38 protein-coding genes, 1 tRNA gene and 1 other RNA gene (1 of these 40 running past the window's edge) are annotated in these 57,671 nt (G+C 41.3%); 20 read left to right on the top strand and 20 right to left on the bottom strand.

Translation table 11 applies throughout. The features are described from left to right. Window positions 1–299: 299 nt before the first annotated feature. From C0V77_RS08615 to C0V77_RS08625, 3 genes are all read left to right on the top strand, one after another. Window positions 300–866 (top strand): thioredoxin family protein, encoded by a 567-nt coding sequence (locus C0V77_RS08615; protein WP_101725959.1) that lies wholly within the window; start codon window positions 300–302, stop codon window positions 864–866. A gap of 226 nt (window positions 867–1,092) precedes the next feature. Then, window positions 1,093–1,974, top strand: coding sequence for an AraC family transcriptional regulator (locus C0V77_RS08620; RefSeq protein WP_101725960.1), 882 nt, complete (start codon window positions 1,093–1,095; stop codon window positions 1,972–1,974). Between the two features lie 67 nt (window positions 1,975–2,041). Continuing rightward, window positions 2,042–2,779, top strand: coding sequence for an SDR family oxidoreductase (locus C0V77_RS08625; RefSeq protein ID WP_101725961.1), 738 nt, complete (start codon window positions 2,042–2,044; stop codon window positions 2,777–2,779). Window positions 2,780–2,996: 217 nt separating this feature from the next. On the opposite strand, the gene C0V77_RS08630 is transcribed toward C0V77_RS08625, so the two are convergent. The 8 genes from C0V77_RS08630 to C0V77_RS08665 form a co-directional block, all read right to left on the bottom strand. Beyond that, window positions 2,997–4,292: a phosphatidylserine decarboxylase gene (locus tag C0V77_RS08630; protein WP_101725962.1), complete on the bottom strand. Its 1,296-nt coding sequence runs from the start codon at window positions 4,290–4,292 to the stop codon at window positions 2,997–2,999. Between the two features lie 79 nt (window positions 4,293–4,371). After that, window positions 4,372–5,427 (bottom strand): hypothetical protein, encoded by a 1,056-nt coding sequence (locus tag C0V77_RS08635; protein ID WP_101725963.1) that lies wholly within the window; start codon window positions 5,425–5,427, stop codon window positions 4,372–4,374. Between the two features lie 174 nt (window positions 5,428–5,601). Then, on the bottom strand, window positions 5,602–6,660 hold the full coding sequence (locus tag C0V77_RS08640) for a hypothetical protein (RefSeq protein WP_101725964.1): 1,059 nt from the start codon (window positions 6,658–6,660) through the stop codon (window positions 5,602–5,604). A 34-nt stretch (window positions 6,661–6,694) separates the two neighbouring features. Next, a complete protein-coding gene (locus C0V77_RS08645; RefSeq protein ID WP_101725965.1) occupies window positions 6,695–10,168 on the bottom strand; it encodes a beta-propeller fold lactonase family protein in 3,474 nt (1,157 codons plus the stop codon). Between the two features lie 65 nt (window positions 10,169–10,233). Beyond that, on the bottom strand, window positions 10,234–14,283 hold the full coding sequence (locus tag C0V77_RS08650) for a hypothetical protein (RefSeq protein WP_143706038.1): 4,050 nt from the start codon (window positions 14,281–14,283) through the stop codon (window positions 10,234–10,236). A 10-nt stretch (window positions 14,284–14,293) separates the two neighbouring features. Further along, window positions 14,294–16,519, bottom strand: coding sequence for a hypothetical protein (locus C0V77_RS08655; protein ID WP_101725967.1), 2,226 nt, complete (start codon window positions 16,517–16,519; stop codon window positions 14,294–14,296). A gap of 2 nt (window positions 16,520–16,521) precedes the next feature. After that, on the bottom strand, window positions 16,522–20,925 hold the full coding sequence (locus tag C0V77_RS08660) for a DUF6603 domain-containing protein (RefSeq protein ID WP_101725968.1): 4,404 nt from the start codon (window positions 20,923–20,925) through the stop codon (window positions 16,522–16,524). Between the two features lie 15 nt (window positions 20,926–20,940). Next, window positions 20,941–22,515 carry a hypothetical protein gene (locus C0V77_RS08665; protein ID WP_101725969.1) on the bottom strand — a complete coding sequence of 525 codons (1,575 nt, stop codon included), beginning with the start codon at window positions 22,513–22,515 and terminating at the stop codon, window positions 20,941–20,943. A 567-nt stretch (window positions 22,516–23,082) separates the two neighbouring features. Between C0V77_RS08665 and C0V77_RS08670 the strand changes: the two genes are divergently transcribed. From C0V77_RS08670 to menD, 5 genes are all read left to right on the top strand, one after another. Further along, window positions 23,083–23,166: transfer RNA gene (locus C0V77_RS08670), tRNA-Leu, on the top strand. Between the two features lie 173 nt (window positions 23,167–23,339). Next, window positions 23,340–23,615, top strand: coding sequence for a 30S ribosomal protein S15 (gene rpsO, locus C0V77_RS08675; protein WP_101725970.1), 276 nt, complete (start codon window positions 23,340–23,342; stop codon window positions 23,613–23,615). A gap of 186 nt (window positions 23,616–23,801) precedes the next feature. After that, on the top strand, window positions 23,802–25,934 hold the full coding sequence (pnp, locus tag C0V77_RS08680; protein WP_101725971.1) for a polyribonucleotide nucleotidyltransferase: 2,133 nt from the start codon (window positions 23,802–23,804) through the stop codon (window positions 25,932–25,934). 214 nt (window positions 25,935–26,148) lie between these two features. Continuing rightward, window positions 26,149–27,012, top strand: coding sequence for an RNA polymerase sigma factor RpoD/SigA (locus tag C0V77_RS08685; RefSeq protein WP_101725972.1), 864 nt, complete (start codon window positions 26,149–26,151; stop codon window positions 27,010–27,012). A 14-nt stretch (window positions 27,013–27,026) separates the two neighbouring features. Beyond that, window positions 27,027–28,799, top strand: coding sequence for a 2-succinyl-5-enolpyruvyl-6-hydroxy-3-cyclohexene-1-carboxylic-acid synthase (gene menD, locus C0V77_RS08690; protein ID WP_229236243.1), 1,773 nt, complete (start codon window positions 27,027–27,029; stop codon window positions 28,797–28,799). Here menD and C0V77_RS08695 read toward each other — a convergent pair. Next, window positions 28,779–29,807, bottom strand: coding sequence for a tetratricopeptide repeat protein (locus C0V77_RS08695; protein ID WP_101725973.1), 1,029 nt, complete (start codon window positions 29,805–29,807; stop codon window positions 28,779–28,781). The two genes, menD and C0V77_RS08695, sit on opposite strands and share 21 nt — an antisense overlap. Window positions 29,808–29,909: 102 nt before the next feature. On the opposite strand from C0V77_RS08695, the gene C0V77_RS08700 reads away from it, so the two are divergent. Further along, window positions 29,910–30,152, top strand: a complete 243-nt coding sequence (locus C0V77_RS08700) for a hypothetical protein (protein ID WP_101725974.1) — start codon at window positions 29,910–29,912, stop codon at window positions 30,150–30,152. Window positions 30,153–30,203: 51 nt separating this feature from the next. Here the strand turns inward: C0V77_RS08700 and C0V77_RS08705 are convergent, their stop codons facing one another. Next, the gene (locus C0V77_RS08705) at window positions 30,204–32,015 is read right to left on the bottom strand and encodes a M61 family metallopeptidase (RefSeq protein WP_101725975.1); all 1,812 of its coding nucleotides are present in this window, start codon (window positions 32,013–32,015) and stop codon (window positions 30,204–30,206) included. Window positions 32,016–32,284: 269 nt separating this feature from the next. On the opposite strand from C0V77_RS08705, the gene C0V77_RS08710 reads away from it, so the two are divergent. The 6 genes from C0V77_RS08710 to trmB all read left to right on the top strand — a co-directional run bounded on the left by C0V77_RS08710 (window position 32,285) and on the right by trmB (window position 41,495). Beyond that, window positions 32,285–35,296, top strand: a complete 3,012-nt coding sequence (locus C0V77_RS08710; protein ID WP_101725976.1) for a tetratricopeptide repeat protein — start codon at window positions 32,285–32,287, stop codon at window positions 35,294–35,296. Between the two features lie 50 nt (window positions 35,297–35,346). Beyond that, entirely contained in the window at window positions 35,347–37,038 is a 1,692-nt protein-coding gene (locus C0V77_RS08715) for a hypothetical protein (RefSeq protein ID WP_101725977.1), read from the top strand. A 40-nt stretch (window positions 37,039–37,078) separates the two neighbouring features. Then, complete coding sequence (locus C0V77_RS08720; protein WP_101725978.1) at window positions 37,079–38,161, top strand: SPOR domain-containing protein; 1,083 nt, start codon at window positions 37,079–37,081, stop codon at window positions 38,159–38,161. Window positions 38,162–38,244: 83 nt separating this feature from the next. After that, window positions 38,245–39,243, top strand: coding sequence for a hypothetical protein (locus C0V77_RS08725; protein ID WP_101725979.1), 999 nt, complete (start codon window positions 38,245–38,247; stop codon window positions 39,241–39,243). A gap of 80 nt (window positions 39,244–39,323) precedes the next feature. Further along, complete coding sequence (locus C0V77_RS08730) at window positions 39,324–40,640, top strand: folylpolyglutamate synthase/dihydrofolate synthase family protein (RefSeq protein ID WP_101725980.1); 1,317 nt, start codon at window positions 39,324–39,326, stop codon at window positions 40,638–40,640. Window positions 40,641–40,841: 201 nt separating this feature from the next. Further along, window positions 40,842–41,495, top strand: a complete 654-nt coding sequence (gene trmB / locus C0V77_RS08735; protein WP_101725981.1) for a tRNA (guanosine(46)-N7)-methyltransferase TrmB — start codon at window positions 40,842–40,844, stop codon at window positions 41,493–41,495. A 60-nt stretch (window positions 41,496–41,555) separates the two neighbouring features. Here the strand turns inward: trmB and gap are convergent, their stop codons facing one another. Continuing rightward, complete coding sequence (gap, locus tag C0V77_RS08740; protein ID WP_101725982.1) at window positions 41,556–42,563, bottom strand: type I glyceraldehyde-3-phosphate dehydrogenase; 1,008 nt, start codon at window positions 42,561–42,563, stop codon at window positions 41,556–41,558. Window positions 42,564–43,003: 440 nt separating this feature from the next. On the opposite strand from gap, the gene C0V77_RS08745 reads away from it, so the two are divergent. From C0V77_RS08745 to C0V77_RS08765, 5 genes are all read left to right on the top strand, one after another. Then, window positions 43,004–43,546 carry a metallophosphoesterase gene (locus C0V77_RS08745; protein WP_101725983.1) on the top strand — a complete coding sequence of 181 codons (543 nt, stop codon included), beginning with the start codon at window positions 43,004–43,006 and terminating at the stop codon, window positions 43,544–43,546. 553 nt (window positions 43,547–44,099) lie between these two features. Then, window positions 44,100–44,909, top strand: a complete 810-nt coding sequence (locus tag C0V77_RS08750; protein WP_101725984.1) for a 2,3,4,5-tetrahydropyridine-2,6-dicarboxylate N-succinyltransferase — start codon at window positions 44,100–44,102, stop codon at window positions 44,907–44,909. Between the two features lie 882 nt (window positions 44,910–45,791). Further along, entirely contained in the window at window positions 45,792–46,223 is a 432-nt protein-coding gene (locus tag C0V77_RS08755) for a helix-turn-helix transcriptional regulator (protein WP_101725985.1), read from the top strand. Between the two features lie 2,075 nt (window positions 46,224–48,298). Further along, complete coding sequence (locus C0V77_RS08760; RefSeq protein WP_101725986.1) at window positions 48,299–49,069, top strand: ParA family protein; 771 nt, start codon at window positions 48,299–48,301, stop codon at window positions 49,067–49,069. 42 nt (window positions 49,070–49,111) lie between these two features. Beyond that, window positions 49,112–49,453: a hypothetical protein gene (locus tag C0V77_RS08765; protein ID WP_101725987.1), complete on the top strand. Its 342-nt coding sequence runs from the start codon at window positions 49,112–49,114 to the stop codon at window positions 49,451–49,453. A gap of 403 nt (window positions 49,454–49,856) precedes the next feature. Here the strand turns inward: C0V77_RS08765 and C0V77_RS08770 are convergent, their stop codons facing one another. The 9 genes from C0V77_RS08770 to rnpB all read right to left on the bottom strand — a co-directional run. Continuing rightward, window positions 49,857–50,966, bottom strand: coding sequence for a lipopolysaccharide assembly protein LapB (locus tag C0V77_RS08770; protein ID WP_101725988.1), 1,110 nt, complete (start codon window positions 50,964–50,966; stop codon window positions 49,857–49,859). 134 nt (window positions 50,967–51,100) lie between these two features. Next, on the bottom strand, window positions 51,101–53,722 hold the full coding sequence (gene gyrA, locus C0V77_RS08775) for a DNA gyrase subunit A (protein ID WP_101725989.1): 2,622 nt from the start codon (window positions 53,720–53,722) through the stop codon (window positions 51,101–51,103). Between the two features lie 298 nt (window positions 53,723–54,020). Further along, window positions 54,021–54,353: a YXWGXW repeat-containing protein gene (locus tag C0V77_RS08780; protein ID WP_158237915.1), complete on the bottom strand. Its 333-nt coding sequence runs from the start codon at window positions 54,351–54,353 to the stop codon at window positions 54,021–54,023. Then, window positions 54,346–54,696: a hypothetical protein gene (locus tag C0V77_RS08785; RefSeq protein ID WP_101725991.1), complete on the bottom strand. Its 351-nt coding sequence runs from the start codon at window positions 54,694–54,696 to the stop codon at window positions 54,346–54,348. Before C0V77_RS08785 ends, C0V77_RS08780 begins: the two co-directional genes overlap by 8 nt. A 25-nt stretch (window positions 54,697–54,721) precedes the next feature. Then, window positions 54,722–55,057 carry a hypothetical protein gene (locus C0V77_RS08790; protein ID WP_101725992.1) on the bottom strand — a complete coding sequence of 112 codons (336 nt, stop codon included), beginning with the start codon at window positions 55,055–55,057 and terminating at the stop codon, window positions 54,722–54,724. A gap of 172 nt (window positions 55,058–55,229) precedes the next feature. Continuing rightward, window positions 55,230–55,904 carry a tRNA (guanosine(37)-N1)-methyltransferase TrmD gene (gene trmD / locus C0V77_RS08795; protein WP_101726271.1) on the bottom strand — a complete coding sequence of 225 codons (675 nt, stop codon included), beginning with the start codon at window positions 55,902–55,904 and terminating at the stop codon, window positions 55,230–55,232. Window positions 55,905–55,960: 56 nt separating this feature from the next. Further along, window positions 55,961–56,539, bottom strand: coding sequence for a ribosome maturation factor RimM (gene rimM, locus C0V77_RS08800; RefSeq protein ID WP_101725993.1), 579 nt, complete (start codon window positions 56,537–56,539; stop codon window positions 55,961–55,963). 77 nt (window positions 56,540–56,616) lie between these two features. Then, complete coding sequence (locus C0V77_RS08805; protein WP_101725994.1) at window positions 56,617–57,162, bottom strand: 30S ribosomal protein S16; 546 nt, start codon at window positions 57,160–57,162, stop codon at window positions 56,617–56,619. 141 nt (window positions 57,163–57,303) lie between these two features. Then, window positions 57,304–57,671, bottom strand: an RNA gene (gene rnpB, locus C0V77_RS08810) — RNase P RNA component class A (it continues 26 nt past the right edge of the window).

The following is a 57,671-nucleotide window of genomic DNA, read 5'->3' on the forward strand; positions in this document are numbered from 1 at the left end:
TATGCAGAAATTATGAATTGCTTATGGAAACGGCAGAAGAAATAGTTAAAGTTTCTGCTATAAAACATTTATTGAATAAAATTTAAACAGGCTCTTAATGGTAGAAATTCTTTTTCTGCAAAGTTGAGAGGTATTTACTGTTGCTCTTTTTTTCATTTTTGTTAACACTGAAATATATTATTAAAAATGCAAATCTAATCACTTTCCTAAAGGAAACTAGTTCCCTGGGTGGAAATGATAGTCGTCAACACTTAAATTAAACTTAATTTTGCCTTGATAACCGAACGTAAATTATAAACATGGATTTCAGTGCATATAGTTCTTATTTTGAGAGCATCGTAAACAAAGAGGAACAAGACCAGGCAGCGCCTTACAACAAACCAGATTACTACGAATATACCAAATTGAATTGGGCGCGGATGTCGAGATGGTTTAAAACCCAGACCTTGTCGCCCCAATTTTTAGAAACCATTAAAAAAATTGATAAACCACAGCAATGGCTTTTGATTACTGAGCCCTGGTGTGGCGATGCAGCCCATAATGTACCGTTTATAATTATGGCTGCCCAAGCCAACCCATTGATATCGGTTAGCATTGAATTGCTGGATTCTGCTCCGCATAGTATAGATAATTATTTAACCAATGGTACGAAATCAATTCCGAAGCTGGTAATCAGAGACCAAAACGGTAATGACCTGGCAACCTGGGGGCCACGCCCAAAAGAATGCCAGGTAATTTACGCAAAGGCATCAGAAGAAAAATTACCTTTTCAGGAGCTGACAGTCAGGATTCATACCTGGTATAATGCCAATAAGGGAGTGGATGTACAGGAAGAATTAAGCGAGGTTATTTTGCAAACTATTTAGTGGCTGGTTTTAGAAATGAAAAGGGACTTCTGAAAAGGAAGTCTCTTTTTTTTGCCCGCCGGTGTTGATTAATAAAATAAGAATCCCAAATTTCTAAATTACTTTCTTATGAATACATCAACCAGATGGCATAGGCGAACAGCCTTTTTTTGGTTAAGCAACAGGTGTAAAAATCTTTTGCTGATGTTTTTTGTTGCTACAATTGAACGCCTCAAAAACAAACAAAATGAAAGAAACTACCGGATTATTGGATAAAATCAGGCATCATGATAAATTGACCATTGCCTTGAACGAGAACTGCGCTATTCCTTTGCCAGATGACGTAATGCATATTTTACGCCAACCTCACCGGCTTTCTTTTTACTATTTTCAGTATATGGAGAAGGGCTCAGCGACTTTCAAGACTGATTTAAACGAATTTACGATTAATGACGGTGAAATGGCTTTCGGGCTGCCTAATCAGATTTTCACCAAAGTGCCTTATGATATTAATATGCGGCAGTATGCGCTTTCTTTTGATGAGCAAACGCTCTCGCTACTGCCTGGTACTTACCCGTTTATGGTTAATCCACACAATGTTCATACTATTTCGTTTGATACTGCTACCCAATTGCGTGTAAAAAACCTACTGGCAGGTTTGTTTCAGCTATTACATTCACCAGGCCGACAAAGAAAAGCAGAGGTTATTCTGGCGCATTTGCATACGCTGCTAACAGAATTTAACACTGCTTACTTTGAGCAATACCAAAGTGAAGAACTCATTGCCGGCACAAAACTTGCCAAATACATAGCCTTTAAACTGGCAGTAGAAACCCGACTGACTGAACAACATGATGTACAAGGCATTGCCGACAAACTTGCTTTAACTTCAGGTACACTATACAGTATAGTAAAAGAATACGGAGGCGTTTCTCCTAAAGAGTGGATAACCAACCGCCTGATGCTTGAGGCACAGCGCAAGCTGCAATACACCCAAACCTCAGTAAAAGAACTGGCCTATGAGCTGGGGTTTAGCGACCCTCGTTACTTCTCACGCCTCTTCAAAAAGAGTACGGGCAAGAGTGTGAGCCGTTATCTTGCTGAGCGGCAGGATTTGTCCCACAATTAAGAAGATTTGTCCCCATTATCCGTTTTTTTGCCGACTACCTTTGTGCATCAACAAAAAAGAAAACAAAATGAAGTATGCATTAGTAACTGGAGCCAACAAAGGCATTGGCTTTGAAGTAGCCAGAATACTGGCCCAAAAAGGATTTTTCGTTTATTTAGGAAGCCGGAAAATAGAAAACGGATTGGCAGCGGCAGAAAAGCTAATAGCCGAAGGGCTCAAAAATGTTTCAGCCGTTCAACTTGATGTCACCAATCAATCATCTGTTGATACCGCCCGGAAAACAATTGGAGAAAGAACAGTCGCTTTGGATGTATTGGTGAACAACGCGGGTATTTCAGGCGAGTGGGAGCAGTCGGCTATTGGTTCTAAAGCGGAAGAATTTCAAAGAGTTTATGATACCAACGTATTTGGCGTGGTAAGAGTGACAGGTGCATTTATCGATCTTTTGAAAAAATCTCCCGAACCCCGGATTGTAAACGTAAGTACGGCTATGGCTTCGCTTTCAATAGCGGAAGATATTGGAAATGCGAATAACGCGAAAAGATATGCTGTATATCAGTCATCAAAAACGGCACTCAATATGTACACCTTGCAGTTGGCTTATGAACTTCGTGATACACCTTTTAAAGTAAACGCTGTTTGCCCGGGTTGGACACAAACAGATTTCACAGGGCATCAAGGAACCAGCACACCACAGGAAGCAGGGCAGCGCATTGCCAAATATGCACTGATTGGTGCGGATGGCCCAACGGCAAAATTCATCAGCGAAGAGTATTTTCCTGAACCTGCCAGTTGCCCCTGGTAAGTTGGCACAACTGTGTAATAAAAAACCTTCAAAACCATAATTTTGAAGGTTTTTTTATCAATAACCAAACTTGACACTATCTATACATAAATATGTATTACAATTTATGAAGACTATTTTCTATTAGCCTGATATAAATAGAAATACAACCAATGCAGATATGAGGATGTAAACAGTTATAAGATGACCGTAACATCCTCAATTTCATTTGTTTGAATTATATCAATATCACTGAGGGCTCACCGTACTTGAAGTGGAAACCTGCAGGATTGGTGTAACTGTCTGGTACTTGCGCATTGGCAACAGTTTCAACAAATTTAAGCTGATCTACCGGCTTTTCGAAAAGCATGATGATATCAGACCCGCCAAAGGCAAAATAGCCGAACTCTGTTCCTTTGTTAACGGTTTGTCCTAACAGATTACTATACATGTGCACTGAAGAAACCTGTGCCATACCAACGGGAATAGTGGCTACAGAGCCGATGCTGGCATCGCCGGTATCAATAATCACAACGCCACGGGCTTGTGTAAATTCATAACCGTCTGTTGAACTATCAGGTGCATCAAATTGGTCGCCGGTAATCTGTACGTCCAGATATACATTTCCTGCCAGTGCTGCAATGTAGGTTACTTTACCACTTACGGGCGTATGGAAACGGTGGTAATCAAACGGGCTCAGGAAGTAATGCACAAATGTGCCACCGTAAAACTGTTTGGACATTTGTACTACCTCTGGTCCGAGCAGGTCGCTTACATTGCCAATGGTGTGGGTTTGTTTCAATCTGAAAGTAGTAGGGTTACCATTAGTATCCAGCACATTGCCGTTTGCATCAATCTGATAGATAGCCTTGAAGGTACAATCAGCTGGTGATGTAACAATGGTATTGTCATTCGGATTGGCAACAGGCCTCATTGGTGAACCGTTCAGGGTATTGATGTTTAGCTGCCGATAAAAAAACGTGTTGAAAGATACCCAGTTAGGTTTGTCATTGATGTAGTCTTGTGCATTGTACATAGGGTCTGCTAAGAACGAAGCCAGCGTAGCATTAGTTAAGGATGCAGAAGTGTTGAGGAAGCTACCCCATTCATTGGCATATTTGTCTAGCCAGTCTGCAAAAGAAAAACTGTCATTGGTGTAACTCTGCAATGTCTTCTTGTTATAATCTGGTAGCGGTTGGTCAATTAGCCAGTAAAACTGACAAAGTCTGTCGAAAATCTGCTGACTGTAACCTAAAGGATTTGACCAGGGGCCGTGTAGTTCAGTAGATTCGCTTGGAAGCACCTGTTCAAAGTAAGTTAGGTAAGACAGATAATCATCGGAATTGGTTGGCCAGCCATTGTTTTTGTATAATGTATTTAAGGCATTAAATAAAGACGTATTTAAACTAGCCTGTGCAGATTGCTTTGCCAAATTGAGCGATTCATTCAGCAAATTTGTAAGTGTGGGGTCGTTACTCAATTGGTTTTGAAGCAGAGTAACAACAGGGGAGTAGTTTTGTGTTGTAATTGCCATTGTAGTCAACAGTTTTAGTTAATGTTAATTGTATTGAAAATTCTTACGGTTAAGATTTCTCTTAAGTGCTTTGATTGTGTCAGCGAGTAAATCTGAATGGAATGGAGCCTACAATCATCATCGTTCTGATTGGTACTTTGAGCTGACCTATATTTCTTGCGAATTCTACCGGAGTGCCATAATGATGTACATCTGCCAGAAACTGTGGCGCTGTTTTTCTTACGATGTCAATAAAATCTGTGGTTAGTCCCCATGTACCGGCAAAAGGAATAATATTGGCTCCATCCGACGCCGGGGTAGTTCCTTCATAGTAGTTCCAGGTCAATTGCGTTTTATATCCACCAGATACTGCCGGATATTCCACCTGAACAGTGGGTGCATAATTGTTAACCTCAATTTTAGTTTTCGGAAAAATGATGGTATTGTCCTCGTTAGGCCCCGGAACAAAAAACTCAATATATCCACCTTTCGGAATTTTGTCGCACTGAAGGCCAATGTTTAAAATACCACCTTCAGGTGGGCCATCAATTGGTGCAGTGCCTGTAAGAGTGGGTTTGGTTGCATCTACGGCTATGGTGTTTTTCCATCCGATATTAGGGTTTGAAATTATAAATTTACCCAAATCAGATACCTTTCCTATGCTATGCAAATCGGGTGGTATGTTTTGTTGCGGGCCATTTTTTGCCCAGGCAACCAGACAATAATTGTATTTTGTGGGGGGTGTCCAGCCAAAGGGAGGAATTGTACCCTGTAAGCCCAGATTATCCGTGCGTGCCGGAGCCACAAAAGATGCCCAGTTCTGGTATTCTCCTGCATACATAAATTCACGGTATTTCCAGTTCTGAGGCCACAGCATAACAGAACTATCTGCATAATACATATAAATAGTTGTTTTTTGTGGTACTGTTTGGGGATTGACGCCACGTACATACACCCAATTGTTCATCTCAGGTGACTGTCTATAGCCAATGGGGAGTCCTTTGTTGTAATTATCTGCATTTAAGATAGTTTTGGGGTCTGCCAATGGAGTAGGACCTGAACAAATAATATCAGGCGAATTGGTCCAACTGGTGCCTTTAGAGCCGTCAATGGTTTCGCCTACGTAATCTCTGATAAAAAATCCGTCGTAACTCATAATAAAATTGTTTTATGTAGTATCAGTTAATAAATAAATTCACGGCAAAAGAGTAAATCACATCAAAAGAGATGGAATAAAATTTGAAACTACTGTTTACTCTTTCAATCTTTAAAAACCGGTCTCTTTCATTCTGAAAATCAAAAATCCTGAGACCGATTTATTTTTGTTTTCCTACCTTGTCAATTTGAAAGGCACTGAGCCAATTACCATAATAGTTTTTATCTTTGTTTCTACATTTCTACCCTTGGCTTGAAATTCTACTGGTGAGCCATAATGATGAACATCTATCAGGTGCTGGGGGGCAATTTGGCGCACCTCATCTATAAAGCTGGATGTTAAACCCCAGGTGGCAACTAAAGGTATAACGTTAGACCCTGCCGGGGCAGGTGTGGCACCCTGGTAGTATGTCCAGTTCATTTGTGTAACAAAACCACCTGGCATAGACGGATAGGTAACCTGAAATGTTGGAGCGTAGTTTGAAGCGAGAATCTTTGTTTTTGGAAGAATAATTGTATTGTCAGCATCCGGGCCAGGTACCGAGAACTCAATGTAGCCATCTGTTGGCAGTTTATCGCATTGTAAACCAATACTTAATACGCCACCTGAAGAAGGCCCGATGATAGAAGCCACACCCTGAATGGTAGGTACGGTTGCATCTACTTCTGTGGTGTTTTTCCAACCTACATTCGGGTGTGTCAGTATAAAATTAGCCATATCTGGCACACTGCCAATACTGCCCAGGTCTGGGGGTGTAAGTTGGTCATCACCATTATTAGCCCATGCAACCAGACAATAATGCGTATTATTGCGCGGGGGTGTCCAGCCAAAGGGAGAAATTGTTCCTTGTATTCCCTGATTATCGGTGGAAGCAGGCGCATTAAGTGTTACCCAGTTTTGCTGTTTGCCGCCGTAAACTATTCCGGTTGACATCCAGTTCTGAGGCCAAAGCACAATGGATGTATCAACGTAATACAAAAATACTGTTGAGGTTTGCGGAACTGATTGCGGGTTAACACCCCTTACATATACCCAATTGTTGGTTAAAGGTGTCTGATTGTTAAGCTGTGGCAAGCCTTTGTTATAATAATCTGCATTGGTAATAACGCTGGGGTCTTGCAGAGGCGTGGTACCCGGGCAAATAATATCGGGCGAGTTTGTCCAGCTTGTGCCTTTAGGGCCATCTATTGTTTCGCCAACATAGTCTCTGATAAAAAATCCGTCGTAGCTCATGTTTATGTAATTTTAAGGTGATTGATTAACTTTTTTAGCTAATTTGATTTATTACTGCCAGGTTATTGCTATTGAATCCTGTCAGGTAAATAGATGACCCATTTGGAAGAATGGCAATTCCGGTAGGATACTGTAGATTTTGCTGCCAGGTAAGTGTCTGGATAATACGTAAAGTGGTAGTACTGATAATTCGGACACCTGCCGTATTTGCATCTGTAACAAACAACCGGGTACTATCAGGAGAAACTACCGCCTGCTGAAAATTGGTTAGTATTGCATAAGAAGATGGCATTTGGGTTTCTATTGACGTAAGGTCGCTAATATTTACACTTGCAATAGAGGTTTTCATGTTCTGCTGCATAACCACGTATAGCTTACTGTTATCTGGCGACACAGCCATTGTCTTTGTAAGAATAGATAGGCTTATCTGGGTAGTTGTCAATTGATAAACCTGGTTTGAATCTTGTATCAATGTCCAGATTTTCTTGTCTAAAGAACTGAGAACAAAAGCGTGTGTGCCATCAGGTGTGTTCTGCAATAGAACACTATTTGATGTTGAAACATTTTTAAATACAAATACATCTGTATTTACATTGTACGTCGCATTTTTTTCGTTGCAGGTAAAAGCAATAAAACTGTAATTGCCAGCTGAATCTTTAGCAACTGTATAAAGATTTTTACCATCGGCAGACATACTCAACTCAACAGGATATCTGCTTACATCACCTTCACCAGCAGGAATAGTTATTGAACCTTTTACATTGAAGGTTCCGGTTTCCATGATTTTTATTTCTGTACTTGACTTCTCAATTACATACATCAGGCCAACTGAAGCAACCGGAGAAACCACACAATCAACGATTGAGTCGTCTTCAAGGCGTGTAGATATTGCGCCTGAGGCGGTTTCATAAATATACAAACCCTTTGTAAAATCAGGTTTATTGCTATTAAAAAGCACATTATGCCATGCTACCAGTTTTTTGCCATCGGCGGTAGCAATTACATTGGTTGGTTGTTTACCTATACCTACCGGGGTGTTACGTAATTGATAGTTTATCAGATTAAATGTAGTAACACTTTTATCTGAGTTGGCAATGTAAGCCGCTGTGTTATCATAAGCCATTGAAATAGCAAGCGGATTTGAACCTGTCTTGATAGACGCATCAATTACGCTGCAACTTCCGGTTCCTTTGCTGCAACTGATAAGCGAGGCATTGCCTGATGAATAATTAATAACAAAGGCATAGGCTCTGTCTGTTGTAGTTACAATTCTTATTGGAGAGTTGTTTACAGATAGAGACTGTCTGGGCGAGGTGCCGTCGTCATCATAATCAACAACCATTACCTGATTGGTAGCATAACAGGCAACAAGCAGAGTTTTGCCGTTTTCGTCGGCCACTGCCACATCAACCGGGTTCTGCGGCAGGTTGTTAATGCTCCGGCTATTCATAAAGGCGTCATTTACCGTGCTGTAAGCTATTACGCAAATACTGTTGTCGCCTTTGATAGCCACATACACGTTTGTGCCTGAGGGGTCTACTGCAATACCCATTGGCGACTGATAAGTTTCAATGGTCTGTTTTATTGAAAACTGGTCGGTGCCTTTGTTTTCAATTACTATAAAATTGCCTTTACCTTCAAGATCTGTTGTTACAAAGATGTATTTGTCGTCGCCAGAAATGGCAATTCGTGCCGGGGTTCCGGCTATTTTGATAGATGACAACTTTGAAAACGAGTAATTTCCGGTTGATGGGTCTCTCAATATTTTAATAATGTTTACAGCACCAGCCTTGTTATTCAATACAAAGAGATAAGAACCACTGTGAGCGAAAACCTGATCGATAGGGGTTCCATCAGTGCTTAATGCGGTTGCATTCTCAGTATAATCGAGTGAATTAAGAAAATGAACTTTTTTATTGTCAATATCTAATGCAGCAAGAAACTCAGCAGAAGGTGAAGCGACCACAGAGCTGGATTTGAATGAAAGCGAATCAGACTGCGGGTTTACTTTGAATGACTGAATAAGCACATTTCTTAACAAAGTATAGGGGTTTTCTTCATTCTGAGGAATCAACGACCACATACCCGGCGTGGTTATACTTTTGATTTGCGTACTGGTTTTTGGCACACTCTCTTTGCTTCCTGTTACATCATTTACCAGCAGTACCGAATCATTGGTATCTACGTCCCAAAAAAACTTGGTGTCATGCGGGTAATTGTTGTAATAGATATTTTTAGGAGTAACTTTAAACGAGTTGATGACAGGCAGCACATCGGCAGTGGTGGTTTTTGTTGCCTGATTGGCCGTAGTGGCCGCACCATTAGCTACCAAGGTAATGACGGTAGACTTTTTGAGGGTTGCCTTAAAACTGTTTTTATTGGTTACATCCTGATAAAACGGCATCAGCATTAAAGACTGGTAATCTTTTGCATTCCACGAAATAGTAACACTGGCTTCTCCATTTTTGATAACCGACGGATTGGGTGTTATTGTCAGATTATTAATGACTACATGAGGTATTTTGGTGAGTGTCATGTAGTAAGAGCCATCGTTAAAACCAGGTACATTCTGATATTGTACATACATGAGCGTTGAACCCGGTTGAAAACTGGTCATAATTTCAGTTATATAAAAAGAAACTATGGCTCCGGCTCCTGTACCTACAATTTCAGCATTAACTGGTGGCTGCAAAATCCAGCATGGGTTCTGGGCATCTGTATTGGGGGTAATGCTCCAGTCAGAGGCATTTTCGCCCTGCGCAACTACAATGTTATCGCGTGCCGATTGGGGCGTAGTAAGGGCGCCATAGCCTGGTGCCGATGGTGCATATACGAAACTAACTGTAAAAGTAGTTTGTGGCCCTGCTTTTACAACTACCGGATTAGACCCCGGCTTAAACGCAAATGTAATGTTGTTATCTACCTGTGGATAATCGCGAACGGTGTTAACAATTATGGCTGGCGTAGTAATTACGCAATCAATGGCATCGTGCAGGTCTTTTTTGTCGTCGGGGGCGGCCTGTAAAAGCACTTTAAAGAACGATAGCTGCGCCATATTGCCAATAGTAATAGGGCTTACTCTGTAATAAGACACTGATAAGTTAACGTTGGGCGATGAAGGCGGTGTTGGCAAAACCAGATTATCTATTTTGATTTCTACCGTTTCTGAACCCTGATCCAGCCTAATATCTTTGGTTGATACCAGACCAATAATGCTGTTCGGATAAAGGGCGTAGTCCCAATCGGAAGCAGAACAAACAATTTTGCAAAAATCAGCTTCGGGAATCTGCAAAGTACTCAGGTCCAGATAAAGTATTGAACCAGTGGCCGTTGGGGCGTCTGTAGGCGGTACCAACTGACCCGAACTGAAAACCGTGTTATCTTTATTGGTTTTAATACTGAAAACCAACTTGTTTACTGTGGGGTCTGTAGTTACATAAATGGTGTTATCCTGCCCCGGATTACTTAGGGAGAAAGACAACTGCGGAAATGTCTGAGTGTCTTGCATTGTTGTTTTGTTTAAAATTGTTAATTGAAAGAATAGTGATAAATAATAGATTTATTTTGCTAAGCTCAGCTCAGTGTAATAAGTACGGCATCAAGGCCATCGTTTACACCGGCAACGTTCAGGTACTCAAAGTACATTTGTACCTGCCCGGTCTGATTGGTGGTTTTAACATTGCTGAGTGTTATTTTAAATGTTTCTTTAGGGTTTAAAACCAGCTCTTCTGTTGGGTTGGCCACCCAGAAATTTCCGTAACGGGTGTCGTTCAGAAGCCTGAATGCCCAGCCTTCAGCTGAAAACTGTATATCAGGAACCTCTTTCTGGCTAACTAACTGACCCAAATGTATGTAAATGGCAGATGCCACATTTTTTGGTAAAGACGCAGGTTTAAAAATAATTTCAAGCGGTTTCCGGTTACTGACAGCCAGGTAAAAAGTATTAACGGCATTGGCTATGCCCAAAGGCTGGCCTTTGTCATTCAGTAATTCAAAGTGCAGCAACTCCGGGGTAAGTTTCAGCCATCCTTCCCTGATGGTCTGCGGGGTGTAGGCGGCAATGGCTTCACCACCCACATAACTAATTTCGGGCGTTACTTCCCATACAGGCTTTTGTTCAAATACGGCTTCTTCCACCCACGACCACTGGTAACCTTCTTCTTCCGGTACCGGCATATTGAAACCTGTTACGCCTTTAAGAACCGGAGTGGTTAAAAAGGTCATTTCCAGAACATTGAGGGTATCTGAATACAGGTTTGACGGTATATCTATTACCTTCGTTGGTAAAATTCCCATAGTTGCATGAACCGCGGCACGGGGGTCAAACAACATCAGCACGTATCGGGCATCGGCAGATACATCATACGGAACAGGGGAGTCTGGCCCTGGTGAAGCCTTTAGCGTAATAGTATCTTCAACCGGTTTTACTACACCGCTGGTTCCGGCAGATGCTGCGCCTTCTGTATAAAAAGTTGAAAAGTTAAAAGAGTCTGCCGTATCAAGAAAATATCCAATCAATCCGTCATTTACCTGGTTCAGATCGCCAAGAATAACAGGAAACCTGACATCAGTAAACTGGTTATCGGTACGGTACTCACCACTGGTAAGGGTGGCCCAGCTTTGATTCAGAACCGGGCTGCTGTTTAGTTCCAGGCGGAGCATGGCCTCGCCGAGTGCAATGGGTCTGCCAATCAGTACGGCCAGGTCTGCACTTTGTGCATAATTGCTGGGGTCTATAAAATTATGCATGTTATCAACGGCCTTCCAGAAATTTGAGAAAAACTCCGGCCCGTTGTTATATAGCGCCACTGCGAAATCGCGGAGATTAGGATTCTGTAAGGCAAAAACCTGCTCGATTGACTGGTTAATAGTGGCATTATTACCGGGAGCCGACTGCCAGACCATGGCCGTCTGGTTTCCGTTCATACCCAGTGTACCCATTGAACGGCCCTGCTGGTCATAAATAAACAAGCTGCCATTGAGATGGTTGGGGAGTATCCAACCGCAAATAGGAGTAGTGGCCGGATGCGCATTCATTTCCTGAATCTGGTTTCCGATAGCCGACATCCATCTGAAAAGCAATCTGGATGGTTGCGCCAGAGCCGGTGGCATATACACTATATTGGGCACCACCTGTGTTTTATAAATAGTTGTGAGTTGTTCTGATGTAATGCTTCTGGTAATGTTTACTGTTCTTTTCTGCCCGAAAACATCTATCAGGCTGAGGCTGAATTCAAAGAAACCCGCCCTGACAGGATTATAACTGCCATTAGGCACAGGCGATACAGCATTGGCTTTGCCAGCTATTTGTGCAACCGCCTGCGTAATAGAGTAATATGGATTTTGAGGCGTAACATTAATATTGAGCTGCATACTTTGCTGCATCATGCCCAGCAGGCTATTAAAACCACTGAAAGCATTAGAGGCGTAGATGCCTGTTTGCAAGGCATCGGCAATTTGCTGCAAGGTCTGGTTTGGGTAAACTTCCAGATACTGTTCGAGCTGTTCATAAAAAGTCTCTGCGGCGCTGGTACTTATAATAGCCGAGCTACGATATTGCTGAGCTGTTGAAAAATCAATAGTTGCAGGGTTTACAGCACCTTTATACACCACGCTTCCGCCATTGTTTTGTGCAATAGTATAATTGGCTGTAAAAAGGTCGGTTGTGTAATTGTAGAGTTGCCCGTTGCGTTCGGTAACTTCTAAAGGGGCAAACCTGACACTCCATTCAGTAAAAACAGGAAACCACGGGTTGCTATGCCACCAGTAAACCTCAAGGGCAGCAGGTACCACCCCGCTAAAAGTGTAAACCTGCTGAGGCTGCCCATTTAAAGCCAGATTGAGTGCTGCCTCCAGATTACTTGCCGGAACACCCGTAATACCCGAAACCAGATTGGTATTCAACAAAAGCGATTCGAGCAATAAACTATTGGTGGCAGCAGGATACGGCAGGTTATTAGGCGAGGGCAAACCTGCACTACTGAACTGGCCGGCTGTAACTGTAATGTTGTTTACCACAATGGCACTTATGATTTGCGCAACTGTGCGGCATTTCAGATAACCAGAATCATCATAATTAGCTACAATTGACTTACCCCGCACGGCGTTTGTCATATTGGCAGGAATAACAAGCATTACGGGTTCATTAGGCTGCCAGTAGCGTGCAGGCGAGGTTTCCTTCAGCTGCAAGGTGTTATCAATAGTAGATATTAACTCATTAACGTAAGCCGTTTGCTCGTTTAATTGAGTAGCCAGTAGATTACTGGTTGCCTGGATAGATGGCCAGGTATTGCCAATGCTGTTATAAATTAGCTGAAAAAGGGTATTTTGCAGGTTGGCATCTTTGGTGTTAACCATGCGGTACCAGTCAGCAAATAACTGCCATTGAAAACCCAGCGTGTAACGCTCATAGAAATCAACCTGCTGCTGATAAACATTCAGGGTATCTAATGCTTCGGCCAATGGCAAAGGAAATGCTACATCAGGCTCATCGGGTGAATCTTTGGCCGGGCGCGTTATCTGATAAACGGTGCCTGTGCTGATACTGGCAAAAGTTTTCTGGTGCAGTACTTCGTTCAGCTGGGCAAGCTGGTCGGTCTTTAATTGCATAAATTCGCTCAGCAAGCCATTCTGAAAAGCATTCAGCAGGGTTTCAAAAAATGGTGTATCGGGGTGGAGCAGGTCTTTGAAATAAGCGGCAAAACACTCTGGCGGCGTATTTCCGATTGCTAAAACCGCATCTACAGGCTTCTGATTGGGCTGGTCTACCACGTACTTCTGGTATGGTGTGTAAGAAATATTCTGGATGATGCCACTATATAACGAGTAAGTGGAAGTTTCATCAGGGCCATCGTACGTCCAGTTATAATCATTATTTATTTGTTCACGGGTTTTACCGTCATGCAGCGGGTCGTTGATAGTGTTGCTAAACCAGCCGGTTACTTCATACATGAGGTCAACGGGTGGGTCATTAGGGCCTATTTTTAAATCAGACAGGGTATCCTGAAAACCAAACAAACTACGGCTGTTGGGGTAAAAAGCTGCAAATGAGGAGTCGCCGCTTGAAACAGCCGACAAATCCTGCCCGGTGAGTTCTCTGAAATAACTATTATTGGCGGGGTCTGTCCACTCGCTGTCAAAAACTTTATACATTCCTACATATTTATAGTCCTGGTCGGTAGGGTTGATTTTTTTTACAGGCAGGGTTACGGCCAGCTGCCCGGTAGGAAGTGTATTGCTCAGTGAGTCGCTCTGAATTATCCATGAGCTGCGAACGGGCCCGTTTTTGGTAATAAGTAAGCGGCTGATAAGCCATCTGTTTGGCACCGCTCCGAACAAAAGGCTGCCCGATGGACTATTGGCGCCCTGAGTAAGCGCTTCGGGCAGGTTCCAGTGCAGGTGTACACCAGTTGTTAACTGCTGCCACGGAGCAGCAGACAGCGCTCTTACCACATTGGTGCCAACATAGGCGTTATTATTGCCCGACTGGTTGGTAAAAACCGTGGTGGCGCCTGCAAATGTGCTGGTACCTGATTTATCGTTCTGATCAATTATACCCACACAAAGCGCGGCTATATCTACCGGAACAACCAATCCTGAATCAATTGTATCTTTTGTTTGCATTTCCTCTTCATTATTTTTTGAGAAATTCAACTTTCACTACACCTTTTATCAGTTCAAGTGCATATTCGGCCGAGGTAAAATTCTTTATATTCTGGCTGTAAGGCGGGCTGTTAAGCATTTGCTGAATTGCATCTGCTGCTTTTTTCACCTGAAGGGTCTGGTTGTCAGACCGAAGCGTTACCGGGCAATAAGCGCCAGGTATCTGGCTGCCGGGGTCGGTTCCGTTTACTGTCCTCAAGGTTGTAGCCCATGTACCGTCATGCCTCACCAGGCCTTCATGGAGGGCTTCAGGTGGTTCATGAATGGCAACCATCTGTACAACGCCATCAAAAATGCAGATAAGGGTATCTGAAGAAAGGGCCTCCATTCTGAGTTTCTGAACCTCACTGGTGCCTTCTTTGTCGCTGTAACCGTTTATTTCCAGTCCCGGCCAGCCACCCACCACTGCTGACCGCAGCAGGAAACCCGTAATTACACCACTTGCATTGCGGTACGACAATAGTTTTTGTTTACGGGGTCTGGCCATAGTGGCTCTGTGTTTTACAGGCCCCATTAACTTTTTCAATCTGGCTAAATCGTTTTTATGGTCGGCGGTTGACGATCTGCCAATGCTAAATGCTCCATCCAGCAGGCATTCAATCCAGTTGTTATCCATATAAAAAAACCGCATCGACTCAGGAGGTAACATCCGTTCATCAGGAACCAGATAATTAAACGGTACGCCTTTAAGCAAAGCAAGCTGGCTAAGCCATATTACCACGTTTTCGGGCAGGGGGGCTGCATTAGCCTTTAAAAGGCTTGTATTTCTTGCGGCCATTAAGCCATCAAAAGCTGTAATGGTATGGTATTTTTCCTGTATAATGCGTTGCTCTTCAATAATTGATTGTTGAGCTGTCTCGCTTTTTTTCCAGTTATAAAGCGATGTTGAAAAAGCCTTGTTCTGCAATGCCATTAGTTGGCCAATCTGCCAGGCACCACCATAAGACACATCAAACATACCCGTTTCCGGATTATACCTGTTAATGGCGTCAGATGTAGTGTAGGGTAATTGAACGGTTTCCGGTATATAATAAGGTACAAGGGGGCATCTGTACCATGAAACCGTATTGCCGGGGTGCCGGAGTACCTGTGTCATGGCGGTGTAACCCATATTAAAGGCATTATGCACCAGTATCTGGGCATCATTGGTAGTCATGTTTCCATTCGCCTGGTGATTCAGTGCGCTTTGCACTTCGGTGTCTGAGGGTACCGGCCCATCAAAGGGGTATTGCAAGGTGGTAAGCCCAATTTCTCCTGCCGGGTTTTTATTCAGGTTTTCAAGCAACTGTTCAAAGTTTTCGTCGCTATTATTGGCTGTAAAATGCCATGAACTATACGTAAGAAGCCTTATGAATTTGTTTCCGGCAGGAATATGCCCATTTCCGTTTTCATCAGGCAAAAAACTGCCCATGTTCTCGAGCGAAACCAGAAATACGTAACTTGTGAGTCCATCAACCGGAATCCGGTTACCGACAACTATGGCATAAAGCGCCTCATCCAACAATTTGTTATCCGTTTTATCAATGGTTTCGGTATCACGGATATGTGCCAGATAGGGGAGGTCGGCCGCAGAAGGAGCCACAGTATTAAAAGTTTCAGCGGGTATATCAATATAATTAATCTGGTCTTCGGGGGTTTCGCCGTAGTCTAAGGTGCTCATACCCGGGTACGACAATATTCCCGCAGGCATTGCACCTGTGCCGGTAATACCCGGCGACCCTTCAACGGTTATGGTTGTACCCAGCGGCACCAGGTCTTTTGCCGTGCCTTTTTTTATTTCCGGCACCTGGTCGCGGTTAAAAAGTAATAAAGCCAGCCAGGGTGCGCTTTGTTCGGCCATTAGAGAGGTTCGCTCCCAGGGTAAAGTACGCCTGTTAAAAATCATCAGCGGGAACACACCTGAAAATTCACCATTAGCCAGATTAGGCGGAAAGACCGAATTAATATCGTTAGGGTTAAGGGTAAAACGTTGGCCGGTTACAGCAAATTTTCTGGAAGTGCGGTACGGAGCGCCAGTATTGAGATTCACGGCCTGCTCAAGCTCAATGGTGTACTCACCCGATTTGAGTGGCGGAATATCATACTGTATAAAGATTACCTTTTTATCGACGTCGCAGGTATCAGACCCCAGCATTGCAGGTGCCTTATTTGCCTCAGCTACAGGTGTTGTTTCTCTGGGTTTATTTGCTTTTGCCATGTCTAAAGTTGTTTTTCTTCTCCAAGTAAGCGCATTTCGGGTTCAGCCAGCAGATAATTGGTAGCAGGGTCAGCCAGTTCTTTTACGTTTATGTTGGCATCTACCGTTAGCCCGTTGTTTATAATAGCCTGTACCAGCAGCGTTCGGTTATCAATGGCCCGTGGTGTCATTATGGTGTTCTCCACGGTGTCTCCTTCAAATTCATCATTTGTAGGTACATAAGGGGCTGCCCACGAAAAATACTGAAACTCAGGTGCAAGCGTGTATTGCAAATTAACGAGTTCAATAGGCAGGGTATGGTCTGGCGGTTTAATGTAAGGGGCAATTACAAAACCCGTCAGCACGTCATCAAGGGTAGTATCCTGCACGGGGTTACCCAGTATGGGGTTGCCTTGCGAGTCAAATGCTACTGGTTGCCACAATGACTTGGCCACCTTGCCCAGTGTTCTGGTTGCTTTAAAGGTACTGTCTTCTTTACTGGTTATGGTAATTTTATGCGTTGAGCTCAGGTTAGCCTGTGGTGTGCCGGTAGGCCTGATACCAAAATTGGTGTTCTGTGCCACACTGGCATTTGGCGCATCTGTATCTAACGTAATATTTGAACTGAGCGACCAGTCTTTTGACGGAATAACCGCCTGAGTACTGAGTTCAAAATTTTCTGCATTCACAATCCAGTTCAGTTCTCCTTCTTTATCACTTAACTGAGATATAAGGCCGTTGCTGATTACAATTTTGCATACATCAGGGTCTGGCGGGGTATCTGCATTAGAAGCAGCAAGGGCTTTTGGGGTATCGCTACTTTTTTGCGGAAGCATATCTTTAGCGAAAGAGTCCCACGAAATGGTTTTTTGTTTGACCTGATTTTTAGCGCCAAAAGCGATAGTAAACGATATAATGGCCACTTTGACTTTTGCAACACCCGAAAACTCCGGCCCCCAGATATGCAGGCTGGCACCTACATGAATGGTTACGCTCAGGGTTGTAAACCAGAGGTCAATTTTAAAACTGGCACCAATACTCACAGCAGCGCTGATGTCATAATAGAAAGGCTTCCACATAATTAGGAAGTCGGCCTGTACACTAAACCATGCTTTTATGCCGCCACTTTGCCACACGGCCTCCATATAGCCACCGGCCATTGCTGCGTTTGAAGTTAGTGCAAAGTATTCGCCACCTTTAATGCTCAATTCATTGGTTACTTTCCAGTTCATGCCTAAACGGGGCACAACCGGATAATAATCCGGAACCAAATAGTTTGGATTATACCCCCCAAGTGTTACCACAAATTCGCCAAAGTGCGGGCCGCTTGTCCAGAGGTAAAAAGCAAATCCACCCGTCAGGTGGCAGTCTTTAGACAAAACATACGAACTGTTTGTCAATTGCCCTTGTACGGCTATCAGACCGGTTTCTGTTGAAAACGATGCCGCAAGCGCCAGTTCTGCATAAACTATAATGGGTAGCTTTGAGCCTTTCGTGCCTGCGCCGGGAGGCAGAATCAGTTTTGACAAGCCGAGCAGAGATATCTCGAATTTTGTTCCGAATGCGATGCTGAGCATGGCATAAGAATCAAGAATTTCGAAACTTGTAAACCTTACCCCGGCAGTTAGCCAGTTATTGCCAGCCAGTGGCGCCACTATTCCATCGGTAATCAGAGTCTGCATTACATCATTTACCTGCTTGGCTATATTGCCGTTGGGGTTGGCAGATGGTGGGTTGTTCATACCCATTGCCCATTGTACAAACGGGAAAGTAGCTACCCCGTTGATACCCGGCAACACCAGGCTTCGGTTGAAACCAAAACCGGCTGATAAACCAGTAACAAACAAATATGGTGGCCCGCCAATGGGGTAATTAAGCACCGCATAAACAAATAAAGACGGGTGATTGTCAACCTCGGTATAACCGCCAATGGCGCCAATGGTAAGTGTTTTTGTTTTAATAAATAGCTGGCCAACCAGATCAACAGGCTCAAAGCTACCCATAAGGCCACCGCTGATTAATAAAGGGCCGCTCTGGAATGTTACGCTTATGCCACTGATGGTGAAAGAAACATTAAAATTGCTGATGGGCAGGCTTACACCAAAGCCATCAAGGGCTATTGTCAGGCCACCGGCTGTAGCCGCACAGTTAACCAGCACATAAATATCAGGTTCTTTGTAGGCCAGACCGATTTTCTCAAAGTACAGCGGGCCAAAATTCTTTTGCAGGTTAAACCAGAACGTTTTAGAGCCGCCGTTGTCTGAACTAACGGTTTGCATAACGGAATAACGCCCTTTGGCGTCAAGCTCTGTTAGTGTATCATGATACACCGCCAGTTGCTCAATGGCCGATACCTCTTCGCTGTTGTCGGCGCCGAGTGAGATTGGTATTTTGGTTCCGCCTATGTTAATTTCCATAGAAAACGCAACCAGATTAATCATTCCTTTTTCTGGTACGTTCGGAAACTTGAGGTCTCCCGGAGCATATTTATTAATAATTTTATTGATGAGTGCAGCATTTTCTTTGCTGATAGGATTAGAGGCAATATCGACATGAATGGCCTCAACGGCTAAAATACCTTCGCTTATAAACGTGATTTTATCTATAATAGGCAGGTTTGAAAGGTCAATAACCGAATCGGTGGCCATGCCGTAATAGAAAATCCACTTTTTGGTGGTTTTGTCTTTTATGGCTGCAAATGCCGAGTTACCATATACGGCCGAGGCTGCTTCAAGCACAAATAAAGGCTGGCTCTGTGCGCTGTCATAAACAAAGGCAGCCGCTTTAAGAGAAATGTCCAGTTCAGGCGGAATAGGCGGCACGAGGCTTCCAAGGCCTAACATATCAGCAATCGAATTAATACCCAGCGGTGTGCCTTTGTTAAGCCATTGAGCAGCAAAAGCAGTATCAGCAGCCGTTTTTGAGAATATCAGTGTGTAAACCTGTTCTTTGTAAGTTACTACGCCCTTTGCTTCCACATCTGTATTGTAAGCATTTGCGGTAGCAGATTTGATGGCAGACAGGCTTACTTCAATATCAACACCCGGATTATCAGCCATTGGGATATGTCCGATACAATCAAAGGTAAAGTCTCCTGAGCTGGTGTTGTATGTTACTTTTAACTTCTTAAGTGTGATTTCTGATATAAACTTAGGATACCAGGTTATACCGAAGGTATCAAGTAATTCGGCTATCAGTTCTCCAATTGGCAGGTTATCCACTTCGCCTGTCATGTCTACGCCTTCACCTTCTTTATACACGGCTGATAGCAAAACCGTGGCTGAACCAACCGTAAAATGAGCGTAAAGACTCCCGAAACCAGTCATTTTATCCTTTAATGGGTCGAAATTGGCACCCATTTCAAATGAAGCGTTATCCAGACTGACTTTTCCGGCAATGGGCAAAGGCTTTGTAATGGCGAGCCTGAAATTATATCCGCCTTCATCAGTATAATACACCAGTGAAAGTGTACTGATTTCAACATCCGGGAAATTCTGTGGCAGCGGTATTTTCAGAAAGTTGAAAACCTTTGTCAGTTCTGCAGGTCTGTCAGGCTGTAGCTGGGCAAAAACAACCTTGTCGGGAAACTGGCCGCCCACCTGAAAGGGGAATCCTTCAAAAAGCGTCATATTAGCCAGTAAAGTGGCCTGAAAATAGTTTTCTGACGTCAGCGGATGAAAGACCTCATAGTCGAAAACGATGTTTTCAACCACAAACAAATCGCCAAAGAATGACCAGTTAGCTGCATACTGGAGTTTTATTCTAATAAAGGCCACCGTTTGTTTGGATGGATTGAAGCTCAGCTGAAAATCTTTCAGAGAAAAATTATTGAGCTGGGCTGCCACTTCTGCCGGCAGAATAGTAGTAATGGCATTGTTGCCGCCTATGGCATACAGGAAATCATGCGTAAGGTCTCCTAACTGTTCAAAGCTGCCTGAAAGCGTCCAGTCGCCATCAAAAGTGGGAATGGTCATAGACACCGGGAAATACAAGGGTTTAGGCGACCCAGCCACAATATCGCAGGCAAAAACCAACGTAATTACACTGAGTTCTTCATCCGGGCTCAGGGTTCCTTTCAAATGCGTAAAACCGAATGAAAGGCCTGAAACTAATTGCCAGGTTACACTTTCCGGCAGATTCAGATTAAGAGTGAGCAACAGATTATCGCCCGGCTCGGTAAATGTAAACACAAGGTCGGTATCAGGCTGCCCCATCAGTAGAGCCCGTCCGCTTAACGAGGGGCTATCGCCGTCGGCCACTACTGCAGTTACCTTTACATCTATTGTGCTTGTACCCGGTAACATACTGAAAAGCTTGTTAACCAGGGAAGCATCAAACATACTGGAAGAAACGGGCGTTTTTTCTCCGGGCTGAATTGGCTGCAGCCATAGCTTTACATCGTTGAGATTCTTGATGGTATCTGCCATAACCTTGAGTATAAATTAGTTGACCTGATTCGGAAAATTATAAAATGCCGAGTTGTTGTAAGCCAGCGGCAAAGGTGTCTGGTCGCCAACCCGCACATTTCCCCGGTTGGCAAGCGTTGCAGGCAAAGCCCTGATATGTGTACCTTCGGCGGTTGAAATTTCAATTCCGCCTGTTGCAACATCACCCCAACCCGCATTCTGATAATTTGCAACAGCAGCCGGCACCGGGAAACCATATACGTAGGCCAAACCACCCGCCGTTGGGCGCATGCCATAGGAATAAAATACCCTGCCTGCTCCCGCATAGGCGCCTATCTGGGCTGGAAGATTGGCCGATGCCCCATGTGCATTTGAGCCATGATGGGCTGCCTCAATGCCACTAAGTTGAAGAAAAGGGCCTCCGTTTACATTATCAAAATTGGCGTCGCCAGTCATTAAAACCTGGGTTGCTACGGCAGCTGTAGTTGGTAGCTGCATAAATACCAGCATGGCAATACCTGTATTATTTAATAAAGCAGCCGGAGGAGTGCCAGGCGCTGGCGTGCATCTGCAAATGGCATAACCAGGTAATATAACGAATGGCGCCCCTGGGTACAGAATCAAAAAGGGGAGAGTGTTAGCAAAATTGAGTGTCGCACCTCCGATAGGCTGATTGGGGGCAATCCAGACAAGACCCTGCATATTGGCCACGCGCCCAAGCCGCCAGTGGTCCCAATCCCAATGAGATATAACTATATACAGGTCATTTGCCGTATTCTGTACGATAGGCCCCTGATAAGCAGGTGTACCAAAACGCATATTGGCAGGCAGGCTACCCAGATAAAACCAGAGCGGATAACCGAGGTCGAAATATACATAAGGTTCTACGGCACTATCAAAAAGCAGGTTACAATTACCCTGGCCGATATCCATAGCTCCGATGCTTGTAACCGGAGCAGTGTAGGTAAGTATTCTTGAATCAGATTCGGTTCTGGGTCTTTTAATTCCTTGTTTCTTTTTGTAGACATAGTACCTTTCACAAAGTGCCTTTTGTATTTTTTTTGAGGCCTTAACTTTAGGCACCTCCTTTAATTTGAGTTGAACATCCGGAATGTAATCAATGGGTGGCTCAGGTACTACCAGTAGATCGGCAGAAATCAGTTCATAATTTCCATACGACATGTTCGGATTATCGGGGTTTACATCTATATCCGGATTATACAACAAGCCATTAATTGCTCCGCTATCTTTTTTTTCCAGTTTTATCAGATACCACGATGCTTCAGCTACATTATCGGCATCTTTTACACCTAAAACCGTAAATAACGGTTCAGAATATACGAAAGTTGGATTAAATATGCTGGCAGGCACCGGTGGGGCGCTGTATTTAATTACATCACTACCATTCTTCAACACATTGTAGGTGTATTTTTCTGGTTGAACCTCAAACATGACTGACCAGGTACCCGTGCTTTCATCGAAATCTGCTTTTGATAAAAAAGCATAATACATACCGTTATCTGAAAGCGGTTGGTTGAAAGATTCGCCCTGATTGCCGATGTTGCCAAAGAGCGCGCTGTATAAATCGTTTGGTTTATTAGTATCTGCCATAGTATTAAACAGTTTGATAGACCCTGATTATGCTATATCCGGGTAATTATTATGCCAGATGCACAGGTTTTTACCATCGCAACTTAAGGCATGGACGTAAAAAAGAATTCAGGCTAAAACACCCCGATATTACCGGCGCTTTCGCTTAAATCTGTTCTTAGAATAATTTGTGGTTTTTGGGGAGCTTTTAATGCACGGGATTGACTGCCAGGCTACTATATATAGCATACCTGCAATGCTAATAGTTAGAAAGTTATCAGTTTTCATGGTATGTCCTGAGCAAAAGTGATTAAATCGGCTTTGATTTCTTAACAAAGTGAATTAATTTACTTGAAAAATACAAGATACATTTATTTAACGGTTTTGTTTTATTTTTAAACGGTAGCAGCTTTTATGAAAATAGATTCCGTAAAACAAATTTATCTGTACATCATTATTTGAAAACGGCTGAATTAGATGCTCTGAGGGGCAAAAGACGAACTATGAGGCCAGATTATCCTTGTGCTGAAAAAACAGCTTATAATTTTGGATTAATCTGCTGCCTTGTTTAGCTTTGCAGACCCAAGAGGCGATGTGGTGGAATTGGTAGACACGCTACTTTGAGGGGGTAGTGGGCGTTAGCCTGTGCGAGTTCGAATCTCGCCATCGTCACAATCAAGATTTAAGTTTAAGTTGAACATTTGTTATTTGAAAAGCCTTTCCGGATTGAGAAGGGCTTTTTTACTTTATGCTTAGCTTATTTTTTGGCATTTTCACTTTTTTTTGAAAATAAATTATTATCTTTGCACTTTATTCATTTTATTAAAAATCTAAGTTAACATCTGATGTATTTAACTACGGAGAAAAAGGAAGAAATCTTCTCAGCGAAGGGCTTCCAGAAAAAAGCAACTGACACCGGTTCAGCCGAGTCTCAGATTGCATTATTTACTTATCGTATCGCTCATCTTACAGAACACCTTAAATCACACAAACATGACTACTCTACCAGAGCCGGTTTGTTGAAATTGGTTGGTAAACGTCGTCGTTTGCTTGATTATTTGTATAAGAAAGATATCGCCCGTTACAGAGCAATTATTGCTGAACTAGGCATCCGTAAGTAATTTTTTTCAATCAGAGAATGATACGTCATTCTCTGATTGTCTTTTTAGATAGTAACTTCAATTACATACATATCTATTCAGGGCTTTGCCGTAAGGTGGCAGGGTCGTTGAAATATCCCCGCGGAATTCGGATAGAAAATTGCCACGTCGAAAGCGGAAACGTGGTTTAATACCATCAAAAAAATAATGTTTAACATTCACTCAAAGACCATCGAAATGCCTGATGGCAAAGTGATTAGCCTTGAAACAGGAAAACTAGCAAGACAAGCAGACGGTTCAGTTGTAGTAAGATCAGGCAACGCCATGTTGCTGGCCACAGTAGTAGGTGCCAAAGAACACAAAGAAGGTACCGATTTTTTACCGCTCTCTGTAGACTACCAGGAGAAATTCGGTTCGGCCGGCAAAATACCCGGAAGTTTCCAACGCCGCGAAGGTCGTTTATCTGATAACGAAATTCTTATCAGCCGTTTAATTGACCGCGCTTTGCGCCCTATCTTCCCTGAAGACTACCACGCCGAAGTGCAGGTAAATGTAATCCTGATATCTGCCGACCCTCAGGTACAACCAGATGCGCTGGCAGCCCTGGCAGCCGCAGCAGCCATTGCCGTATCTGACTTACCGTTTAACGGACCCATCTCTGAAGTACGCGTTGCCAAAGTAGACGGCCAGTACGTAATCAACCCTACATCTAACGAAATTGCAAAGGCTTCTATTGATTTAATAGTTGCCGGTACACATGACAACATCATAATGGTGGAAGGCGAAGCTGACCAGTGTACCGAAGAAGAAATGATTGAAGCCATTCGCGAAGCGCACGCTGCCATTAAAGTGCAGGTAACAGCCTTAAAAGAGTTTGAAGCAGAAGTAGGCAAAACAGTAAAAAGAGAATATAATCATGAAGTACATGATACCGAGTTGAAAGACCGCATGTACAAAGAATTATATGATAAAGTATATGCCGTGTGCCAGTTGGGCAGCAACCAGAAAGACGTAAGAAAAGAGAAGTTCGGAGCCATTCTGGATGAGTTTCTGGCTACGCTGACTGAAGAAGAACTGGCAGAAAAGAAATCACTTGCCAAGACCTATTACGGCGATATTCAGTACTATGCCTCAAGGAATCTGGTATTAGACGAACGCAAAAGGCTGGATGGCCGTCAGCTTGACGAAATCCGCCCGATATTGTGTGAAGTAGACTACCTGCCATCGGCACATGGTGCAGCCTTGTTTACACGTGGCGAAACCCAATCTTTAACCACCGCTACACTTGGTACCAAACTGGATGAAATGATTGTAGACCAGGTTATGACCTCCGGCTACAGCAAATTCTTCCTGCACTACAACTTCCCTGGTTTCTCAACCGGAGAGGTAAAACCAAACAGAGGACCCGGACGCCGCGAAATCGGTCATGGGAATCTGGCCATGCGCTCGTTAAAGAAAATCCTTCCTCCTGAATCTGAAAACCCATATACCATTCGTGTAGTATCAGATATCCTTGAATCAAACGGTTCGTCGTCAATGGCTACTGTTTGCGCGGGTTGTCTGGCTCTGATGGATGCCGGTGTGCCCATCAAAGCGCCAATCTCAGGTATTGCCATGGGTTTAATTACCAATAATGAAACCGGAAAATGGGCTGTATTGTCTGACATTCTGGGTGACGAAGACCACCTGGGCGATATGGACTTTAAAGTTACCGGTACTGAAGACGGTATCACTGCCTGCCAGATGGATATCAAAATCGGCGGTTTGTCTTTTGAAGTGCTGGAACAGGCTTTGATGCAGGCCAAACAAGGCCGTATTCATATTCTTGGTAAAATGAAAGAAGCCATTGAAGCGCCAAGACCAGACCTGAAACCTCATGCACCACGTGCCTTCACCATCGTTATCGACAAAGAATTTATCGGTGCAGTTATTGGGCCAGGTGGTAAAATTGTGCAGGAGATACAGAGAGAATCGGGTGCAACTATCACCATTGAAGAAAAAGACGGAAAAGGTTATGTTTCTATTTTCTCTTCGAACGGCGAAAGTATGGAAAAAGCCAAAAGACGTGTAAACGGTATTGTGGCGCAACCGGAAGTAGGAGCAGTATATGACGCCAAAGTGAAGTCTATTCAGCCATTTGGTGCATTTGTTGAGTTCTTACCAGGTAAAGAAGGCTTATTGCACATTTCGGAGATATCGTGGGAGCGCCTGCCAAGCATGGACGGCGTTTTAGAAATAGGAGAGGAACTGCAGGTAAAATTACTTGAAGTTGACCCTAAAACGGGTAAATTCAGACTTTCAAGAAAAGTGCTTCTTCCGAAACCGGCACCTAAACAATAATCAGCCGATTATTACTTAAATAATGAACAATTGATGGCGTACAGGCGGCTTTTAATAAAGCGAACTGATACTACAAATAAATTGTTCATTATTATAAGCATACGATTAAAAATTAACGTTAATAAAGAAATTAGTTTTGGGAGACCCATTGATTATTATCTGTTAGTATTCAGTACTCTTAAAAACACTTCATAAAACTGTTCACTGACTTAATATGCGCCAGCTAAAAATTAGTAAGCAAATTACCAATCGCGAGAGCCAATCTCTCGATAAATATCTACAAGAAATTGGTAAGGTAGATTTGCTGACTCCTGATGAGGAAGTAATACTTGCTCAAAAAATCCGTGACGGAGACCAACTTTCACTGGAGCGCTTAACTAAAGCTAACCTTCGTTTCGTGGTTTCTGTTGCCAAGCAATATCAGAATCAGGGGCTTTCGTTGGGTGACTTAATCAATGAGGGTAACCTTGGGCTTATAAAAGCTGCACAAAGATTTGACGAAACCCGAGGTTTCAAATTCATTTCTTATGCAGTATGGTGGATTCGTCAGTCTATCCTGCAGGCATTGGCCGAGCAATCGCGTATTGTTCGTTTGCCACTCAACCGTGTGGGTTCATTGAATAAAATCTCTAAAACTTTCTCAGATCTTGAGCAAAAGTTTGAAAGAGAGCCTTCTCCGGAAGAATTGGCCGAGGTACTTGAAATTACAGCTGCCGAGGTTATTGATACACTTAAAATTTCAGGTCGCCACGTATCGGTAGATGCACCTTTTGTTCAGGGCGAAGAAAACAGCCTGTTAGACGTACTGGAAAACGACAGCGAAGAAAAACCAGACCAGGGTCTGATTAACGACTCGCTTCGCCGCGAGGTAATGAGAGCGCTTTCTACCCTTACACAACGTGAAGCCGAGGTAATAACCTATTATTTTGGTTTAAACGGTGAGCAGGCCATGACGTTGGAAGAGATTGGCGAGAAATTTAACCTGACACGCGAACGTGTTCGTCAGATTAAAGAAAAAGCCATCCGTCGTTTACGTCAAACCTCAAGAAGCAAAGCCCTTAAGGCTTACTTAGGCTAAAAATTACCTATTTTTTGAATATCAGAAAGGTACGATTCTCGTGCCTTTTTTTGTATAAAATGATGGCTATTCTGCAACCAATCCATAATATTGCCGAAATCTGTGCAAGAAAAAACGTAAAAACGGCTATTCTTTGCCCGGGTTCACGAAGTGCAGCGCTAACTATATCTATGGCGCGACACCCTGCCATAAAAACTTACAGCATCAGCGATGAGCGGTCGGCCGGCTTTATCGGTCTTGGCATTGCCCAAACTACCGGCGAAACCGTTTCGTTGGTTTGTACCTCAGGCACGGCAGCGTATAATCTGGCTCCGGCAGTGGCCGAAGCCTATTTTCAGGAGATTCCGCTACTGGTTTTAACGGCAGACCGCCCGACCGAGTGGATTCATCAGTATGACGGACAGACCATCTATCAGGAAAACATTTTTGGTAAACACGTTAAGAAGAGTTTTCAGCTTCCATCAGACTACAACCACCCTGATGCCGTTTGGCAAATAGAAAGAGTAGTAAACGAAGCCATTAATCTTTCTCAGGCCCAACCCAAAGGCCCTGTGCATATCAATGTGCCAATAAGAGAGCCCTTTTATCCTGCTGAGGGCGAGGTGGTGCAATTCAGCCGCCATGTCCGGATCATTGAACAGATTGCAACTACAAAAAAACTACCGAATAGTTTTTTTGAAACGTTTTACGATATCTGGAATCAATCTGGCAGAAAACTGATTATTGTTGGGCAGCAACAGAACGAAAAGTTAGGCGAGATACTTAAAAATATTTCTGATGAGTTTGGTATTCCGGTTCTGAGCGATGTTATTTCAAACGCCGGTTTTGAAGGGGCCATTACTGCGCATGATGTGTTTCTTTCTTCTAAAAATGAGGCATTTCTTGAGTCATTGGCGCCGGATTTACTCATTACCTGCGGTAAATCGGTTATTTCAAAGAATCTTAAGCTCTTTATACGTAAATACCAGCCGCGTTTTCATTTTCATGTGCAGGATAACCCTGACCTGACAGACCCGTTCCAGACACTTACCCATAAACTGGAAGTACAGGAGCAGTATTTCTTTGAAACGCTCTTCAGCGACCTTGACATTCAGAAATTCAAAGAGGGTGACGACGACGAAGACAGTTCGTATCTGGCACGCTGGCAGGCAGCTGATCGGTCGGCAGCAGTGAAACTGGATAAATTCCTGGCTGATACTACTTTCTCTGAGTTTAAGGCTTTAAAAACAACTATTGGGCAGCTTCCTGTGCATTCGGTATTTCATTTGGGCAACAGCATGCCTGTAAGATACGCCAATCTTATTGGCTTGCCAGCCAGCACGCATACATTGGTTTTTGCCAACAGAGGCACCAGTGGTATAGACGGCATATTGAGTTCGGCGGTTGGTAATGCTTTGGCGACAGATAAACTGGTAGTTTGTCTGATTGGAGACGTATCATTCTTTTATGACCGAAACGCGTTCTGGAACAACTATCTGCCTGCCAACCTGCGTGTGGTGCTGATAAATAACCAGGGAGGTAATATTTTCAGAATCATTGATGGCCCTAACAGACAGGCAGAGCTGAAAGACTACTTTGTAACACACCAGAACCTGAATGCCAAAAGAACCTGTGCCGATGCAGAAATAACTTATATGGCAGCCATTAATGAACAGGAGCTGAAAGCATTATTGCCCGATTTCTATGCAGAAGCCCCCAAACCCAAATTGCTGGAAATATTTGTGGATGGAGAAGTGAGCACACAAGTATTCAGAGATTATAAAAATCTATTTGCAGACTTCTCTTAAGCGCTGCTCAGATTTACTCTCGTTCAACTTTGCACCAGTTTGCCAGTATTGGCATGCTTTGGCTTTATTGCCGTTCAGCAATGAGGCTTCACCTAAATAGTAATTTATCAACTCAACACCCGGGTCGAGCCTCTCTGCCTTTTCAAAATTGGCCAGGGCTTTGCTATAGTTTTTACTCAGCAACTCATAAACACCCATATTTCTGATAGCCCAGGCATTATTGACTCCCAATGCTGATTCAATCAGTTGTTTGCCTTCAGGCAGTTTTCCGGTATTCAACAGGTAATATCCTTTATTATTTTTATACAAAACACTTTTGTTGATGGCAATGGCTTTATCAACCAGTTCAATAGCCTTGGTGAAGTTGCCTTCATTGGCATAAATCAGGCTCAGGTTATTCAGTGCGAAATCCTGTTTCGGGTTAATGGCTATGGCTTTTTCAAAATTCTGCTTGGCCAGGTTATATTCCTTTTGCTGATACTGAATAAAACCCGTGTTGGTTAATGCTTTATCATTTTCAGGCTGCAGTTGTAAAGCTTTCTGTAAAGCCTGTGTAGCCTCCGGGAAATTGCTTTTTTGTATCAGCGCATTGCTCAGTGTAACATAGTAGAAAGATGAATCCTTATAATACTTCTCAATAGATTTTAGTAAGGATATTGATTCATCTAATCCGTCGCTGTTCGATAAAGCCTCGGCCAGATTGTATTTAGCCAGCACGAAATCAGAATCTAGCGATACTGCCTTTTCGAAATCAGCAATGGCTCCGCCCAGATTGCCGGTAGCTAACTTAGCCATACCTCTGTTATTATAGGCATCGGCAAAGGTGGGGGTTTTCTCTATGGCCTCACTAAAAAAATCAATTGCCTTTTTATATTCTGCCTTTTTATAGGCTACATTGCCCTGAATAAAGAATAACTCAGCATCTTTTTCGTTTCTTGAGCAAGCAACCAAAAGTGCAACAGTACAGAAAGTAAATAACTTTATAAAAGTATTGAAAGTGTAATTCATATTAAAATAATAATAAGTAATATTGTTTTTTACCCGATTGCTTTTACAACAGGCAAAACTTGCGTAAAATTGTGCCTCAAAATTGAAACTTCATAAACAACAATGAAATTTATAAAAGAAATTCCGAATAATTACTGCAAGGCATCACTATATGCCTGGAACAACAAGTTTATTATTAAGTTTGAAGCAGGTATGTATGAACAGACTTATAAAGTAAGCGAATATGACATATCTGGTGAAGACGAAATTGAAGAAATGCTGGGCGATTCGTTTATGGAAAAGGTAGTGAAGCGTTTCAAAGATATGTCTGAAGACTTTGAGTTGATACTGGATTCGGTTGATTAAAAAAAGATAGGGTTCAAATCAGCTGATTTGAACCCTGTAATAATTTCTACTTTAATTTTTTATCCAAAGCCACTTCTTATATAGCATTTCTTGTTCAGGCGTTGGGTTAGCTACTTTTTCAAGTTTAAACTTAGCTGCCGGATTCGCCATCAGGGTTACGTCATAAGTAAATTCCCGGCCAAATCGTTTTACTTTCACTTTTACCACGTCTCCAACTTTTTTATCAGTAATATAATTGCCAACCGGATACTTGTTACCATCAACTTCCAGAATCTCATCATTTACGTTTAAACCTCCATCGTAAGCAGAAGCACCTTTCAAAACCGTGGTAATTTTATTGGTGTTAGGTGCCATGGTTACGCCAAAAAAAGGCGTTTTGGTATCATATTCTTTTACGGTTTTCAGGCCAACGTATTTAAAGAAAGCGTCGTAATCAATGGCATCGGTGCTCCAGACATATTTCTGAAAGAACGCTTGCATACTTTTGCCTGCCACTTTCTCGCAAGCCGCCTGAAACTCTTCATCTTTATAACCACGGCCCTGTTTGATGTAATACTCGCTCCAAAGTAATTTAAACACATCATCCAGGCTTTTCTGGCCTTTTGTTTCACCAATAATATATAAATTAATCAATCCACCTAAAACGCCACCTTTATTGTAATAAGAGATAGTGCTGTTGGCCGAGTTTTCGTTGGGGCGATAATACTTAATCCAGGCGTCCCAGCTTGCTTCAGCTACCGACTGTACCAGCTGGCCTGGTTGGTTTTCAATGCCTGTAATAGAAAAGGCTGTTCTATCTTCAAATTCTTTTGGAGTAATAAGGCCCGCTCTTAGCAAAATGTGGTTCTGATAAAATGACGTAAACCCCTCTGCTACCCAAAGCATGTGGGTATAGTTCTCGTTGTCATAATCAAATGGCCCAAGAGCAATTGGTCTGATACGCTTTACATTCCACAAGTGAAAATACTCATGGGCTATCAGGCCCATAAAACCTTTAAAGCCTGCCTCACTGGCGTAAGCATTTGGTGATGTCTGACAGGTTGTAGAGTTGAGGTGTTCAAGCCCGCCACCAATACCCGGCAGGTGATGTATAATAAAGGTGTAATCTTTACAGGGGTGCACACCCACAACTGTAGCCGCTGCTTCGGTTACTTTCTTGTACGCCTCTGTTACTTTTTGCTCGTCATATTGCAGCGGGCCGTTGCTATACATGGCTACCGAATGCGGAATGTTCTGAATCTGGAAAGTAAGCACCTTGTGTGTTCCAATTTCAATGGGGCTGTCAACCACCATATCAAAGTCGGGGGCAAAGAACGTGTTTTCAGCACCGCTTACCTTCTTTAGGCCTGTTGAGATGGAGTTCCAGCCGGTATAAGGCTTAATAGCAATTGTAGACGGATATTTTTTCAGCTGCGGCACATACATAAATACACTGGCGCCGTTCAGATAACCGTGGGTGTCGTCCAGAAAACTGGTGCGTACGCTTAGCTCAAAAGCATAAACTTTATAGTTTACTGTCACCTCGTTAGCGCCATTGGTATAAACGCGCCACGTATTTTTATTAATTTTTTCGGCCTTTACTTTTCTGGCGTCGGCTATTGCTTCAAAGCCTTCCACGTTTTTGGCGTACTCACGCACCAGGTATGAACCGGGCGTCCAGACAGGCATTTTAAAATCAACATACGCTTTTTGGGCAAGTTCTTTTATTTTCCTGATGTTGGACAGCTTCATACTTACCTCAAAATAGTGAGTCGACGGGCGGCTCATCGATAGTGAGTAGCTGATATGGGTGGTTTGCGCATTGAGATAAGAAAAAGATAATAAAGCGAAGATTAAAATGAGAAGAAATGATTTTTTTTTCATTTTGTCAATGGGTTATTTGATTTGTTGATGTAAGAAAACAATTTTTTTTTCTGACATACGTTTTTTGCTTGAAATTACTTCTATTTTTCTTCTTTCACAAAAAATGACATTCTCTTTGGATTAAACTTTTATCTTTCAGATTGTTAATTTTTACTTTCAATAGCTACCTTTGGTCATAAATGATCTGAGCACTTTTGCTATCGGTATTACTAACCCCAAATATTGACTCTTAAAAATATTCCCCCGGGGGTTGGGGAATTTCAGACCCTATGAAAAAGACGTTATTCTTTAGCACCGTCTCCTGCTTACTAAACATGGGCATTGAGTCTTTCGCCCAAAACACAATGGCCTACACCGACCCGGAATCTTATTACCATAAGGGTGTAGAACTTTTTCAGAAAAAAGTATATGCTCCGGCACGTGAAGAATTCAGGCATTACATTCAAGCAACCCAAAAGACCCTGAATGCCAATGAGTTTAACCTTACCAATGCCGAGTATTATGCAGCGTTATCGGGGCTTTATACTAAAAATCCGGATGCCGATATTGAAATCGAGCGATTTGTGATTAACCATTCAGACCACCCCAAAGCCAAAATTATTTTTGGCGACCTGGGCAATTATTTCTATGCCGAAGGCGACTACAAGCGGGCTATTCATTATTTTGAGAAAGCATCGGCTGAAAACCCGGCATCAGAACAAAACATTGAGCTGAAGTATAAGCTGGCTGTATCTTACTACCTCATTAACGACTTCGCCAAAGCGCTTCCTGTATTCAATGAGGTTAAGACGGTAGACTCTGAGTTCTCGGCGCATGCTTACTATTATGCCGGCGTAATTAATTACAAAAACGAAAATTATGAAGCTGCCCTGGCAGACCTGAAACAGGTTGAAAACATGGCGCCCTATAAAACTGAAGTACCCAACTGGATAGCCAATATTTTATACGTTTCTAAAAAATACGACCAGCTACTGGCCTACACAGAGCCTATTTTAGAAAAACCCAATGGCCGAAAAATAGACGATATGTGTCTGGTAACGGCAGAGGTTTGCTATTTCAGAGATGATTTCACCAAAGCCGCCAGATATTATGAACGTTACAAAACTTTCAGAAAAGGCTCGGTATCCAATCAGGTAGCTTTCAGGCACGCTTACAGCCTATACAAGACCGAAAACTATGCTAAGGCCATAGAAAACTTTAAAAAAATTGCTACACAGAATAACGAACTGGGCCAGCAGGCTGCCTATTACCTTGGTATTTCATCATTAAAGGTAAACGACCTGAACAGCGCCCTGGCAGCTTTTGAAAGAGCCAAAAGCAGTAATTTTGATAAAATTATCCAGGAGGAGGCACTTTTTAACTATGCAAAAGTGGCCATTGATATGGGTAACAGCCAGCAAGGCCTTACCGAACTGCAAAACTACCTGAAAATTTACCCCACCGGCAAGTATGAAGATGAGGCCAGCGAATTGATGAGCGAGGTAATGTTTGAAGCCAATAATTACATACAGGCTATTGCTTATATTGAAGGTTTGAAAAAACGCACCCCTAAGCTCAATGAGGCATACCAACGCCTGGCTTACGGGCAGGGAGTGCTTGACTTTAACGCTGAAAGATTTACCAAAGCCATTGAGTTTTTTGAAAAGTCGCTTAAACAACCGGTTAACAATGAGTTAAGACAAAATGCCACGTTCTGGAAAGCTGAGGCGGCCTATGCTGCCAAATTACCTGAAACGGCTGGTTTGTACCGGGATGTGCTAAACGGCAATTTCAGTAGCGAACTGAAACAGAAAAGCAAATATGCTCTTGGATACCTGCACTACAACAATAAAGAATACAAACAGGCAGGCAGCTACTTTAAAGACTACCTGAAAGCCCCAAAAACAGAGGCAAACCGCCAGAATTATGAAGATGCCATTGTAAGAATAGGCGACTGCAACCTGGCTGATAAAAACTACGATGAAGCCATTAAGTATTATGACCTGGCGATAAGAGATAATCGTACCGAGAAAGACTATGCCTTGTATCAAAAAGCGCTTACACTAACCTTTGTAGGCAGAAATCAGGAAGCGCTTCAACTCTTTGACCGTGTATCGGCACAGTATCCTAATTCAAGACTGGTTGACGACGCCTGGTTTCAGAATGCCTCTCTTGAGCTTGACAAAGGCAACTACCAGAATGCTGTAAACCTCTTGAGCCGCATGGTGCGCGAGCGCCCAAAGAGCAATTTAATACCACAGGCACTTATGAAACGTGCATTGGCCTATGGTAACCTTAAAAACTATGAAGCTGCGCTAAACGATTACAAAGTAATTGTAATGCGCTACGGAAAAACAGATGTTGCAGAAAACGCACTTCTGGGTCTGCAAGAAACCCTCAATACTTTGGGCAGGTCTGAAGAGTTTTCGGCAGTGGTTGAAGAATACAAGAAGGGTAACCCCGGTAGTGGCTCTGTTGAGGGTCTTGAATATGAAACCGCCAAGAATCTGTACCTGAATGAAAAATATGCAAGTGCGGTATCGGCACTTCAAAAATTCATTGCCGGTTATCCGGGTAGTACCAATGCCTTTGAAGCCAAATACTATCTGGCTGATGCCTACTATATGCAGAACGACAAAACCAATGCACTGAAATTCTATAATCAGGTAATAAGCGATAACCGCACCAGCTATGTAACCAAATCGGCATTGCGGGTGGCCAGCATTGAGTCGGCAGCCAAAAACTATAAAAATGCCATAACGGGTTACCGCGCTGTTATTTTGTCATCTTCCAACAAACGTGATATAGTAACAGCCTGGCAAGGCCTGGCAGAAGCCTATAACCTGAGCGGTAAACAAGACTCTACCATTTACTTTGCCCGAGAGATTATCAACAACGGCGGTAACATTGTAATGGGGGCTTCTAATAAAGCGCAACTGTATATAGGCAAAGCGTATATGGGTAAAAATGATTTAACCAGAGCAGAAGAAGAGTTTAGAAAAACCATAGCGCTGGCTAAAGACGTTAACGGGGCAGAAGCCCTGTATCTGATAGGAGAAATGCAGTATCGTTCTAAAAAATACAAAGAGTCAATAAAAACAATACAGGAACTTGCCCAGGACTTCTCGGATTTTCTGGTTTGGTATGAAAAAGGGTTCTTCCTGATTACAGACAACTATATTGCTATGAACGATTACTTTATGGCCAAAGCAACGTTGAAATCGATTATCGAAAACTCAGAGACCACAGAAACGGTTGCACTAGCTAAAAAAAGACTGAAAGAAATTGAAAATAAAGAGTAAAACACAGGCAATTGCCTGATTATTTTTCAAACATTTTAAAGTATTTCTCCATGAAATTCAAGATACAAACGCTTATTAAAAATATTTATAACCTGTTACTAATAACCGCGCTGGGTTTGGTAGCTATGCCTGCTCTGGCACAGCTTGACGACGACGTGGTGATTACCAAAGACCGGAAGGTTGAGCTACCACCTGCCAACCGTGTTTTTGAGAAAATACCTGCGCTTAAACCTACATCAGAAGAAAAAACCATGCGTTACACGTTCTTCGACCGTAAACCCAAAGGTGTAGAAGAAGTAAAGTTTAACCCCAACGTTGTGGCGCCAGAAGGTACCAAAAACAATGAAGAGCTTGAAACTTACAACAACTACGCTACCCTGGGGGCGGGTAATTACGGCCGTTTGCTGGGCGAAGTATTTCTAAATTCTAATCAGGAAAACAACCTCATTATTGGTGTGCATGCTTATCATAACTCTACCGCGCGCGGGCCGGTTGATGATAAAAACTCATCTAACATGTATAGTAAAGCCGAAATAACGGGTAAGTATCTGGCAGAGAAGTTTCAGTTGAATGCCGGATTGAACTACAACCGCGACCAATACTATTTTTACGGCTACCGACGCCCACGGGAAGACCTTGACCGCAAGGATATCCGGCAGGTATTAAATACAGTTCAGTTTAATGTCGGTTTTGAAAACACCGCTCCGAACGCAAGAGTTGACTACGGCATTAAAACCTACATCCGTTCATTAAAGAATATTTATGAGGCTCAGGAAACCGACTGGGGGTCTAGCTTCAGGGCCTATTTCCCGATTATTACTGAAAAATTTGTTGCCGGTGTTGATGCAGAAGCTTATGTTACCCAAAGAACCGACGATGTGGTTGACAAAAGAAATTTGTTTAGAGTTACACCCACTTTTAAACTTAATTTCCGCAATTTCGGAGCCAATATAGGTTTTAAGGCGGTAAATGAGTTTGACGAAGTAAAGAAAATCAACCGCACAATGGGTTTCCCTATGGTAGAGCTTATCTACAAACACAAGGGCATGCTTTTCTTTTATGCAGGGCTTGATGGAGACATTATCAGAAACACCCTTGGGTCAATGCTGAACGAGAACCCTTATTTAAAGTCGCGGGTGTCGTTATTGAATACCGAAAAAAACAAGGAAATTTACATTGGTACCAAAGGCGATTTGAGTAAAGGCTTAAGCTATAACCTCAGAGCCGCCACCGGAAATTACAAAAACCTGTATTTCTTCAATAATTATTCGCCTGATTTTGGCGATGCTCTGGGCGACACCGCCAAGTTTAACATTCTTTACGAAACCGAAAGCACCCGTTACTACAATGTAACGTTACAGCTAAACTACCAGCTGGCAGAAGTATGGCGTACCAATCTGAAAGTTGATTATAATAACTATGAAACCAAAGCGTACGAAAAACCTTTTCATCGCCCGGCTGTTATAACCAAATGGGGCAATAGTTTTTTTGTTACAGACAAGTTTCTGGCCAATCTTGATTTATACTATTTCGGAAAAACATTTGCCAAAAATCCAACCACCGATGCCATTGTTACCAACAAAGACATAGTTGATGTGAATACTGAGTTTGACTACCTGTTCAGCAAACAATTTACTGCCTTTGTTAAGCTAAATAACCTGTTAGGGAGAAAGTACGAACGATTCTTATATTATCCGCAACAGGGTTTAAATTTTCTTGTGGGAGTCAACTTTTCATTTTAATTTAGCATAAAAGATAGCCCCCAAATACAAGTTAAGCCTTATGAAACCTGTTGCAGAATACATCAGAACGCTGCTTTTTGAGCATGATTATGTGGCGGTTCCGAACTTCGGAGCATTTATTGCCAACTACATGCCTTCCAGTTTGAATGATATCAGCGGTTCGCTTATGCCACCGCAGAAAAAAATTGCGTTCAATGAAATTTTGAAGCATGACGACGGGCTATTGGCCACTTATATATCAAGAAGAGAAAGCGTTACCATAGATGAAGCCAAAAGAACCATTCAGAATTTCGTATCTGAAATTAAAGGTTCTCTTGCAAGCCAAAGGGCATTTCATTTTGAAAGAATTGGCAATTTCTCGTTAAATGAAGAAAACAATCTGGTTTTCGACCCAGACCGCCGTCATAACTTTTTTAGTGAAAGCTTTGGGTTTGATAGCATTTTCCCTCGTACGGTAGATAAGCCCAGCTATTCCATGAGTCAGACATTTGATGTAGACGATGAACTGGTAATGGAAAAAGAATCGTACACCAGTACAGACGGCACATTTAAATGGAAATACGTTTTATATACTGTGCCGGTACTCTTGGTTTCTATGGGTCTTTTCTTGGTTTTGTTATCAAGAACAGAAAAAACAGAAGCTCCGGCCAGAAGCAGTTTTAATCCTTTAGATTATCTACCCAAAAAGACGTTAGTTGTCAAACAGCCGGATGCAATTGCAAATAAAGATTCAATTGCCCAGCAGATAATTAAACCAGAGGCAGACAGCACCTGGGGCGCTACCGAAGCCACGGCAATTGAAGCGCCATTAAAAAATGTACCTATTGAAACCAAACCTGTTGAAAAACCCATTGAGGTTTCTAAAACACTTGTAGAAACGCCTGCAATAAATAGTATTGAAAAACGTTATATGATTGTTTCAGGGATATTTAAAAATAAAGAAAACGTAAAAAAACTCAGCGCCAGTTTACTTAAAAACGGCTTTTCGCCAAGAGTAATAGAAATCAACGGGCTGATGAAAGTGGTAGCTGCCGAAGCAGACTCGATGGAAGAAGCCAATGCCATAGCAGATAAACATCAGAAACTGATTGGAGAAAAACCAGCTATTATTAAAAGTAAATAAGGGTTTTCTATATATTTATAACCTGTAAGCCATACTTACAGGTTTTTTTGTAGCTGATTGTACATAATTAACCGATATTATTGATGCAAACCACATCACTCACAGAAGACAACAAAAAGACGCAATCGCAGGCATTTGTGATAAGCATTATTATTTATGGTGCTTTCCTGACGCTTCTGTTCTTTCTGAAGCTTATTTACACACCACCAGAAGAACCCGAAGGGGTAGAACTCAATTATGGTATTGACCTGGTGGGTGCCGGAGACCTGCAAACTACCAATAAGGCTAATGAGTCGCCCAATAACTATGATGTGAAACCGGCAGCCAATGAAGAGGCGTCTAAGCCGGTAAAAGTAAAACCCGTAGTAAGCCCGCCACCGGTAGTTGAAAAACCAGCCAAAGTGGTAGTAAAAGAAACTCCGGCCAGACCCGTCGTAACGGCCGATGAAGAAAGCCCGGTTACCGCCAAAACAAACGATAAACCCGTTAAAAAAACAGAAGTAAAACCGATAGTAAAACCAAGCCCTGTTGAAACCAAAACCGTAGCCCCCAAACCAGAGCCTGTGCAGCCTGAAACACCTAAAAGAACGGTAGATAATGGCTCACTGTTTAAAAAGGGTTCTAAAGGCACTGCAGGCGCCAACGGAGCCAGTTCTAACTCTAATGGTACTATTGGCACACGAGACGGCATTGGCGGTAATAACAACGGTGATGGCAAGCCCGGTGAAGTTGGAGACAAAGGAGACCCCAGAGGAACCCTGGAAGGCAAAAGCCTTTATGGTAACCCCGGCAAAGGTGGCTCAGGGGCTTCAATTGGTGGTTTAAGTGGCTGGAATAAAAAGAAATTGTCTTTGCCTAATGATGGCTCAAGCGAAACCGGAAGAATTGTTTTCAGCGTAACTGTAGATGACACCGGAGACGTGGTGGCCATTAAAGTAAACGAATCTACCGTTAGCCCTTCGGTGCAGAATTTTTATAAGAATTATATTCAGAAAAACCTGGGTTCATTTCTTACACCAGAAGGCACAGCGCCTCCCAGAGCTACCGGGACTATCACCATTAATATCAGGTCGGGCAACTAACGCATAATAATTGCCGAATCTTTATTAATTTTGCAAAAATCTTTAAAAGGTGATTTTACAATCACCTTTTTTTATTGTCGATGAACTACGAAGAAACCATCCATTACCTGTATGCCATGCTGCCGGTTTTTCACCGCGAAGGAGCGAAGGCATTTAAGCCCAATCTGGATAATATTATCGCATTGTGTGAATATCTGGGTAATCCTCAGCAGCAATTCAGGAGCATTCATATAGCAGGTACTAATGGTAAAGGCAGTACGTCGCATTACATGGCTTCTGTTCTGCAATGTGCAGGTTATAAAACAGGGCTTTATACATCGCCACATTTAAAAGATTACACCGAAAGATTCAGAATAAATGGAAAATCTATTCATAAAGCGAATGTAATTTCATTTGTAGAAACCCATCAGGCTTTTATTGAACAACTGAGGCCGTCGTTCTTTGAACTGAGCGTAGCGCTGGCTTTTGATTTTTTTGCCCGCGAAAAAGTTGACATAGCCGTTATTGAAGTGGGCCTGGGTGGCAGGCTTGACTCCACCAATGTCATTCATCCGGAACTGTGTATAATAACCAATATCGGTTTCGACCACATGGATATTCTCGGAGACACGCTTCCAAAAATTGCCACCGAAAAAGCCGGAATCATAAAGCCGGGTGTACCTGTTGTGATATCAGAAAGACATGAAGAAACCGAAGCAGTGTTTATTTCAAAGGCTGCGCAGGCCGGAGCACCCATTTATTTTGCAGAAGACTTTTTTACGGTTGAGGAATCAAAGACAGGCCAGGATAGCTTGAAGCTGCTAACAGACGTAAGAGATAAAAACAGACAGATAGTTTTTGAGCGTTTGGAATCTCAGCTGATAGGCAACTATCAATTAAAAAACCTTACAGGTGTTTTTAAAGCAATTGACTTGCTGCAAACAAAAGGCTTCGTTATCAGTAATAAAGCCATTGCCGCCGGTATAGCAGAAGTAGTAACACTTACCGGCCTGAAAGGTCGCTGGCAGGTATTGAACAGCCAACCACTGACCGTTTGTGACACCGGTCATAATGAACATGGCCTTAAAATCATTCTACGGCAGATAGAGAAGTTGTTTGCAACCGGGCTTGTAAGCGGCCGGAAACACTTTGTGTTAGGCTTTGTAAAGGATAAAAATGTGGCAGACATACTGGCTTTGTTTCCCGTAGATGCGAACTATTATTTTTGTCAGGCCGATTCGCCCAGGGCTTTAGATGCGCATAATTTGGCAGAAACCGCGCGGTCGTCAGGTTTAACCGGCCAGGTTATTCCAGATGTTAATGCAGCACTTAAAACAGCCAGAGACGCTGCCCAAAACAACGACTTTATCTATATTGGTGGCAGTACATTTGTAGTTGCAGAGTTAAATGAGTTATAACTATCAATACTTTTTATATTTTTTAAAAACAGAAAAAACTTAATCTGTATTGTTTTTATAAAAAGTATTTAGCGCATTGAATAGGTTATGTACCCCAAAAACGTCTGAAATTGCAACATTTAAGGTATTCAAATTAGATTTTATAAAGATTAATAATATTAACAATACTTTTATAAAGTATCAATTAAAATAAATAGGATAGTGGCAAGACAAAAATTACCGAGGTTTATACATAATGCCCAGGCAGAAAATGTAATTGAAAGAGGCAAAGAGCTTTACACAACCATTAAAGGCCGCTGGAGGGAGATATATTTTAAAAACAATAACCCAATTGTGCTTGAACTGGCCTGCGGTAAAGGTGAATATACTGTTGGACTGGCCAGGCAGTTTCCGGATAAAAACTTTATAGGAATTGATATAAAGGGCGACAGAATTGCCCGTGGAAGCAAGCGAGCCATTGAAAACAACCTGAGTAATGTGGCTTTTTTGCGCACACCTATCAATTTTCTGGAAGAATTTTTTGAAGAAAACGAAGTTGACGAAATTTGGTTAATACACCCGGACCCTCAGCCGCGCGACAAAGAAGAAAAGAAGCGATTGACGAATCCGGCATTTCTGGCACTCTATAAAAAGATTCTGAAGCCTGACGGCAACTTCTTCTTCAAGACAGATAACAGCGGTTTGTTTGAATACTCACTGGGCACTATTCCTGAAGCCGGCTTCACTATCCTTCGCCAAACCACCGATTTATATGAATCGAACCTACTGGCCGAACATTACGACATTGTAACGCATTACGAAAGGCTATTTGTAGAGAAAGGCTTTAAAATCAATTACCTGGCCGCCAGGCCATAAAATAAAAGGCCTGCTCAATGAAATGAACAGGCCTTTTTTTAAGCATACAATATCTACCTACTAGATAAGTGTTGCAAAGTATTTTACGGTTCTAACCAATTGGCTAACGTAGCTCATTTCGTTATCATACCAGCTAATGGTTTTCACCAGTTGTTTATCACCAACGGTAACAACTTTGGTTTGGGTGGCATCAAACAAACTTCCGTAAGTGATACCAATGATATCGCTACTTACAATTTCATCTTCATTATAGCCAAAGCTTTCATTGCTTGCTGCTTTCATTGCGGCGTTAACCTCTTGCAATGTAACAGTTTTTTCAAGAACAACTGTCAACTCTGTTAAGCTACCAGTAATAGTTGGTACACGTTGCGCACCACCATCCAGTTTACCTTTCAACTCAGGCAATACAAGGCCAATTGCTTTTGCAGCACCAGTACTGTTAGGTACAATGTTGGCTGCGGCAGCCCTTGCTCTGCGTAGATCGCCTTTTGGATGCGGCGCATCGAGTGTATTTTGGTCGTTAGTGTAGGCGTGAACGGTTGTCATGCTTCCAAGCACAATACCAAAGTTATCATTAAGGGCTTTTGCCATCGGAGCCAGACAGTTGGTAGTACAACTTGCACAACTGATGATGGTTTCGCTACCGTCAAGAATGCTGTGGTTTACGTTGTACACAATCGTCTTAAGGTCACCGGTTGCAGGTGCACTGATGATTACTCTTTTAGCGCCGGCAGTTAAGTGGGCAGCGGCTTTATCTTTATCAGTAAAGAATCCTGTACATTCAAGTACAACATCTACTTCATGAGTACCCCAAGGAATCTCAGCCGGATTTCTTTGCGCATAGATTTTAATTTCTTCACCATTTACTATTACGCTATTGTCAGTAGACTTTACTTCGGCATCAAATCGACCCTGGGCACTATCATATTTTAGTAAATGAGCTAGTACCGAAGGACTCGTTAAATCGTTAATCGCAACTACATCAATTCCTTCCATGTTGTAAATCTGGCGATAGGCAAGTCTACCAATTCGGCCAAATCCATTAATAGCTACTTTAATTTTAGACATTTTAAAATATATTGGTTTAAGTGGTACGATTTTGCAAGTTAAGAAGATTTTTTCTATTCACGAAAAGAGAGCTTATTTTAAGGATTAAATATTGGTAATATTCAATGAAAGCTTCCTTAAATGCGAACGCCAACAGGTAAACCCCAGGCCAAAATAGCTTTACTTACAATAAAACTGCAATCTAATTTTTCATTCATCTATACGTAAACCTCAATTTTAACGGCATAAAAGAAAAACTTTCATTTTTAAAACTGAGATAAATTTCGTATATTAGGTAAAACGGGCATTTAGGTATTAAACCCAAACAAGGTTTTAGAATTAATCGCTAAAGATACAATTAATTACAGCTGTATTTAGTTCAGTAAAATTCATTTTTAATCAATCAGTTAATGATATGAAACCAATTAAACATTAAATATTATTTTACTTTAAAAACCACAATGAAACATTTTTTTAGCTCAGATTATCATTTTGACCACCAAAATATTCTGAGGTATGACAACAGGCCGTTCGCAACAATAGATCAGATGAACGAAGCCATTATTAAAAGGCATAACAGCCAGGTAAGTAAAGATGACCACTTCTATTTTTTAGGAGATTTTGCATTCTCGAAAGACAAATACCGTATCGAACAACTTTTAAAGCGCTTAAATGGTAAGAAGTTTTTTATTAAGGGGAATCATGACTATTACGATACCATCAAGCTTTATGAAAGATGGGGCGAGTATCTGGGTGAACAAAAAACAATTAAAATAGATACCCAATGGATTGTTCTGAATCATTTCTGCTTGAGAGAATGGGACAGAAAACACCACGGCAGCTGGCATCTTTTTGGGCATACGCATCATAGGCTGCCTTATGACCATGAGAATCGGACAATGGATGTAGGCATTAACGGCTATGATTATTATCCGGTTGAGTTTAATGAGGTAAAAACCTACATGAACCAAAAGATTAGTGAACAAAAAACTAAAGTCTACTAAAATACTAAGCCTTTTAAAACTAATTTAATTAAAAGAGCAGAGCGGGTAACATCATAAAATTTGAATCTCCCTACGTTACCCGTAACTCACAACATCTCCACTTAATAGCTACAAGATCAATCATTTTTAGCAGTGTTTTTACATTTTTGCGCTTATTTTCATAAATAATAGGCAGCTAACATCATTTAGTAATCTAGTTGTGCACGAGCTAATTAGCAAATACCATTTAACTAAATTACTTAGTTAACTAATACTAAGTCTCTGTGCTGAATTAGCAATTATGTGGCTAAATTTATTAGCTTGCATTTTACTAATAACTGTATTGTTTTTGTCAGTTTACCTGCCCAATACTATAACATTTTATTATGCCGCGTGCGTAAGGTAGAATGACTTAAAATAGGGGAGATGTTGTTTATCTAATAATATAGCCCTAAATTTGCAGCAAATATGAGCGGCTAAAAAATAGCTTAAAATACCCTTAAAATTATTCAGTAAAAATCACATTATCAGACGATTATATATTATTAATTAATGTTTTAAATCACCAATCTCAATGTCATTAAAAACAATTATTGAAGCTGCGTGGGACGATAGAAGCCTGTTAAACGACCCGGCGACCAAGAGTGCAATTGAAACAATTATAAGTGAAGTTAATGATGGAATTATTCGTGTTGCCAGCCCCAATGAAGATGGCAGCTGGACAACCCACGACTGGATAAAGAAAGCAATTATTCTGTATTTCCCGCTTCAGCAAATGAGTATTCAGGAAGTGGGCATATTTGAATACCACGATAAAATGAAACTAAAAACCGGATATGACCAGATTGGCGTGCGCGTTGTGCCGCCTGCTGTGGCCCGTTATGGCTCATATCTGGCTAAAGGTGTTATCCTGATGCCGTCTTATGTAAACATTGGCGCTTATGTAGATTCTGGCACAATGGTAGACACCTGGGCTACTGTTGGAAGCTGCGCCCAGATAGGAAAAGATGTACATCTGAGCGGTGGTGTGGGTATCGGAGGGGTACTTGAACCCGCTCAGGCATCGCCGGTAATCATTGAAGACGGTGCCTTTATCGGGTCACGCTGTATAGTGGTAGAAGGCGCCAGAATCGGCAAAAGAGCCGTTTTAGGGGCAGGTGTTACCATAACCAGCAGTTCTAAGATTATAGACGTAAATACGGGCAAAGAATACGTTGGATACGTGCCAGATAACTCGGTTGTTATACCAGGTATGCTGCCTAAAAAGTATCCGGCCGGCGATTTTGGCGTACCTTGCGCTTTAATTATTGGTCAAAGAAAAACAAGTACTGATCTTAAAACATCATTGAATGATGCCTTAAGAGAAAATAATGTGTCAGTTTAGAAACATAAATTGAAGTTATAACAATAAAGGGCTGTCAGCTATTCTGTCAGCCCTTTATTGTTTACAAGCATTAATAGTGCAATTTACAATATATATACGTTACAAATGAAAATTACATAAATAAATGTCTTATTTTTAATGTAATTTACTACCAATTAGTCTATCAGGAGAGGTATTTACAACAAATATGCAATAAAGCCACCCAGGTAAAGCTATAATAATTGATTATTTTAAATTACCGGCTTAGACATAAGGCCGTGAGATACACAAGAAATAATTACCTTTGTTTATAAAAGAGGTTGTTTAGGAGCAGTAATTACAGGGCAATAAAAAAAGCCCAATCTAAAGCATGATTGGACTTTCTGACGATTGAATCCCAAATTGTTGGCATTTCTACCTACAAATTAAACCTTTACTTAATTTTATCTTCAATGATCATTTTAAAAAGCACGTAAATCTTTTACAAAGGTAGTTTACAAGATTTAACGCGCAAGCACTATTCTACATTTTTTCTTAACTATTTCTATACATTGTTAAATGTAAGATGAAATCGTCTCGTTACTCTGTCTTTCTATTACCAGTGGCACCCATCTGGTGAATTCATCTGCTTAAGATTTATATTTTCAATCTGTCTTTAAATACATTGTTAATCGTATATCAATCGTAAATTACATAATGTACTGATAAACAAGTATTTAAGCCCTACAACAGACTAATAGTGAACGTGTTTACAATAGTCATTTAATTATTTACAAAAGAGCTTGGTTTGTATTTGTAAACTATTTATATTTATACATAATTAGTTTAACATAGTTAATTTTACAACTTAAATTAGTTTACTATATTAAACATTTGTGAATTACATTTATAAATTTACAGTTTATGAAATTAAACGAGAAGATACGCCGCTTTATTAATGACAAGGATTTAACTTCCACCAAGTTTGCTGATGAAATTGGAGTACCCAGGCCTAGCATTTCACACATTTTATCTGATAGAAATAAGCCCAGCCTTGAAATTGTACAGAAAATATACAAAAGATACCCCGAACTGGGTTTTGACTGGTTTCTGGAAGACGAGGAAAACGAAGGACAACAACCCACACAAAACCTTAGTAATCAAGCTGTTATAGCGCAAAAAAAGCCAGTTAATGGTTCGCGAGATTTAAACGAAAGAAAAAGCACGGAAAATCCCCCGATGTATTCAAATCTCAACGGCTCTATTTTGCCCAATTTAGGCCACGGAAGCGTAGCAAGAATCATTGTTGTATATACTGATGGTTATACTCAGGTTTTTGAAGCCAGCAATGCCTGATTATTTTTAAGCCAATTGGCAAACAGAATACAGACTATCATAAACGCCTGAAAGCCCAGCCACCTAAGGTACAAGGTAAAGCCTGATTGGTTGCGTGGAGATACAATAGATGGCCTGGAAGCAAAATTTATACGGGTAGTACAATTGAATAAGAACCAGAAGTATCAGCCTGTTTAAATGTATCAGAAAGATTAATTGCAAAAAAAGTACAGTTATAAAAAATATAACAAACAGGTTAATCAATAATAATAGTATGAATAGTAATAACCAGTTAAAAAGTTTCTTACTATTCAACTAGGTTAATTAAATAAAAAAATACTACCGGTTAATTATAAATAAATAGTACTGTTCATATAATTAGAATGGTTTTATTAATAATTAATTTATCTTACTATTAAAAGAATACAGTAAGTAAATTCTAACCTAAAATTACGTACTATTATTTATTTAAAGTTTAAAACTTATTATATTAAATATTAAAAACAGTATTATATAATAGGCATAAAACAATTATATGTTTATTTAAATAAAAACTTATATACCAATAAATATGGTTTATACTTTATTTATTATTAAAAATTAACATACTAAATATAGTATAAATATTGTTTTATACTATCTGATTTTTTTAAATGTTATAAAATAAATAAAAAGTATTTTTAGTATTATTAATTATTATACTAAATGATAAAATATTTAGATAATATTAGTATAAAAAAAATAGATTATATTATACATAATAAATGGTGTAAAATTATTTATAGTATTCTTTGAGCTGCCGGCTATTGAATTTGTTGAGCTTTTGAAATGCAAAAATTAATCGGCTTTTTTTAAACCATACCAAACCATATATGATGCTTGAGGGCCACTTAATTAGAAAGACGGAAAATGTATCAATTAATGCCTTGCATTCAGACGCGGTTAATTCAGTGCGCGTGCATGAGTATGCCCTTATTATATTGCATTCTAAAAGTTATATTATGCAGAGTATGTACAGCGGCAATCTGGCTCTGTTTTAAAGCGGCCAGTTGACAAAGCAAGGCAGGTAAACTAGATTTAGTTAATTGTGTACAATGCGGGTTCATGAAGTTGTATTCTTGAACCTATTGAGTTAAACATCTCTGGCCAATCAATTGAGTTGTTTAATTGTGAAGAACAGGCTGAATGCCTTTTGCCAAAGTCGGCTCATTTAATTTACAGGTAAGAAAAATTTGAGATTTCGTTCAATCAACAATTGGTTCTGGCTTAAGCCTAGTGCCTGTAGGTGATTCAAAAGTAAAATGAATAACTGATAAAATTCAATTTTCAGATTGCCAGAGCCAGGTAATTTAAGCACTTTAAGATTTCTTGCCGGGTTTTAAAACATCTGGTTTGCTGGTCGGTTTGTTGTGTAAGAAATTTAAAAATTCAGGTTCTATCCTGAGTTAGGTTAAAGCCAAGAAATCAAGACCTATTTTAAGGCCTCAAATAGCCGATTTAAGAAACTTTTATCCATCCATCCGTATAAGTACCTAAACCACGCACCGAAATCGCCAGAAAGGCGTATTTACTGATTTTAAAATTAACCCTATACTAATCATACAAATATTACTTAATATTTTAAAAATTCATTAATTACTATTTTACCTATTAATACTTTTTATTATTTAATGTACTTTATTTAAATTTAAAAAATAATTAAATATTAGTAAGTATAATAAAATAGGTAAGTTTAAAACTTATATAATAATTTAAAATAAACAATATTAATAGAAGTATTCGTTATTATAAATAAGTAAAGAATGTTAAATTTTTACTAAACACTTTATTTTATATTTACTAAATGTTTTGTATATACTTTATATAATTATAGAATAATTAGTTAATTGTATTAGTACAATAAGTTATTATAAATACTAAACTAAATGTATATATAAAACTATTTAGTATTTATTTTACTTAATTAATTTATGTATTACTTAAAACATTCTATACTTATCGTAAAGTAGTTATTATTAATAAAAGTTATTATTTTAGTATTGTTACTACGGTTGATTTGTTCTATATTGCCACACATTATTATTCTTATACAACCAATGACAATTAGTGTAGTAAACAACAAAGGGGGGGTAGGTAAGACTACATCAACCCAAAACCTTGGTGCCGCTTTCCAGAAGTTTGCAAACGCTCGTGTGCTTTTTATTGATCTTGATGGCCAGGCCAGTTTAACCAGGTGCTTTGGTATTCTGGAAACACAGGTAGGCAAAAACCATGTTGGTAATTATTTAAGTGGTGAGCTGCCATTTGAAAGTGTTGTGATTAATACTCCCATCGGCGACCTGCTGCCAAGTGCAGCCGAACTAAACACCAAAGAAGATGTAATTAAAGCATCGCCGGTTTTTCCGTTTAACCTGAAACTGCTACTAGAGAAAATTAAAAAGAATTATGATTACATCATGATTGATTGTCCACCCACACTTTCAGGGATGACAAGAATAGCGCTCATTGCCTGTGACCTTTACATGGTGCCACTGCAGGCAGAGTACCTGAGTTATGAAGGGCTAAGAAATTTTTTATCGTATTCGTCAGAGCTGCAGTTGATAAGCCCTCAAACAAAACTAGGTGGTGTGTTTGCAACACGTTATAACCCGAGAATCAATAAGAAATTGAGCAACGAGATTATTGAAGCCACCAAACAGCAATTGGGTGATTCGTTTTTTTCTACAACTATCAGAGACAACATTGCGATATCGGAAGCACAGGCAAGCGGACAGGATATTTTCTCGTACGCACCAGATAGCAACGGAGCAATGGATTATTATAAATTAACTAAGGAAATTCTAGACAGTTTCAACGCAAATAATTAATAAGGTTTGAGTTGTATACTGATCGACTAAAATTTTAGAAAAATGGCAAAAAATAGAAATTTTACATTTGAAAGTTTAGTTCCAACCAAAAGTACTGAACAAGCCGCAGGGGCTCCGGCATCTGCACCAAGCGGAAGCCAGCAGGCATTGATGGCATTGCAAGACAACGGGCCGTCGACCAAAGTTACATTCGATTGCCCGAATGAGCTGGTTGAAACCATGAAAGATTACGGATACTGGGAAGGGATGTCGCAGAAAGATATAATCATTGAAGCGCTTGGTGTTTTCTTTGAAGAAAAGAAAATTAAAGAAAGACCCGAGAAAGTAAAAATGAGAAAGAAAGTTGGTAGAAAACCAAAGGCATTAAAGGCATTTCTTAGTTGAAATGCCTTTTTTTCTTTAAAACGAGAATTGGTTATCTGTATATATGCGCGAAAAGCTGTGATACAGCCAATTCTCAGGCAAATCAGAATACAGATATAAATGTTATATAATTTATATTATGTTAAATAGAATTATTGAAAACACCCCTAAGCTATACATCGGAACTGCTTTTTAAGATCCTGTTACTTCTTTCTCTATAATAATTTTAGATGGAAGCATTCAATGATTATTCTTCCATAAAAAGGCAGATTCTGAAAGTTAAGGCTGTAGCTGAGATTTGCATGAAAAAATTTTTCTGTATGCTGATGCAGAATAATCAATTCTGAGTAAGCCAATAAACGGTGCATAAAAAAAGCCCTTAGAATCATCTAAGGGCTTTTAAATATGTCAGTTATGAAACTGATTATTTTCTTTTAGAACATTGTTCAAGCACAGTTGTTAAACTGCTTAAGTTGTCTGTCAGGTCTTGATCTAACGCTTTTCCTTCTTTTTCTCTTACAGATTTGCAAATATCAAAGTGAGGTTTTGCTTCACCAAATTTGGCACAGGCTTTGTCTTCTACGGCTTTGCCATTCTTTTGGTACTCTTTCATGTCCATTTTATCAACCTCTTTCTTGATTTCAACGGCCTGATTGAAGTGAAATACACCCAGGTTGAAGTTACAATCGTAGTTGGTTGGGTCAATAGCCAATATTTTTTTGTACCAGCCAAGTGCTTCTTCTTTTTTACCGCCGTTATCGTAAAGAATAGCCAGGTTTAGCATATTGTTTACGTTTGTAGGGTCGGCTTCAATCAATTTTTTCAACTCACTGATAGCTTCCTCAGAATTACCGCTAGACAACTGAAGGTTTACAAGTGTGCCTTTCAAATCTTTGTCGCCAGGGTTTGAAGCGATACCTTTTTTAAGTACTTCTACGGCTTTAGCTGTATTTTTTTCGTTTTTGTACACTTCAGATAAGCTGTAGAATACGGCTGCATCTTTGCCACCTTGCTCAATAAACTTATTGAAATAGATTTTAGCGGCCTCGTTATCTTTAGCCAATTGCGCAACAATACCCGTGTACAAAGAAGCCGTAGTATCTTTTGGGCTTACTTCTGAGGCAATTTTGAATAATTTAAGTGCGCTGGTAAAGTTTTTACCGTTATAGAAACCAGCACCCTGTTGCATCAATGCAGAATAAATTTTCTGACTTGTAAGCGCTGCCTCAATTTCTTTGGTGCCTTTACCGCCGGCTTCTACTTCAAGCGCCTTTTTATAGGCATTATATGCTTTTTCTGATGCCATTGAGTCTTTTCCGCAGTTAATGGCCATGTCTTCATAAGCCGCGGCAAGCTTAACCCAGGTAGATGATTTTGCACCTTTTTTGGCATCCTGACTTGCTTTTTCTCCTTTGGCAATTTCGTCGGCTGCTGACTTACACTGCGCTTCTTTAAGTTGATTATCAAGTCCTGATTGTGCAAATACGCCTGCCGTAAACATAGATAAGACAGACACAAAAATGGTTTTTTTCATATTTCTGTTAATTTTTTAAAAATATTAAAATGCTTAGGGTTAGACAATTTAATTTCGCGAAAAATAGGGATTTTCAGGAAATTAACAAAGTATTAACATAAAAAGTAGACAACCCTCCTACTCTTTACCGGGCATTATTCGGCACTTTCTACTATTTCAGCGCCAGTGCCTTCTTCTTCCTCATCATCTTCTCTGATGATACGGGTTACAGATGCAATATGGTCTGTTTCGTTAAGGCGGATAAGTCTTACACCCTGGGTATTACGGCCCATTACCCGGAGGTCGGCCACTTTACTGCGTATGGCAATACCGTTTTTGGTGATAATCATCAGATCGTCATCATCAGTTACTTCTTTAATGGCTACCAGCGCACCTGTTTTATCGGTAATATTCAGCGTTTTAACGCCCTTGGCACCTCTTGAGGTAATGCGGTAATCTTCAATATCAGAGCGTTTTCCGTAGCCTTTTTCTGATACCACCAGTAACTGGGTATCTGCTCTGGAAACACAAACCATACCAATGGCGCGGTCGCCTTCGTCTAAAGATATACCTCTTACACCGGTGGCTGTACGGCCCATCGGACGCGTACCTGACTCATGGAAGCGAACCACTTTACCGTTTTTGGCAGCAATTACAATGTTGTTATCGCCGTTGGTAAGGGCAACATCCAGCAGGTTGTCGCCTTCATTGATGTTGATGGCAATGATACCACCCTGACGCGGACGAGAATAGGCTTCCAGAAGGGTTTTCTTCACGGTACCTTCTTCGGTACACATCACGATATAATTATTGTTGATATAATCTTCGTCAGTAAGTGTAGAAACGTTCAAGACTGCCTGAATCTTATCGTCGGCTTCAATATTTATCAGGTTCTGTATGGCTCTTCCTTTGGCGGTTTTGCTGCCTTCCGGAACTTCAAAAACTCTGAGCCAGAACAATTTACCTTTTTTGGTAAAAAACAACAGGTAATTATGGTTGGTAGCTGCAAAAAGATGCTCGGTGTAATCTTCATCTTTGGTTTTTACACCTCTTGACCCGGTGCCACCCCTGCCCTGTGTGCGGTACTCCTGCAACGGTGTGCGTTTTATGTATCCCTGATGAGAGATAGTTACCAGCATTTCATCGTCAGGTATCATATCTTCAATACTAAACTCACCGGCGGCCATTTCAATTTTAGAGCGTCTTTCGTCGCCATATCTGGCTTTCAGTTCAGCTAAATCATCTTTGATAATGTTGCGTTTTCTTTCTTCCGAACCAAGAATATCACGTAAGTCAAGAATGATATTTTTAATTTCATCAAATTCGGCAGTTATCTTGTCTCTTTCCAGACCTACCAAACGTTGCAAACGCATATCCAGAATGGCTTTTGCTTGCACCTCGCTCAGAATATTGCCTGTTTCGGCAGCTTCAGAATTAAAGGCATCAACAATCTGCAGGCGCTGAAGACCCACCGTCAGAAATTCCTGTCTTTGTTCGGGTGTCATGAAATCACCTTTCATCAAGCCTGTTCTGGCTTCGTCGGCGTCTCTTGAACCACGGATAAAGCTAATAACGGCATCAATGTAATCGAGAGCTATTAACAAGCCGACTAATATATGTGCCCGTTTTTCGGCTTCTTTTAAATCGTATTGCGTACGTCTGGTTACAATTTCAAGCCTATGCTCTACGTAGTAACGAATCATATCTTTCAGATTGAGCGTAACCGGACGGCCTTTAACCAGGGCCACGTTATTGATACTGAAAGATGATTGAAGCTGCGTATATTTATAAAGGTTATTCAGAACCACGTTTGGTACGGCATCTTTACGGAGGTCATATACGATACGCATTCCTTCACGGTCTGACTCATCTCTGATGTCTGAAATACCCTCGATTTTCTTTTCGTTGATGAGCTGAGCGGTTTTCTCAATCATCATGGCCTTATTGACCATATACGGAATCTCGGTTACTACTATCTGGTCTTTACCTGTTTTAGAGACCTCGAAATTGGCTACCGAACGCAGAACGATACGGCCACGACCGGTTTCAAAAGCTGATTTTACACCACTGTAACCATAAATAATGGCTCCGGTCGGGAAATCGGGCGCTTTAATGAACTGCATTAATTCTTCAACCGTAATTTCGTTGTTATCAATATAGGCCGTTATACCATCAGCTACCTCGGTAAGGTTGTGTGGGGCCATGTTAGTGGCCATACCTACGGCAATACCTGCCGAACCATTCAATAATAAATTAGGTATTTTACCCGGCATTACTGATGGTTCTTCTAACGAATCGTCAAAGTTGGGCTGAAAATCAACTGTTTCTTTGTTGATATCTGCCAGTAGTTCTTCCGCTATTCTTTTCAGACGGGCCTCAGTATAACGCATTGCAGCGGGTGAGTCGCCATCTATTGAACCAAAGTTACCTTGTCCGTCAACCAATGTGTAGCGTAACGACCATTCCTGAGCCATACGCACCATGGTGTCATAAACCGAGCTGTCTCCATGCGGGTGATATTTACCCAACACCTCTCCTACAATACGAGCCGATTTTTTATAAGGGCGGTTGTGATATACACCCAGTTCAGCCATTCCGTATAAAACCCGGCGATGAACCGGTTTCAGTCCGTCACGAACATCAGGCAAGGCACGCGAAATAATAACCGACATTGAATAATCAATGTAGGCGCCGCGCATTTCGTCTTCGATGTTGATTGGGATAATTGTGCCGTTGTTGGAAGATTCTGGGATTAGATTTTCTGTTTCCTCAGCCATTAGCCTTAAGATTTACTTTTTTTAGTAGAATAAATATGACTATTTAGATATTTTTTTGCACTATTTTTAATAGTAATATTACAAATTTAATAAAATAAGCACAAATAAACAAATGCAATAGTCTATTTATATCAGCCGGGTGTATGTAGCAACATAATTTTTTAACTGTGCGGTACATATAAATTTTTAAAGAACTACCAGGCCATTGGTATTGCTATACGTAAACAAAAAATAAGGCTCAAAAACCGTATTCTGCCAGACAGAAAAGGAACATGAGCCTTGATTTTGAATGATTGATTTACCGCCGCCAATGACCCTTTTTGTAGACGTATCCACGGGGTGATTGGACATACCGGCCCTGAACCCAAACTTTTCTGTAACGTGGTGCCTGACGGTAGTAACCATTGCGCCATACGTAAGTGCCACCCCGCGCTACATAATGACCGGGAATCCAGACGTATCCGGGAGTAGGTGGCCCGGGTGCAACCTCAACCACAGCAGGTGGCGGAGGGGTGGTAATAATTTCGCCCGAACAACTAAGACCTGCCAGTGCCAAAGGAATTAATACCCCAAAAAGCACCAGTTCTTTCAATATTTTCATTAAACTCTGTTTGTTAATATACTTATTCATTGTCTGTAATATGGCTTTGGGATTCTTCAAGGTCAGTATGATTGTCCCCTCCCAGGCTATAGTAATTGTTTTCTTCGTCTTCTTTTCCAATGGCCTCGTCGGCATCATCAAGTTCTGCACCGGGCACATCCAGGCCTTCACCAGTGGCCTTGGTGGTTCCATCTGCTTCGTTCCAGGCCTGAACGTCATTTTCATTATGTGCTTTCTCTTGCATTGGGTCTTCGGGGTCTAGCGCTTCTTCTTTTATACCTCTGGCATAAATATCTTCTGAGGCAGGATACTTCGGATACCCGGGAAACTGCACCTCTTCTTCTTCTGGTTTGGGTTTTTGATTGGCTTCCATTGCGCTGGCTTTTGGTTTAATTTGATTATAATAACAATATCAGAAGTAGAATTACGATTAACGCACCCGCTGAGATATAAACTCCCCCGCCAAGCTCGGCCATTTGTGTTTTAAGGGCTTTTACTTCTCTGCGTAATGCTTTTTTCTCATGCGTTGTCATGCTTTTCTTATCCATTGCCTTAATTTCTTCCAGACGTGCCATAATAGCCTTGGCTTCAGCTGATTCGAGTTTTTCAGCTTTTACTGTTTCAACTTTGGCCGCATCTTTTGCCGGGGTTTCAGTAGCTGCCATACTGGCTTGTGTACTGATAAAGCAAGTAAGAATTAGAGAAGCAAGAGGTACAAAAACTTTTCGTTTCATGGCTGTAAAGTGTTTTTAAGTGAGCAATAAACCTTTGCTAAGGTTTAGCCCAAAAAAACACACCACCTGAAAGAATGCTATTTTTGATTGTAATGAGAATGAAGAATGTAGATTTTTTTACTCAGGCGAGAACCTGGGTAAGCCCTGATGCCCATGCCAGCAGAAGGCCAATTTATTTTAGCAGGTCAGGGCGGCGCTGTTGGGTACGTTTGATAGATTGTTCAAGGCGCCAGTCGTTAATTTTTTTCTCATGGCCCGAAAGCAGCACATCTGGCACTTTCATGCCTTCAAATTCTGCCGGTCTGGTATATACCGGCGGTGCCAGCAGGTTATCCTGAAAAGAATCTGTCAATGCTGAGGTTTCATCATTTAAAACACCGGGTATCAGCCTGATAATGGCATCTGATACAACAGCGGCGGGCAATTCGCCACCTGATAAGACGTAATCGCCGATTGATATTTCTTTGGTAATGAAATGTTCGCGCACGCGCTCATCAATGCCTTTGTAGTGCCCACACAGAATAATGAGGTTGTGTGTCATTGAAAGCCTGTTGGCCGTTTTCTGGTCGAACACATCGCCGTCTGGTGTCATATAAATAATTTCGTCATAGGCTCTACCCGACTGCAAATGGCGAATACATTTGGCAATAGGCTCTATGCCTAACACCATACCTGCCCCGCCACCAAATGCGTAATCATCTACCTGGCGGTGTTTGTTTTCTGAGTAGTCGCGCAGGTCATGGATATGCACTTCGGCATGCCCGGCTTCTCTTGCCCGCTTCAATATTGAGTGGTCAAAATAACTGTCTAACAAACGGGGCACGCATGATATTATATCAATACGTATACCGCTGTTTTCAGTAATGCCTGTATGTACCTGTGTAGTGTTTTCCATTATAATTATCAGGATGCTTCTGCCTCGTCGTCGTCTTCATCGTCGGGTTGCAGGTTGCTATCGTTCAGATAAACCTCCATTAATCCCTCCGGCAAATGCGTGTACAACTCCTTTTTGTCGCGGTCAACTGTCTTTACTATGTCGTCATTAATCGGAATCAGTATTTCTGTACCTTCATAATGCATAGCTATGAGGTCCTGGCGGTCTGATGTATACACAGCCAGAACTTTGCCCAGTTTACCTTTTACGTCGTCTACAACCGTGAAATCGATTATCTCATGGTAATAAAACTGGTCGTTGTCTTCCAGCTCGGGCAGGTTGTCTTCCGGTAGATAAATATCACAGTTTACGAGTTTTTGCGCCTCTTCTATGGTATCTATGTCTTCAAACTTGATAATAGACTTGGCAGGTCTAATCTGGATTTCTTCTACAAAATGAGGCACCAGCTCTCCTTTTATTTCAAGCAGAACAGAATCAAGCTCTTCGTAATCTTCAGGATAATCAACATCAAGCCAAATGGCCAGCTCACCTTTCAGACCATGAGTTTTGGTTATTTTACCTAATAAATAGCAATCCTCTTTTGTCATAACATTTTTGATTCAATATAAAAATCCCCGCTTTTGGGCGAGGATTTTTTATAATTTCGTTAGATGGAATCTCCGAATTATGCTTCTGCTGATTCTTCTGTTGCTTCTGCAGCAGGCGCTTCTTCTTCAGCAGGGGCTGCTGCGGCGGCGGCAGCTGCTTCAGCGTCAGCAATAACTTTTTGCTGAGCGGCTTCCATATCAGCGCGTTTTTTACGTTCTGCTTCAAATGCTGCTTTTTTAGCTGCATCTTTGCCCTCTGTCAATTTGGCAATTTTTGTTTCGCGGTTTTCTTGTCTTTCTTTAGACCAAGACTCGAAACGAGCATCTGCTACATCCTGAGTAATGGCTCCTTTATTTACACCAATCTGAAGGTGTTTTTTAAGCAATATACCTTTTACTGACAAGATTTTACGGGTTGTATCGGTTGGTTCTGCACCTACCATTAACCAGTAAAGGGCTCTGTCATCTTTCAATGTGATACCCGCAGGGGTGGATTGAGGATTGTACTGACCTAATTTCTCGATAAATTTACCATCACGTGGTGAACGAGCGTCAGCTACTACGATGTCGTACAATGGAGCTTTTTTGCGTCCTCTTTTTGCTAATCTGATTTTAACTGCCATTTTTTTCTGTTTTAATGGGGAACCCGTCCCCTTTGCGCATTTTTTGGACTGCAAAATTATAAAAAATCCTTACGAAATCAAAGTTTCATAAGGATTTTTTATGACCAATGACTATTTTAACATTATAAAGTATCTTAAGAAGAAAAAAGCGAGCCTGTAAGCCGAATTCTGTCTTTAACATTTCTGCTAAAGTCTTATCATTTATCTGGAACAACAGTTGCCTGCTGCTTCTATCAACCTACCCTCCGACTCGGGCGAGCAGCCCTTAAGCTATCTTTGCAGATGGCTGTGTCGGTTTATTTGGTCTTTCAGTTCATGAGGTTTACCATGCCCTGTCTGTCACCAGACAAGCGGTAGGCTCTTACTCTACCTTTTCACCCTTACCTTGCGGCGGTATATTTTCTGTGGCACTGGCTGTAGGCAATCAGTCGCCCGATTCCCCCCTACCCGTTAGGTAGCATGATGCTCTGCACTGTTCGGACTTTCCTCAACTCTTCAGTTTGCACCTC

It is taken from the genome of Emticicia sp. TH156 (assembly GCF_002855535.1).
GTDB classification, from domain to species: domain Bacteria; phylum Bacteroidota; class Bacteroidia; order Cytophagales; family Spirosomataceae; genus Emticicia; species Emticicia fluvialis.

Coding starts and splice junctions, on each gene's coding strand:
- C0V77_RS08615 (WP_101725959.1), top strand. CDS start 300: ATGGATTTCAGTGCATATAGTTCTTATTTTGAGAGCATCGTAAACAAA.
- C0V77_RS08620 (WP_101725960.1), top strand. CDS start 1,093: ATGAAAGAAACTACCGGATTATTGGATAAAATCAGGCATCATGATAAA.
- C0V77_RS08625 (WP_101725961.1), top strand. CDS start 2,042: ATGAAGTATGCATTAGTAACTGGAGCCAACAAAGGCATTGGCTTTGAA.
- C0V77_RS08630 (WP_101725962.1), bottom strand. CDS start 4,292: ATGGCAATTACAACACAAAACTACTCCCCTGTTGTTACTCTGCTTCAA.
- C0V77_RS08635 (WP_101725963.1), bottom strand. CDS start 5,427: ATGAGTTACGACGGATTTTTTATCAGAGATTACGTAGGCGAAACCATT.
- C0V77_RS08640 (WP_101725964.1), bottom strand. CDS start 6,660: ATGAGCTACGACGGATTTTTTATCAGAGACTATGTTGGCGAAACAATA.
- C0V77_RS08645 (WP_101725965.1), bottom strand. CDS start 10,168: ATGCAAGACACTCAGACATTTCCGCAGTTGTCTTTCTCCCTAAGTAAT.
- C0V77_RS08650 (WP_143706038.1), bottom strand. CDS start 14,283: ATGCAAACAAAAGATACAATTGATTCAGGATTGGTTGTTCCGGTAGAT.
- C0V77_RS08655 (WP_101725967.1), bottom strand. CDS start 16,519: ATGGCAAAAGCAAATAAACCCAGAGAAACAACACCTGTAGCTGAGGCA.
- C0V77_RS08660 (WP_101725968.1), bottom strand. CDS start 20,925: ATGGCAGATACCATCAAGAATCTCAACGATGTAAAGCTATGGCTGCAG.
- C0V77_RS08665 (WP_101725969.1), bottom strand. CDS start 22,515: ATGGCAGATACTAATAAACCAAACGATTTATACAGCGCGCTCTTTGGC.
- rpsO (WP_101725970.1), top strand. CDS start 23,340: ATGTATTTAACTACGGAGAAAAAGGAAGAAATCTTCTCAGCGAAGGGC.
- pnp (WP_101725971.1), top strand. CDS start 23,802: ATGTTTAACATTCACTCAAAGACCATCGAAATGCCTGATGGCAAAGTG.
- C0V77_RS08685 (WP_101725972.1), top strand. CDS start 26,149: ATGCGCCAGCTAAAAATTAGTAAGCAAATTACCAATCGCGAGAGCCAA.
- C0V77_RS08695 (WP_101725973.1), bottom strand. CDS start 29,807: ATGAATTACACTTTCAATACTTTTATAAAGTTATTTACTTTCTGTACT.
- C0V77_RS08700 (WP_101725974.1), top strand. CDS start 29,910: ATGAAATTTATAAAAGAAATTCCGAATAATTACTGCAAGGCATCACTA.
- C0V77_RS08705 (WP_101725975.1), bottom strand. CDS start 32,015: ATGAAAAAAAAATCATTTCTTCTCATTTTAATCTTCGCTTTATTATCT.
- C0V77_RS08710 (WP_101725976.1), top strand. CDS start 32,285: ATGAAAAAGACGTTATTCTTTAGCACCGTCTCCTGCTTACTAAACATG.
- C0V77_RS08715 (WP_101725977.1), top strand. CDS start 35,347: ATGAAATTCAAGATACAAACGCTTATTAAAAATATTTATAACCTGTTA.
- C0V77_RS08720 (WP_101725978.1), top strand. CDS start 37,079: ATGAAACCTGTTGCAGAATACATCAGAACGCTGCTTTTTGAGCATGAT.
- C0V77_RS08725 (WP_101725979.1), top strand. CDS start 38,245: ATGCAAACCACATCACTCACAGAAGACAACAAAAAGACGCAATCGCAG.
- C0V77_RS08730 (WP_101725980.1), top strand. CDS start 39,324: ATGAACTACGAAGAAACCATCCATTACCTGTATGCCATGCTGCCGGTT.
- gap (WP_101725982.1), bottom strand. CDS start 42,563: ATGTCTAAAATTAAAGTAGCTATTAATGGATTTGGCCGAATTGGTAGA.
- C0V77_RS08745 (WP_101725983.1), top strand. CDS start 43,004: ATGAAACATTTTTTTAGCTCAGATTATCATTTTGACCACCAAAATATT.
- C0V77_RS08750 (WP_101725984.1), top strand. CDS start 44,100: ATGTCATTAAAAACAATTATTGAAGCTGCGTGGGACGATAGAAGCCTG.
- C0V77_RS08755 (WP_101725985.1), top strand. CDS start 45,792: ATGAAATTAAACGAGAAGATACGCCGCTTTATTAATGACAAGGATTTA.
- C0V77_RS08760 (WP_101725986.1), top strand. CDS start 48,299: ATGACAATTAGTGTAGTAAACAACAAAGGGGGGGTAGGTAAGACTACA.
- C0V77_RS08765 (WP_101725987.1), top strand. CDS start 49,112: ATGGCAAAAAATAGAAATTTTACATTTGAAAGTTTAGTTCCAACCAAA.
- C0V77_RS08770 (WP_101725988.1), bottom strand. CDS start 50,966: ATGAAAAAAACCATTTTTGTGTCTGTCTTATCTATGTTTACGGCAGGC.
- gyrA (WP_101725989.1), bottom strand. CDS start 53,722: ATGGCTGAGGAAACAGAAAATCTAATCCCAGAATCTTCCAACAACGGC.
- C0V77_RS08780 (WP_158237915.1), bottom strand. CDS start 54,353: ATGAATAAGTATATTAACAAACAGAGTTTAATGAAAATATTGAAAGAA.
- C0V77_RS08785 (WP_101725991.1), bottom strand. CDS start 54,696: ATGGAAGCCAATCAAAAACCCAAACCAGAAGAAGAAGAGGTGCAGTTT.
- C0V77_RS08790 (WP_101725992.1), bottom strand. CDS start 55,057: ATGAAACGAAAAGTTTTTGTACCTCTTGCTTCTCTAATTCTTACTTGC.
- rimM (WP_101725993.1), bottom strand. CDS start 56,539: ATGACAAAAGAGGATTGCTATTTATTAGGTAAAATAACCAAAACTCAT.
- C0V77_RS08805 (WP_101725994.1), bottom strand. CDS start 57,162: ATGGCAGTTAAAATCAGATTAGCAAAAAGAGGACGCAAAAAAGCTCCA.